This window comes from Brachybacterium muris (genome assembly GCF_016907455.1).
In the GTDB taxonomy this organism is placed as follows: domain Bacteria; phylum Actinomycetota; class Actinomycetes; order Actinomycetales; family Dermabacteraceae; genus Brachybacterium; species Brachybacterium muris.
Window position 1 is genome coordinate 401,502 of the sequence record NZ_JAFBCB010000001.1, and the last position, 55,728, is coordinate 457,229.

Consider the following 55,728-nt stretch of genomic DNA (forward strand, 5'->3'; position numbering starts at 1 on the left):
CATGCCAAATACCCCCAGGGGTATGCAAGGCACGAGTGGTGCGTCGTACGGCGGGCGGGCAGGGGGCCCTCGCGCGTGCAGGCACGATGGCCCGGAGCGGGCGCTTCCGTGCCTGGCCCACCGGCCGGTCATGCGCTGGGTCACACCGTTCGGGGTGAAACGCGGCCGATGCCGTAGTGTCATTCACGTCGTCCGCACGAACCCGCCGACCTGGCGGGGGAAGTACACGCCACGCCCTCACAGGTCGAAGCGACGGGTGCCCCACGGAGCGGACGATGGCACGGCGCTGGAAACCCCTTCCGAGGGGGACTGACGACGGTCGCGCCGCCCTTACGACGAAACTGGTTCTTCATCTCCACTTCCGCACTGCTTCTGCACGACGACGTCCCCGCCACCGCCTCACGGCCCACGCAGGTCGATGTCACCCCCTCCATCATCACCACCGCGACGGACACCGCCACCTCGGCGGCCTCCGCGCACCCCACCCTCCTCTGGCTCCGAGCAGCCGACGACGTCGTCGTCGCCACGCTCGCCGGGGAGTTCGCCGGGCACGTCGTCACCTCGACGACCTTCCCCCCGGCGCACACGGCCTACGGGCCCCAAGCCGGCCGGATCGGCGACTTCCCGTCGCTAGAATCGGCCCAGTCGGCCCTCATGGCCGTACTGAGACCCCGCACAGAGGTCGTCGACCGCATCGGTCGACGGTCCGTGCGAGGTGCACACGCTCCGCAGCGGCGTCGCCGCCTCGGACACAAGGACCACGCACGTGGTTCACGACAACGAAGGAATATCGCCATGGCTACTGGCATCGTCACCTGGTTCAACTCCGACAAGGGCTACGGCTTCATCGCCCCCGAGGACGGCTCCGCCGATGTGTTCGCGCACTTCAGCGCCATCGCCGGCACCGGTCGCCGCGACCTGGAGGAGAACCAGCGCGTGGAGTTCGAGACCGAGCGCGGCCCCAAGGGCATGCAGGCAGTGAACATCCGCCCCCTCTGATCCTCACGGCCGGTCATTCGGCCCCCGGGCAGGCGTGCTGAGCACGCCCAGCCTGATCGACGAACGTCCGTCCGGACCAGCAGCTGCTGGACCGGGCGGACGTTCCGCATTCCCCGACACATGCGATCCCCTCCACGGCCCGGGAACCGCGGCCCAGGTGCTCCTGGCACCATGGCCCGGTGGATCTGCCGCTCATCGCCCGCTCCGTCTGGGAGCGCATCACCCCCGGGGTGCCCGCCGAGGCCGGATGGTGGCTGCTGGCCGCACTGGCCGCAGCAGTACTGGTGGTGAGCGTGCCACCGCTGTGGCGCCTTGCCCGCCCCGCGGTCACGATCGTCCACGAGCTGGGCCACGCGATCGTCGGGGTGCTGATGGGACGCCGGTTCACCGGCTTCGTGGTCAGCGCCGACATGTCCGGCCACGCCGTGACCGTGGGACCCCGCCGCGGCATCGGCCGCATCCTCACCCTGCTGGCCGGTTACCCCGCCCCCGCGGTCCTGGGGGCGGTGCTGGTGCAGCTGGCCCTGGCCGGATGGGCAGGGGCCGCGCTGTTCGTCGCGGTGGTGGTGCTGGCGGTCTCACTGGTCTTCACCCGCTCGGCGCACACGGTCCTCGCCGTTCTCGGCACCACCGCGGTGATAGGCGTGACCTGGTGGTTCGGCAGCCCCATCGTGGTCACAGGGCTCACCCTCACCGCCGGGGCCTTCCTGCTGCTGGGCGCCTGGCGGCATCTCGGTGCGGTGGTGACCTCCCGCAGGCGTGGCGAGGACCCCGGTCAGCTGGCGCAGCTCACCGCGGTCCCCGCTGCGCTGTGGAACCTGGCGTTCGGACTGGTGATCGCGGCCTGCACGGCCTGGGCAGGGGCGGCCCTGCTGCCGCACCTGCGCTGAGCGCGCCTGTCACAGAGGCATGCGCACGTACACCGTCTCCAGGTACTCGGCGATGCCCTCGTGCGAGCCCTCACGCCCCAGGCCCGATTCCTTCACCCCGCCGAAGGGGGCCGAGGGGTCCGACGCGACTCCGAGGTTCACCGCGATCATCCCGGCCTCGATCCGCTGCACGGTATCGGTGACCTCGCTCAGGTCCTGCCCGGCCACGTAGGCCATCAGCCCGAACTCGGTGCGGTTCGCGGCGGCGATCATCTCCTCCACGTCGTCCATCACGATGATCGGCGCCACCGGCCCGAAGATCTCCTCGGAGTTCACGCGGGCATCCAGGGGCACATCGCCCAGCACCGTCGGCTGGTAGAAGTAGCCGGGTCGGTCCAGGCGCGCACCCCCGGTGAGCACCCGCGCGCCGCGCTGGACGGCATCGTCCACCAGCTCATCCACCTTCTGGAGCGCTGCCTCGTCGATCAGCGGCCCCAGTGTGGTGGCCTGCTCGATGCCGGGGCCCACGATCAGTTCCGTGGTGCGCTCCACCAGGGCGGCGGTGAACTCCTTCGCCACCGCGGAGTGCACGTAGAAGCGGTTCGCCGCGGTGCAGGCCTCTCCGTTGTTGCGGAACTTCGCCGGGACCGCTGCCTCCACGGCAGTGGCGATGTCGGCCGAGGGCAGCACCAGGAACGGTGCGTTGCCGCCCAGTTCCATCGAGCTGCGCAGCACGTGCTCGGCGGCCTGGCCCAGCAGGGTGCGCCCCACCCCGGTGGAGCCGGTGAACGACACCTTCCGAAGCCTCGGGTCTGCCATCAGGGTGGAGGACAGGGTGCGCGAATCGGAGGTGACCACGCAGCTCACCACGCCGGCCGGGACCCCGGCCTCGACCAGGATCTCCATCAGCAGCAGGGAGGTCAGCGGGGTCGCGGCGGCAGGCTTCAGCACCACGGTGCAGCCGGCCGCCAGGGCCGGGCCGATCTTGCGCGTCCCCATCGACAGCGGGAAGTTCCATGGCGTGATCGCCAGCACCGGGCCGACGGGGCGGGTGGAGGTGAGCACCCCGGCCTCCGCCGCCGATGCGCTGCGGAACCTGCCGGGCAGGCGCACCGCCTCCTCACTGAACCAGCGCAGGAACTCCGCCCCGTAGGTGACCTCCCCGTAGGCCTCCGCCAGCGGCTTGCCCATCTCCAGGGTCATCAGCAGCGCCAGGTCATCGGCCCGCTGGAGGCACAGCTCATAGGCGCGGTGCAGGATGTCGGCCCGGGTGCGGGGGAGGGAGGCGGCCCAGGCGTCCTGGGCGGCGACAGCGGCGTCCAGTGCTGCGATCCCCGCCCGAGCGGCATCGGCGTCGACCACGGAGGTGAGCACCTCACCGGTCGCGGGGTCGATCACCTCCAGGCCGGGGGTGCCGCCCGTGAAGGCGCCGCCGATGAACGAGCTGCGCGGCGCCCGCTCCAACAGGTCGGCGATGGTGCGGGAGGTGATCGTGGGCAGGTCCGCCATCGGGTGTCCTCCAAGGTGGCTCGGCTGGTGGTGTGCTCCATCCTCGCGCAGGAGGGGCCGGGCTGGCAGGCGAATCCCCGAGCGGGCCGCAGGGCAGGAGGCCCCGCCCGCCCAGGAGGCGGGCGCGTAGCATTGACCCGTGCCGCGCCGGCCACCGGTCACCCCTGCGGCGGGCGCCCCAGCAATCGAACGAAAGGCCGACGATGTCCCAGTACACAGGCGTAGCAGTCAGCCCCGGCCGCGTGGTCGGGACCATCCGCACGATGGCCCCGCCGGTCGCCGAACCCCCGGCCGACGAGAAGGTCCCCGACGGTATCGACCCCACGGTCGAAGCGGAGCGCATCCCCGGCGCTGCCGCCGCCGTGCAGCAGTCCCTCACCCGCCTGGCCGAGCGCGCCAAGGGCGAGGGCCGCACCATCCTCGAGGCCACCGCGCAGATGGCCGCCGATCCGTCCCTCACCCAGACCGCCCAGGGCCTGGTGCTCACCGGCGGCAAGTCCGCTGCCCGCGCCGTGTGGGAGGCCGGTGACCAGGTCGCCAACATGCTCGAGGGGTTGGGCGGGTACATGGCCGAGCGCGCCACCGACGTGCGAGACGTGCGCGGTCGCATCGTCGCCGAGCTGCGCGGCGAGCAGGCCCCCGGCATCCCGGAGGTGGAGGAGCCCTTCATCCTCACCGCCATCGACCTGGCCCCCGCCGACACCGCCACCCTGGATCCGGACCGCGTGCTGGCCCTGGTGACCTCCGATGGCGGCCCCCAGTCGCACACCGCGATCCTGGCCCGCCAGCTGGGCCTGCCCGCCATCGTGGCCGCCCGCGGCATCCACGCCTTCCCCGACGGCACCGAGGTGTTCGTGGACGCGGGTCTGGGCACCATCACCGACGAGGTCACCGACGAGCACCACCGCTTCGCCCAGGCCTGGGTGGAGCTGCAGAAGAACCCCCTGACCTACGAGGGCGGGGGAGCGGTGCTCTCCGACGGCACCGAGGTGCAGCTGCTGGCCAACATCGGCAACGCCCAGGACGCCGAGAAGGCCGCCGCCGCGCACGCCGACGGGGTGGGCCTGTTCCGCACCGAGTTCCTGTTTTTGGACCGTGAGGACGAGCCGTCGGTCGAGGAGCAGACCACGGCGTACGCCGAGGTGTTCTCCCACTTCCCCGGCCAGAAGGTGGTGGTGCGCACCATCGACGCCGGTGCCGACAAGCCGCTGCCGTTCCTTACCGACGCCGACGAGCCCAACCCGGCCCTCGGTGTGCGCGCCTACCGCACCTCCTGGGAGAAGCGCTCGGTTCTCACCAACCAGCTCGACGCGATCGCGGCGGCCGCCAAGGCCTCCGAGGCGACGGTGTGGGTGATGGCCCCGATGATCTCCACCGTGGAGGACACCGAGGACTTCGCCTCCATGTGCCGCGAGCGCGACCTGGCCCCGGCCGGGATCATGGTGGAGACCCCTTCCGCCGCGATCACCGCGGACCGCCAGCTGGCCGAGTGCGACTTCGCCTCGATCGGCACCAACGACCTCACCCAGTACACGATGGCCGCGGACCGGCAGCTGGGCTCCCTGGCCCACCTGAACAACCCGTGGCAGCCGGCGGTGCTGGCCCTGGTGCAGGCCACCTGCACCGGTGCTCGCCGCGCCGGCGGTGATCCCGAGGCGTTCGGTGCCAAGGCCAACAAGCCCGTGGGCGTGTGCGGCGAGGCCGCCGGCGACCCGGGCCTCGCGGTGGTGCTGGTGGGCCTCGGGGTCAACAGCCTCTCGATGACCCCGCGCTCCTTGCCGACCGTGGCCAAGGTGCTCTCCACCGTCACCCTCGAGCAGGCCAAGGAGCTGGCGGCGAAAGCCGTCGCCGCCCGTACCGCCGAGGAGGGCCGCGATGCGGTGCGCGCCGGCCTGCCGATCCTCGGGGAGCTGGGTCTGTGAGGCCCAGGCCGTGAGCTGAGGCCCGCACGACGGAGCGGCCCCCGCAGCGACCATCAGGTCGCCGCGGGGGCCGCTCCATGCGTGAGGGTGGGGGCTCGGCAGGCCGGTGAACGGCCGCTCGTGCCCCGGAGGCTCACTCCTCCTTGTCGAGGTCCTTCTCCAGCAGATCACCGAGAGCGTTGACGGACTCCTCGGCGCCCTCGCCCTCGGCGCGCAGCACGACCTCGTCGCCGTGGCCGGCGCCCAGGGTCATCAGCATCAGGATGCTGGAGGCCTGCACAGCGTTGCCGCCGACCTTCTCGATGGTGACGGTGGCGGGCTGCTCGCCGGCGGCCTTCGCGAAGATGCTCGCCGGGCGGGCGTGCAGGCCGGAGGAGCTGGCGATCTTGACGGTGCGTTCTGCCATGGTGCGTGCCTTTCGATGGTCCGTCCGGACGGACGGGGTGGTCGGTCGAGTGACCTGTGCTCCGTGCTCAGGGAGTCGTCGTGGGCCGGATGCCCAGGACGATAGCGGACGAGGATGGGCGGCGCAGGGGCGTCCGTGGACCCTGCACTGTCCCCCTCGTGCTAAGAGGTCGGCCTGCCGGGCCGCCACCTTCTCCCGCACTCAGACCGCGGTGTGCTGGCCACGATGGAAGGGACGAGCCGGCCCCGCGGCACGACGGCCTGACACCCCGCGCCTGGGTGAGCCGTGGGCTCGGCTCCTAGACTCCATCCATGGACCCCCGTCCGGATCCGTCTCGTCCACCCTCCGCAGGCGAGCCTGCGGAGGGCGGGGCGCTGCCTGTGGAGGACCCGTCGGATCCGAGGGTGATCGGGGCCGGCTACCAGCGCCACGAGCCACGTGCGGCACGGCTGGACCGCAACTGGAACGAACTGCTGCAGGAGATCCGGGTTCTGCAGACCGGTTCCCAGATCCTCGCCGCTTTCCTCATCGTGCTGCCGTTCCAGGCCCGCTTCGACGAGCTCGATGCGGTGCAGACCGGCTGGTACCTGGGCCTGGTGGCCTTGTCACTGGTGATCGTGGGGCTTCTGCTCACCCCGGTCGCCGTCCACCGCCACCTGTTCCGGCAGCGCGTCAAGGACGAGATGGTTGCGGTCGCCAATCGCATCCTGCGGGTGGTGCTGGCGCTGGTGGGCGTCCTGTTCAGCGGGGTGGCGATCTTCATCGTCGACGTCGTGCTGAACCGGCCGGCGGCGATCGTCGGCGGGGTCGCGATGGGTGCCCTGATGGTGGTGCTGCTGGTGGTGGTGCCCCGCCGGATCGGGCGGGGCACCCTTGAGGATGCGGACGCTCGGACCAGGGACTGAGATCAGGGACTGAGATCAGGGACTGAGATCAGCTCGCCGGTTCGGCCCGGCGGATCCGCCGGCCCGGGGTCAGCCCACGAACAGCGACAGCAGCAGCACCATGCCCAGGCCCACCAGGGAGTTACACAGCTGCAGCAGGCCCCAGGTCTTCAGGGTGTCCTTCACGGACAGACCGAAGTAGCCCTTGAACAGCCAGAACGAGGCATCGTTGACGTGGGTGAGGGTGTTGGAGCCGGCAGCCGTGGCCATCACCAGCAGGGCCGGGTCCACCCCGGCCATCATCTGCCCGGAGGCCGGGTCCATCACAGCGGCGGAGATGATGCCGGCCGCCGTCATCGCCGAGACCACGCCCTGACCGGTGGCCAGGCGGATCATCACGGTGATCAGCCAGGCCATGATGTACGGGTTGGCGTCCACACCGGTCATCAGGCCGCCGATGAAGTCGCCGATCCCGGTATCGATGATGATCTCCTTCAGCGCGCCGCCCGCACCGATGATCAGCACCACGCCGGCGATGGCCTTCACGGCCTCGTTGAATATTCGCCTCGCTGGGGTCCGCTGATCGAGGGTTCGGGTGCCACGTCGCTGCCGTAGCGGTGGCGTCGTTCGGGACCACCAGTGGTGTCGTTGGGGCCGCTCTGTCTACGCTCCTTCCGCCGTGTGTATAGGGCACGCGGCGGAAGGAGCAATCTGGAATGGTACGGAAGATCAGGGCGAAGCTGGTGCTCCAGCTGCGCGCAGAAGGTCTGTCGGGGCGAGCGATTTCGTCCTCGCAGGGCATGTCCCGCAAGTCCGTGAGGGCGGTGTTCGAGGCCGCTGACGCTGCAGGGATCGGGTGGGGCGATATCGCGGACGTCGCCGATGAGCAGGTGTATGCCCGGTTGTTCCCGGGCCGGGGCGAGCACGAGAGCGTGTTCGCACAGCCGGACTGGGAACAGGTCCATCGAGAGATGGCCAGGGTCGGCGTGACGCTGAAGCTGTTGCACGGCGAGTACTTCGACGCGACCACGGCGGCTGGGGATCCGGCGATGGGGTATGACCGGTTTTGCCGCACCTACCAGCACCACGTCATGGTCACCGGTGCCGCTTCGAGAGTCGGTCACAAGGCCGGCCAGAGCGTGGAGGTCGACTGGTCCGGCCCCACGATGGAGCTGGCCGATCCGGTCACCGGCGAGGTCTCGAAGGTGTTCTTGTTCGTTGCCTGCCTGCCTTTTTCTCGTTACGCGTTCTGCTTCCCGGCGCTGGATATGCGCCAGGAGTCCTGGCTGCGAGCGCACGTAGCGATGTTCGAGGCGCTGGGCGGGACGGTCCCGAGGATCGTTCCGGACAACCTCAAGACCGGTGTGGTGAAGCACCCCCGCGAGGGCGAGATCGTCCTGAACGATGCGTATCGCGAGATGGCAGCGCATTACTCGGCGGCGGTGCTCCCGGGGAGGGTGCGGAAACCGAAAGACAAGGCGAGCGTGGAGAACACCGTCGCGCACGTCGCGACCTGGGTCATCGCCGGGCTGCGGGATCAGCGATTCACGTCCCTGCCCGAACTTGCAGCCGCCATCGGGCAGCGGATGGAGGCCTATAACGCGGAGCCGTTCCAGAAGCGGCCCGGATCCCGCGCCAGCGTGTTCGACGCGGAGGAGCGGCCGCTGCTGACGCCGCTGCCGGCGGTGCCCTACGAGATCTCGACATGGCACTACGGACGACGAGTGGGCAGGAACGGGCACGTCACGTTCGCGCGGAACTTCTACTCCGCGCCGTTCGCGCACATCGGCGCGAAGGTCGATCTGCGCATCACGGCCCGGACGCTGGAGATCTATCAGGGCAGCCAGCGACTGACCAGTCACCTGCTGCTCCCGGAGACCGCGAGCAATGAGTACCGCACCAACGACGCGGACCTACCTGCGGGCGAGCGTTTCCAGGCCTGGGACGCGCAGAGGGTGCGGGCGTGGGCAGATCGGGTCGGGCCGGCCACGGTGATCGTGATCCAGCGGATCTTCGAGTCCGTGCCGATCGTGGAACAGGGCCTGGATCCCGCGTTGGCGGTGCTACGGCTCTCTCGCCGCTTCTCCGTAGATCGGGTCGAGGCGGCCTGCGCACTCGCGCTGACGGGACGGGTCCGTTCACCGCGCTATGCGCATCTGCACCCGATCTTGGCCACCGGGCAGGACAAGGTCGCCGCCCTGCGTCCACCCCGCGAGGAACCCGCGGAAGACGGCGGATACGTCCGTGGCGCCGACTACTACGCCGGAGGTGTCCGGTGAGCGTGATCGATAACGACACGAAGCGGAAGCTGCGCGAGATGGGCGCGACCGCGCTGCTGGACGCGATCGATGCCCAGGATGAGGCTCACGTGCTGGGGATGTCGTTCCAGGAACGGCTCCAGCTGATCGTGGACGAGGCGCATTCCATCTTCAATCATGGAAAGGTCGAGGGTCTGATCCGCCGGGCGGGGCTGCGTTATCCCGGAGCGGACCTGCGGCGGCTGGATCTGGTCGAGGAACGGGGACTGAACCGGAACGTGATCGCGCAACTGGCAACCTGCTCCTTCATCCAGCGGCAACAGAACGTGGTCTTCCAGGGCTTCACCGGCTCAGGGAAGTCCTACCTCGGCTGCGCGCTGGCGAAGCAGGCCTGCCAGCACCGGCTCCGAGCCCACTACATCCGAATGCCCGACCTCGAAGAGGCCTGGGCCCTGGCAAAGGACAAGCCGCAGGGCCAGACGAAGTTCCTGCGGAAGTACTCCACGTTCTCGCTGCTGGTGATCGACGAGTGGCTGCTGGACCATCCTGACGAGGGAATGCGTTCGATGCTGCTGGAACTGCTCGAGCGCCGCTATGACACCGGCTCGACCGTGTTCTGCACCCAGTACCCGAAGAAGGACTGGCACGCCCGGCTCGGTGGAGCAGTCCACGCCGATGCGATCATGGACCGCATCGTGCACAACACAATCTGGATCGACACCGGCGACAGGAACATGCGAGAACACACCGCACTGCCCCAGTGACCCGATGCCGGCGGGAGCCAGTGGTCCCCACCGCGGCGGCTACTGGCCCCCGTCGGCACGATCGGCGGTCCCCAAGAGCAAGATTCGGTGGCTCCCACGACTACGAATACTCACCTCGTCGAACTTGTCCATCACCCAGCTGAAGGGGCGGTCCTGGCGGGTTCCGAACAGGAAGAACGCGGCGATCATGGCGATCGTGATCGCCACCGGCGAGGAGCCGATGAAGTTCACGACGTCGTAGGACCAGGTGCCCTCGGTGAGCCACACGTTGGCGACGGTGGCGGTGATCATGATGATCGCCGGGATCAGCGGGGTCAGGATCGAGATCGCGAAGCTGGGGCGGTTCTCGGGTGCGACCACCTCGTCCTGCTTCATCATCGCGGGCTCGGCGTAGTCCAGGCTGCCCAGGAAGCGCGGCAGGACCCACCCGGTCACCGCGATCGTGGCGATAGCGATCGGGATGCCGTAGATGTAGGTCATGCCTGTGTCGGCGTTGTAGGCGTCCACCAGGGCCACCGGGCCGGGCTGCGGGACGAACAGGGAGTGAGCGGTGGTGGTGGCGGCGACCGCGGGGATCGCCAGCTTCATGAACGGCATCTTGGCCTCGTGGGCCACCGCGATGATCAGCGGCGCCAGCACGATGAAGGCCACCTCGTAGAACATCGCCAGGCCGAACACGGTGCCGCAGACCACGAGCGACACCTTCACCCAGCGCAGGCCCAGGCGGTCGATGAGGGTCTGGGCGATCTGGGCGGCGGCACCGGAGTCCACCATCAGCTTGCCGATCACCGCACCGAACACCACGATGATCGCCAGCGAGCCCAGGGTGCTCCCGAAGCCGGTCATCATCGTGTCCAGCAGGGAGCCCAGGGTCAGTTCGTCACCGGGGATCCATCCGGCCAGCACCGAGACCATCTCGGCCACACCGATCAGCAGCGCCGCCAGCAACAGCGCCAGCATCGCATTGAGCTTGTACTTGATGTTGAGCACGAGCATCAGGCCGATGCCCAGCACGATCCACAGGATGTGCAGCCACTCCATTGGTCCTCAACCTCCGCGCCGTCACAGGGCCGGATGCGGGAGCGGCGCTCAGGTCATCCGGAGGAGGGGGCGGGACAGTGCTGTGCCGCTGCTTGCCAGCTGCGAACAAGGTCACGGTGAACAGAAGAGGGAGGAAGCGGGCGCGCGGGTCGTTCGTCCCGAGGTGGCCGGCTGCTGCGGACGAGGGCAGGGGACACCGAAGGGCGGTGCCGCGATCTCGTCGCGAGCACCGCCCTTCGGTGGGGGAGAGCGTGGTCCGGGTGCGGGCGCTCAGTGGCGCTGCGCCCGGGACGGGTTCACTTCGAGGACTTCGAGCCCTTGCCGGAGCCCTGCATCAGCAGGGAGGCGCCGATGCCCAGCATCCACACGTCCTTGGCCAGCGCAGTGCCGTCCTGCGTGGGAGCCAGGCTGCCCTCCTCGCGCATACCCGGGGTCTTCAGGTACATGCCCACCAGGCCGCCGGAGAAGGCGGTGAGTGCGAGGCCGGCCACGCGGGCGGGGACGAAGGGGGCCAGCAGGAGCGCGCCGGTGGCGATCTCACCCACGGACAGGGCCTTGCCGAAGGTGGCAGGCTCGAGGTCCTTGAGGAACGGATAGGTGCCCGCGGCCATGCCCTGCAGGCCTGCGGCCGACTCCTCGTCCAGGTTCCACTTGTTGAGGCCGGAGTTCAGGATGAAAGCGCCGGTCGCGAGGCGGGTGGGGATGTTGTGCAGCTTCATGGGGGTGTCGCTCCTCGGGGGTGCCGACGATGATGCCGAGCAAAGTGATTGATATTTGAAGTACTGTGATGAGTCTGGCCGTTCCGCACCCTCGCTGTCAAGCGCCGGGGCAGGCGGCCACCTCCCATACTGGTGCAGTCACCGGTCCCGCGCCGCCCCTTCGACCGATCAGGAGTCCTCCCTGTGAGCACCGCCCCCGTGAAACTCGCCGTCGGCGATCCCGCCCCTGCCTTCGACCTGCCCACCGCCGGTGGCGGACGCGTGAGCCTCGATGACCTGCGCGGTGCACCCGCCGTGATCTGGTTCTACCCCGCGGCCAACACCACGCTGTGCACCACCCAGGCCTGCGACCTGCGCGACAACCACCAGATGTTCGTCGACGCCGGGTACCGGGTGGTGGGGATCTCCCCGGATCCGGTTCCCGAACTGGACCGCTTCGTCAGCGAGCAGGACCTTCCCTACACCCTCGCCTCCGACGAGTCCCACGAGGCCATGACCGCCTACGGCGCCTGGGGCGAGAAGAACATGTACGGCAAGCTCGTCCAAGGGACCATTCGGAGCACCTTCGCGATCGACGCCGAGGGGACCCTCACCCTCGTCAAGTACCGCGTGGGCACCCCGAAGCACATCGAGCTGCTGCGCACCAAGCTCTCGCTCTGACCCCTGCCGCGGCATTCCCCGGCGCTTCGCACGGGAAACCGAGCTCGCCCCGGGGAGCGCACGGCGGCGGCATGTGATGCGTGACAGGTCGCTCCGTGACCGCTTTGGCAGTGCACCGGCCCTCCCGTATGCTGTGTCGGCGTGCCGTACAACGACACCAGGAGACGTGGCAGAGCGGCCGAATGCGCTCCCCTGCTAAGGGAGTAGGTGGTGAGAAACCGCCTCGGAGGTTCAAATCCTCTCGTCTCCGCCCACCCCGAGGGCCCCGGCGATCACCGTCGGGGCCCTCGTCGTTCCTCAGGGCGACGTCGGCGGCACCATGCTGTGCCCCGGTCCTGTGCGTGCACCGCATGGGGCGCGGGCATGGGCACCCCGGGACCTCCCTGCCGCCGGGCGGTAGTCTGGTCCCGTTCATCCCGCGCCGTGGCGGTCGCCCTCGACGTCGGTGACCGCTCTGCGGCGCCGTCCCACCCAGGAGGCCCCGTGCCCGATGCCGCCGACATCCATGTCCCGACCCTGACCGCCGAGTTCCCGGTGGTCGGGGACGACCCCCACATCGATGCCCCGCTGCGCGCCACCGTGCGGCGCCTGTCCACCCTGCTGGGGCGCACCCTCGCCGACCAGAACGGTCCCGAGCTGCTGGAGCTCGTGGAGCAGGTGCGGCAGCAGACCAAGGACGTGAAGGCCTCCCACAGCACCGTCGAGGCGCACGAGGTGCAGCAGCGCCTGGCCGAGCTGCCCATCGAGCAGGCCACCGCGCTCACCCGGGCCTTCACCCAGTACTTCCTGCTGGCCAACGCTGCGGAGCAGGTGTACCGCGTGCGTGCCCTGGCGGAGCGTCCGTCGGCGGAGTCCTGGGTGCCTCGCACCGTACGGGCGATCCACGAGGAGCTGGGCTCCGAGGGGCTGCAGGAAGCGGTGGACTCCCTGGACGTGCGCCTGGTGTTCACCGCGCACCCCACCGAGGCCTCGCGCCGCGCCGTGCTGACGAAGCTGCGTCGCATCTCCGACCTGCTGGAGACCGAGACGGAGGAGGGCACGGTCGAGCGACGTCGTCAGGACCATGACCTGGCCGAGCTGATCGAGTCGCTGTGGCAGACCGACGAGCTGCGCCGCCAGCGCCCCACCCCGCAGGACGAGGCCCGCAACGCCCTGTACTACCTGCGCCAGATCTACTCCCAGACCATGCCGGCCATGCTCGATGACCTGCGCGACGAGCTGCGCACCCATGGCGCCGAACTGCGCGACCGCCAGGTGCCGCTGCGCTTCGGCTCCTGGATCGGTGGGGACCGCGACGGCAACCCGTACGTGACCGCCGAGGTGACCCGTGACGTCCTGCAGCTGCAGGCCGACACCGCGATCGACATCGCCATCGAGGCGATCAACGACCTGATCGTGGAGCTGTCCGTCTCCAGCGCCCTGACCGGCGAGGACGAGGAACTGCTGGCGAGCCTGCGGGCGGACCTCGAGCACGTGACCGACATCGACGAGGTGCAGCAGAACCTCTACGCGGAGGAGCCCTACCGGCTGAAGCTCGGCGCCATGCGCTCCAAGCTGCGCGCCACCCGCAAGCGGATCCACCAGGGCGAGCCGCACGTGCCCGGCCAGGACTACCGTGACGGCAGCGAGCTGCAGGACGACTTCACGGTGGTGCGCGAGGCCCTGCGCCGCCATGGCGCGGTGCGCATGGCCGACGGCAACCTGGCCATCGCCCAGCTGGTGCTGGCAGGGTCCGGCCTGAACCTGGCCACCCTGGACGTGCGCGAGCACGCGGAGAAGCACCACGAGGTGCTGGAGCGACTGTTCGACCAGGTGGGCGAGCTGGAGACGCCCTACGGGCAGCTCGACCCCGCCCAGCGCACGAAGGTCCTGTCGGCGGAGCTGGCCAGCCGCCGGCCGCTGGTGGGGTCGGCGATCACCGAGGACGAGACCATCCTGGACGACTCCACGCGCACCACCTACAACGTGTTCCGGGAGATCCGGGAGGCCCACCGCACCTACGGGCGTCACGTGATCGAGACCTACATCATCTCCATGACCCGAGGCGCGCACGACGTGCTGGCCGCGGTGCTGCTGGCCCGCGAGGCAGGCCTGGTGAACATCGCCGGCGGTGAGGAGAAGAACCGCTCCGACATCGGCTTCGTGCCGCTGCTGGAGACCATCGAGGAGCTGCGCCATGCCGGCGAGATCCTCGACGAGCTGCTGAGCGACCCCTCCTACCGCGAGATCGTGCGCCTGCGCGGCGACCGCCAGGAGGTCATGCTGGGCTACTCCGACGGCAACAAGGAAGCCGGCGTGATGACCAGCCAGTGGGAGATCCACCAGGCCCAGCGGCGGCTGCGCGACGCGGCTGCCCGCCACGGGGTGACGCTGCGTCTGTTCCACGGCCGCGGCGGGTCCGTGGGCCGTGGTGGCGGCCCGACGTACGACGCGATCCTCGCCCAGCCGTACGGGGTGCTGGAGGGAGAGATCAAGTTCACCGAGCAGGGCGAGGTCATCTCTGACAAGTACACCTTGCCCCCGCTCGCCCGGGAGAACCTGGACCTCTCGCTGGCAGCGGTGCTGGAGGGCTCGGCGCTGCACACCCGACCGCGCACCACCCCGGAGCAGCTGGACCGCTTCGGCGAGGTGATGGAGACGGTCTCGGATGCGGCGTTCGCGGCGTACCGCAAGCTCGCCGATGACCCTGACCTGCCCGAGTACTTCGTGACCTCCACACCGGTGGAACTGCTGGGTGACCTGAACATCGGCTCCCGGCCCTCCAAGCGCACCACCTCCGAGAAGGGTCTGGACGGGCTGAGGGCGATCCCGTGGGTGTTCGGCTGGACGCAGTCACGGCAGATCGTGCCGGGCTGGTTCGGCGCCGGCTCCGGCCTGAAGGCCGCTCGTGAGGCCGGACTCGAACCGGATCTGCACAACATGCTGCGCCACTGGCACTTCTTCCGCACCGTGATCAGTAATGTCGAGATGACCCTGGCCAAGACCGACATGCAGATCGCGGCGCACTACGTGCACTCGCTGGTACCGGAGCGGCTGTGGCCCCTGTTCGAGACCATCCGGGCGGAGTACACGCTGGCGGTGGAGGAGATCGAACGCCTCACCGGTGTGCTGGGTCTGCTGGACAACCAGCCGGTCCTGAAGCGCACCCTGGCGGTGCGCGACCGGTACCTCGACCCGATCTCGTACATGCAGGTGGCTCTGCTGCAGCGCGCCCGTGCGGCCTCCGAGCGCGGGGAGCCGATGGAGCCCGACCTGCAGCGTGCCCTGCTCACCACGATCAACGGCGTAGCGGCCGGCCTCAAGAACACCGGCTGATCCCTGCCCTGCCCTGCCCTGGCCTGGTCTGTCGTGGCCTGCGCAGCCGTGCTCTGCCCTGTCCTGCCGCGACCTGCCCCGTCCTGCCGTGCTCAGCCGCGGCACAGCACCCGCCCCTGGTCCTGGCGGCTCAGCAGAGCTGCAGGCGCAGAGAGCCAGTAGCCGCTAGAGGGTGGGGCTGCGAGAGTCGGTAGCCACGAGTGGCATGCCGGGAGGACGGAAAAGGTGTGCTGGGCGACTCAGAACGGAACGCATCTCAGGACCACGATCTGGTTCTGAGGTGCGTCCTGCTCCGATCACCAGGGACGCGGGTGTCATTTCCGCTCCACGTGTACCGTGGCGACTCTTCAGGGCGACCCGAAGCAGCGTGATGAATCCGCGGGGGTCGTCGAGATCTGCCCTTGTCAGGCGCAGCACCGTCCAGCCCAGTCCGAGCAGGTCGCTCTCACGCAGTCGCCCCTCATGGTGAGTACCGGTGTTGTCTGGCGAGTCGTTCCACAGGATCGCGATCCTTCTGTCCGGATAGGCATAGTCGACCATGACGGTGATCCCCGGGATCGTCGTCTCCACGGACAGGCAGGTGACCGGATCAGGCAGACCATTCGACCGGAACAGCAGGCGGATGCGTGTGTGGTCAGTGGTCGGCACCTCCGGCTCCGCACGCCACAGGGCTCTGCGCAGGCGTTCCTTCCCCGTCGTCGCGGCGGAGAGCATGACCGACCGCCAGATCTGCTCGCGCGTCTGCTGCCGATGTGCGGATGCAGGTCCCAGAAGATGGTCGAGTGCGAGGACCATCTCCTCGGTGGTGAGCATGGTCGCCAGGCCGCACAGGGTGGTCGTCATGTCCACCATGGGGAGCGGTTCGCCTTCGGCGCGGACGAGCACGCCCGATCGGTGCACTCTCACCTGCGGTCCCGCGCGCCGACGATCCCGGGAAGGAACCGTTACATGCAGATCATCGCCAGGCACGTACTGGTGGTGATGGGGGAGGGGAAGTCCGCACAGCTCGGCAGCAGTGGTGTGGCTGAGCAGTGCACCGGGCAATCGTTTGTCCACCAGCTCCCGTGCGACGACGCGGAGAGGTGCAGGGGCTTGCGCGCGCGTCACGTACCCGCTGAAGACGTCGGTGAACTCCGTGGAGGCGAGCCGACGCGAGTGCACACCGCGCGCCCGCAACTCGGCCCTGCTCGACACAGTGCCGGCGGCGAGTACGGATCGAGGGGCCATGCGGGTGACACTACGGTGCCCGGGCGCGGCGTGCATGGGGAGGAACCTGGATGTGGACGCGGATCCATTCGCGGGGCTGGACCTAAACGCGTATCCAACCGCGGGGCTGGATCTGGGCCCGGATGCGGTCGGGGGTCGGATCAGGCTGTGGACTCGGGTGGGGTTGAGGATTCTGCCGGGGTCCCGGATGTGAGGTCATTGCCCTGACCTGCGGCAACACAGAGCGGGACGCATCCTGGAACCACTTCTGGTTCTGAGATGCGTCCCGCTCTCAGTCTGTGCGCAGGTGCCGTGGCCAGCTTGTTCGTGCGTGCCCGATCAGCGGAACCGGGGCCCACACGACTGGAACCGGGCACCGGCGCTCGGCGGTCCCGCCCCCAGGATCAGCGAGCGGTGCCTGTGATCAGCGGGCGGTGCCTGTGATCAGCGGGCGGTGCCGTCGACCGCATACTCGTCGATCCGGCGCAGCTGAGTATTCGTAGTCGTGGGAGCCACCGAATCTTGCTCTTGGGGACCGCCGATCGTGCCGACGGGGGCCAGTAGCCGCCGCGGTGGGGACCACTGGCTCCCGCCGGCATCGGGTCACTGGGGCAGTGCGGTGTGTTCTCGCATGTTCCTGTCGCCGGTGTCGATCCAGATTGTGTTGTGCACGATGCGGTCCATGATCGCATCGGCGTGGACTGCTCCACCGAGCCGGGCGTGCCAGTCCTTCTTCGGGTACTGGGTGCAGAACACGGTCGAGCCGGTGTCATAGCGGCGCTCGAGCAGTTCCAGCAGCATCGAACGCATTCCCTCGTCAGGATGGTCCAGCAGCCACTCGTCGATCACCAGCAGCGAGAACGTGGAGTACTTCCGCAGGAACTTCGTCTGGCCCTGCGGCTTGTCCTTTGCCAGGGCCCAGGCCTCTTCGAGGTCGGGCATTCGGATGTAGTGGGCTCGGAGCCGGTGCTGGCAGGCCTGCTTCGCCAGCGCGCAGCCGAGGTAGGACTTCCCTGAGCCGGTGAAGCCCTGGAAGACCACGTTCTGTTGCCGCTGGATGAAGGAGCAGGTTGCCAGTTGCGCGATCACGTTCCGGTTCAGTCCCCGTTCCTCGACCAGATCCAGCCGCCGCAGGTCCGCTCCGGGATAACGCAGCCCCGCCCGGCGGATCAGACCCTCGACCTTTCCATGATTGAAGATGGAATGCGCCTCGTCCACGATCAGCTGGAGCCGTTCCTGGAACGACATCCCCAGCACGTGAGCCTCATCCTGGGCATCGATCGCGTCCAGCAGCGCGGTCGCGCCCATCTCGCGCAGCTTCCGCTTCGTGTCGTTATCGATCACGCTCACCGGACACCTCCGGCGTAGTAGTCGGCGCCACGGACGTATCCGCCGTCTTCCGCGGGTTCCTCGCGGGGTGGACGCAGGGCGGCGACCTTGTCCTGCCCGGTGGCCAAGATCGGGTGCAGATGCGCATAGCGCGGTGAACGGACCCGTCCCGTCAGCGCGAGTGCGCAGGCCGCCTCGACCCGATCTACGGAGAAGCGGCGAGAGAGCCGTAGCACCGCCAACGCGGGATCCAGGCCCTGTTCCACGATCGGCACGGACTCGAAGATCCGCTGGATCACGATCACCGTGGCCGGCCCGACCCGATCTGCCCACGCCCGCACCCTCTGCGCGTCCCAGGCCTGGAAACGCTCGCCCGCAGGTAGGTCCGCGTCGTTGGTGCGGTACTCATTGCTCGCGGTCTCCGGGAGCAGCAGGTGACTGGTCAGTCGCTGGCTGCCCTGATAGATCTCCAGCGTCCGGGCCGTGATGCGCAGATCGACCTTCGCGCCGATGTGCGCGAACGGCGCGGAGTAGAAGTTCCGCGCGAACGTGACGTGCCCGTTCCTGCCCACTCGTCGTCCGTAGTGCCATGTCGAGATCTCGTAGGGCACCGCCGGCAGCGGCGTCAGCAGCGGCCGCTCCTCCGCGTCGAACACGCTGGCGCGGGATCCGGGCCGCTTCTGGAACGGCTCCGCGTTATAGGCCTCCATCCGCTGCCCGATGGCGGCTGCAAGTTCGGGCAGGGACGTGAATCGCTGATCCCGCAGCCCGGCGATGACCCAGGTCGCGACGTGCGCGACGGTGTTCTCCACGCTCGCCTTGTCTTTCGGTTTCCGCACCCTCCCCGGGAGCACCGCCGCCGAGTAATGCGCTGCCATCTCGCGATACGCATCGTTCAGGACGATCTCGCCCTCGCGGGGGTGCTTCACCACACCGGTCTTGAGGTTGTCCGGAACGATCCTCGGGACCGTCCCGCCCAGCGCCTCGAACATCGCTACGTGCGCTCGCAGCCAGGACTCCTGGCGCATATCCAGCGCCGGGAAGCAGAACGCGTAACGAGAAAAAGGCAGGCAGGCAACGAACAAGAACACCTTCGAGACCTCGCCGGTGACCGGATCGGCCAGCTCCATCGTGGGGCCGGACCAGTCGACCTCCACGCTCTGGCCGGCCTTGTGACCGACTCTCGAAGCGGCACCGGTGACCATGACGTGGTGCTGGTAGGTGCGGCAAAACCGGTCATACCCCATCGCCGGATCCCCAGCCGCCGTGGTCGCGTCGAAGTACTCGCCGTGCAACAGCTTCAGCGTCACGCCGACCCTGGCCATCTCTCGATGGACCTGTTCCCAGTCCGGCTGTGCGAACACGCTCTCGTGCTCGCCCCGGCCCGGGAACAACCGGGCATACACCTGCTCATCGGCGACGTCCGCGATATCGCCCCACCCGATCCCTGCAGCGTCAGCGGCCTCGAACACCGCCCTCACGGACTTGCGGGACATGCCCTGCGAGGACGAAATCGCTCGCCCCGACAGACCTTCTGCGCGCAGCTGGAGCACCAGCTTCGCCCTGATCTTCCGTACCATTCCAGATTGCTCCTTCCGCCGCGTGCCCTATACACACGGCGGAAGGAGCGTAGACAGAGCGGCCCCAACGACACCACTGGTGGTCCCGAACGACGCCACCGCTACGGCAGCGACGTGGCACCCGAACCCTCGATCAGCGGACCCCAGCGAGGCGAATATTCACAGCTCCTCAGCGGTGAAGTCGAGCTTCTTCAGGGTGTCGATGTTCTGCTCGAGCTGGTGGACGGAGGAAGCACCCACCAGCGCCGTGGACACCTGCGGATGCCGCAGTGCCCACGCGAGCGCCATCTGCGCCAGGCTCTGGCCGCGGTCGTGGGCGATCTCCGACAGGCCCCGCACCCGCTGCTGGTACTTCGGGTCGTTGACCTGCTTCACGCTCAGCGACGGCGAGGAGCTGCCGGCGCGTGAGGTCTGCGGGACGCCCGACATGTAGCGGTTGGTGAGCAGACCCTGCTGAAGGGGCGAGAACGCCGCCAGGCCCACGCCCAGCTCGTCCACCGTTTCCAGCAGGCCGTTCTCGATGTGACGGTTGAACATCGAGTAGGACGGCTGGTGGATCAGCAGAGGGGTGCCGAGGTCCTCGAGGATCCGTGCGGCGAGCCTGGTCTTCTCCGGCGAGTAGTTCGAGATGCCCGCGTACAGGGCCTTCCCGGAGCGCACCGCGTGGGCAAGGGCCCCCATGGTCTCCTCGAGCGGGGTGTCCGGGTCCTCGCGGTGGTGGTAGAAGATGTCCACGTAGTCCAGGCCCAGGCGCCCAAGGGACTGGTCCAGCGAGCTCAGCAGGTACTTCCGCGAGCCGCCGTCGCCGTAGGGGCCGTCCCACATCTGGTAGCCGGCCTTGGTGGAGATCACCATCTCGTCCCGGAGGCTTCCGAAGTCCTTCTCCAGGATGCGACCGAAATGGGTCTCGGCACTTCCCGGGGGAGGTCCGTAGTTGTTGGCGAGGTCGAAGTGGGTCACACCCAGGTCGAAGGCGCGTCGCACGATGGTTCGCAGCGTCAGGGGGTCACGGCTCTCACCGAAGTTCTGCCACAGGCCCAGGGAGATCGGCGGCAGGTGCAGACCGGACCGGCCCACGCGACGGTACGGGGTGTTGTCGAAGCGGTAGGCGGCAGGGGAGTAAGCGTCGATGCTCATGGGCTCAGCCTATCCCGTGGCGCAGCCCCCGTGAGGGACGAACGACGCAGGTCAGGGGCGCGCAGATCCCACCAGTGGGCGCTGCATCGACTCCATCCGCAGCTGCGGATCGATCAGGAGTGAGGGATCCGCGGGGAACGGCAGCGTGGTCCCGGTGGCCCGGAAACCGCGTCGCTCGTACCAGGCGCGCAGTTCGGGGCGGTTCTGCAGCACGCACAGTTCGAGGATGCGCACCCCTTCGCTCGCGCGCCAGGCAGCATGCTCCTCCAGCAGGAACCGGCCCACGCCCCTGCCCTGTGCGGAGGGATCCACGGCGAACAGGCCCAGCTCCGCGCGGGTGGGATCCGCCGCGTCCCGGCGGGTGTAGCAGCAGCCCAGCAGCCGAGCCTGCCCGGTCGTCTCCTGGGCCGCCCCGCCCGGGGCGCCGGCCGGGGGCAGATCGCGGGCCGCAGGCTCCTCGGCCACCAGGAGCAGCACGGAGGAATCCTCGAGCATCCCTCGCACCTCGGCCTCGTCGGCACGGTGCCCGTGCACCAGATGCGCTTCCGTGGTCCAGCCGCCCTCGCCGCGATACGCCGCCTGCACGATCCGCAGCAGCGCAGGCACATCTGTGTCCCGGGCCGTTCTGACCTGCAGGGGGAGATCGTTCACCGGCACCGGCACCGGCACCGGCACGGGCACCGGCGCGGGGAGAGGAGGGGACGGGCGATCCATCACCGCGGGCGAGTGGCCTTCAGCAGACCGATCCGCTGCAGCTTCGACAGCAGCCCGTGCCCGTCAGGGGCCTGGACGTTCGGGGGCACGGTGTCCTCCTCGCCCGGATCCTCCAGGGGCTTGGTCGTACCGTGGGCCAGCAGCTGCTCGGACTCGGTGAGCTGGCGGATCGCGATCGCCTCCACGTTTTCCGGGCGCCGCTCGGCGAAGCCCGCGTAGATCGACGGATCGTGCTGGCCGTCGTCCCCGACGAGCAGCCACTTCACACCGGGCAGGAAGGTGGCGAGCTGCTCGAGCGTGCGCTCCTTGTGCTCCCTGCCGGAGCGGAAGATGCCGGTGTTGGTGGGCCCCCAGTCGGTCAGCAGCAGCGGACCGTCCGGGTAGCCGTTCTTGTACAGGAACCTCTTGAGCACCGGGTACACGTTCCAAGCGCCGGTGGACAGGTACAGCACCGGGCTGCCGGGGTATTCCCGCATGATGCGCTGGTACAGCATCGGCATGCCCGGCACCACCTTGCGCGAGGACTGGTGCACCACGAAGGCGTTCCAGAATGCCAGCATCGGCCGCGGCAGCCAGGTCACCATCACGGTGTCATCGATGTCGCTGACCACGCCGAAGTGCGACTCGGTGTCGAACACCGTCACATCGGCCGTGACCTCGTTGCCCGGAACGGTCCACACCACGGCGGAATGCTGGCCGGCGGGCAGGTCCACATCCACCCGGGCGTCGACGATCCCGGTGCGGTCGGCCCGCAGGGAGAACTCCTTGCCGCCCAGGGAGATGTGCACCGTGCGGTTCGGTGCCACCTGCCCGGTGAAGTTGCGCCAACCGCGCACGGCCATGGTGCGCATGTCGTGCACGGGCTGGTCGTAGTAGTCGGCCGGGGTGCCCTTGGTGGCGTACATCACCTTGGCCAGCACGCGCACGTGCGAGGTGGTCCCGTAGCCGTGGAACGGCTGCAGGCGTAGGTCCCAGCCGAGGCCCCGCAGGACACCGCCGACGACCCGGTTCTTGACGTCCTCGATGCGTGCCGCCCAGTGCGGGCGGTCCACGGTGCTCAAAGCGTGCGCGCCATCTTGATCCACGCACCGTCCGGGTCGTCCTCGACGATCCGCCAGCGGTCCCCGGTGTCGCTGAAGCCGAGGCTCTCGTACACGGCCTGAGCGCCCTTGTTCGTGGGTCCCACGTAGAGGGTCACGGTCTCGGCGCCGTCCTCGCGGGCCCAGTCCAGCACGGCCTCACCGAGCGCCTGGGCGATGCCGGTCTTGCGCGAGGCGGGGGTGACCCACATGGCCTGCAGCTCGCGCTCGCTGTCGGGGGAGTCGGCCTCCTGGCGGGCGGCGACGACGCCCACGGGCTGACCGCCGTCGACGGCGAGGAACCAGGCCGCCTCGTGGACGCGCTGCTGCCACAGCGAGTCGTCGTAGGTCGATTCCTTGTCCCAGCTCTGCCCGAAGGCCGAGGGGTCGGTGCTGAGCGAGCGTAGGCGGATCTCGCGCACGAGCGACCAGTCGTCGTCGTGGGCGCGGATGATGTCGGCCATGGCTGACCTCCTGGGCCGTCGGTGTCCGGTACATGGGCGGCTTGCCCGCAGGGCCGGGGTGACCCCGCTTGCCTCCCGTCCGCATTGTACGGGCCGATCGAGTCACGGGGCACAGCGATGCGGGGACCTGACTGGTTCGTCCCGAGGCGGGGGGGAGGAAGCGACACCCCCGGCAGGCCTCGGAACTGACACAATGGATGAATGTCGACATTGCGCGTGCTCACAGTCTGCACCGGGAACATCTGTCGTTCCCCGGCGGCGGCCGTGATGCTGCGCGAAGCGGTGAGGGCAGAAGGCCTGGCAGACCTGGTCGAGGTGGGCTCGGCCGGCACCAGCTGGGATGCCGAGGGCCTGCCGATGGACGAGCGCACCATGTTCGCCCTGGAGCGGGCCGGCTACAAGCAGCCCTTCGAGCACACCGCCCGCACCGTGCACCTCTCCGAGCTCACCACCTGGGACATCGTGCTGGCGATGACCGCCCAGCACGTCAAGGACCTGCGAAGGATGCTCGAGCAGATCCCCGAGGGGCAGGCATCCCCGGAGGTGCTGCTGTGGAGGCTGTTCGACCCCGACACCCCCACCGACGCCGGCCAGGGCGATCTGGATGTCCCCGATCCCTGGTACGACGAGCAGGAGGCGTTCGACGAGACCGTGGCCGGCATGAAGCGCGCGGTGCCGTCGATCATGCTGCATGTGCGGCGCCGGCTCCGTGAGGGGCGCCCGTAGGAATCCGTTCGCCGATCCAGCCTGTCGGCTGGGGGATCAGTCCTCCGGTGTCGCGCTGTCGTCCCTGTCGATGGCGTCGTGGGCGTGACGGCTGCGCCACGTGGCCCCCACGAACCCGGCAGCGGTGAGGAAGCCGATGCCCAGCGCCACCATCAGCATCTGTCGGATGCGGCCGAAGGGGCCGCTCGAGTCCGAGGAGAAGGCGTGGATCAGCTGCGTGAGCGGTCCGCCCTCCGATGCAGCAGCGGGCCTGGCCGGGGTCTGGGCAGGAGCGGCATCGTCAGGGCCGTCACTGTCGTTGCCGGTCGTGGTGCCCACGGCTTCGTCGGATCCAGGGGTCTGAGGGGCCTCGGGGCTGGGCCCCGTGCTGGCCTGGGAGTCGGGCGCTGTGGTGCCGGGCTCGGAGGGCCTGGTTCCGGAGGCGTCCGGCGAGGAGGGGGAGGGCGATGCGGGTGATGCCTGCTCGTCCTCGACGGCGTCGGCTTCCGCCGCAGAATCCCCGGCTGCGCCGTCGGCCTCCTCGTCGTTCTCCGGCTCGGTCGCTGCGTCGTCGTCGGGGACGACTGTGGGGGTGGCATCCGCAGGAGACGGATCGACCGATGGTGCTGGCTCCGAGGGGGGCGCGCTCGGGGATGGGGGGGGAGGCGCCGAAGTCGATGGGGACGGGGTAGGGCTCGCCGAAGTCGATGGGGACGGGGTAGGGCTCGTCGAAGTCGATGGGGACGGGGTAGGGCTCGCCGAAGTCGATGGGGACGGGGTAGGGCTCGTCGAAGTCGATGGGGACGGGGTAGGGCTCGCCGAAGTCGATGGGGACGGGGTAGGGCTCGCCGAAGTCGATGGGGACGACGGAGAAGGACTCGCCGGGGTCGACGTAGAAGCAGTCGTGGTGGACCGTTCCGTTGTGGCTGTCGTGTCCTCCGTGCCCCTCACCGTGCCGGAGGGTGGGCCGCCCCCTGACTGCTCAACCGGTGGCTGGTCCGGATCTTTCCTGTCAGGATCCTCGACGGGGTGATCGTCGCCGTTGCCCAGGCCCGCTGTGCTGCCGTAGCCGACGGAGGGACTCTCCAAGGCGGTCTCCGTGCCGCTCTGTACGTCCTGTGGGGAGGGCGTGGCGGCAGCCGGAAGGGTGAGGGGGAGCGCGATCGCCACCGCGGCAGTGCATACGTAAAGTCGTGAATGCAGGTGCATGGACGCAGTACCCCCTTCCCTGCACGCTCCCGGGGAGAAGGAGCGCATGTGTCTCGGGTCCTGTGGTCCGGCCGGAAACTTTACCCTACGAGGTCTTTACCTTCGTCAACCAGGGTGACAACCCCACGCACGGCCGTGCAAGAGGTGTGTGCATGGCGCCACGTGAGGCGCGGATGACGTTCTCTTGACCTGCTCTCGACCCGTGCGGGGTGGGGCAGGGCTGCTCCACCCCGCCACTCAGGAGCTCAGGGCGTCGTCCACCAGGGCTTTCGCGGCGACCTGAACCTGGGCCAGGTGCTCATCACCGCGGAACGACTCCGCGTAGATCTTGTACACGTCCTCCGTGCCGGAGGGGCGTGCGGCGAACCATGCGGACTCGGTGGAGACCCGCAGGCCGCCGATCGCACCGCCCGCAGGTGCCTCGGTGATCGCAGCGGTGATCGGCTCCCCGGCCAGTTCGGTGGCCGTGACCTGATCGGCGCTGAGCGCCTTCAGCTTGGCCTTCTGCTCACGGTCGGCGGGGGCGTCGATGCGGGCATAGGAGCTCTGCCCGAACTCCTCCACCAGTTCCTCGTGCAACTGGCTGGGGGTGCGGCCGGTGACCGCGAGGATCTCCGAGGCCAGCAGGGCCAGGATGATGCCGTCCTTGTCGGTGGTCCACACCGACCCGTCCTTGCGCAGGAACGATGCGCCGGCGCTCTCCTCCCCACCGAAGCCCACGGAGGAGTCGATCAGGCCCGGCACGAACCACTTGAAGCCCACCGGCACCTCGAACAGCTCGCGCCCCAGGGAGGAGACGACCTGATCGATGAGGCGGGAGGACACCACCGTCTTGCCGACCTTCGCGCCGGCGGGCCAGTCGGGCCGGTGCGCGAACAGGTAGCGGATGGCGACGGCCAGGTAGTGGTTGGGGTTCATCAGGCCCGCGTCGGGGGTGACGATGCCGTGGCGGTCGGAGTCCGCGTCGTTGCCGGTGGCGATGTCGAAGTTGGAGCGCTGCTCCAGCAGCGAGGCCATCGACCAGGGGCTCGAGCAGTCCATCCGGATCTTGCCGTCGCGGTCCAGGGTCATGAACGAGAACTGGGGGTCCACCAACGGGTTGACCACGGTCAGGTCCAGATCGTGCAGCTCGCCGATGGTGGCCCAGTAGTCCACCGCGGCCCCGCCCAGGGGGTCGGCCCCGATGCGCACCCCGGCGCGGCGGATCGCCTCGATGTCCACCACGGTGGAGAGGTCCTCGACATAGGTGTGCAGGTAGTCGTGGCGGCCGGCGTCCTGCAGGGCCTTCTGGCGGCCGTGACGGCGCACCTCCCGAAGCCCCGAGGCCAGGATCTCGTTGGCGCGATCCGCGATCCACCCGGTGGCATCGGAGTCGGCCGGGCCGCCGTGGGGCGGGTTGTACTTGAAGCCGCCGTCGCGAGGGGGGTTGTGGCTGGGGGTGACCACGATGCCGTCGGCTCGTGAGGGATCCTCGGCGCCCTTGTCGCGGTTGTGCACCAGGATCGCGTGGGAGATCGCCGGGGTGGGGGTGTAGCCGTCCATCGAGTCGACCAGGGCTCGCACCTCGTTGCCGGCCAGCACCTCGAGCGCGGTGTCGAAGGCGGGGCGGGACAGGGCATGGGTGTCGCGGCCGATGAACAGCGGACCGTGGATGCCCTGGGCGGCCCGGTACTCGACGATCGCCTGGGTGGTGGCGGCGATGTGGTCCTCGTTGAACTTGCCGTCCAGGGAGGATCCCCGGTGTCCGGAGGTGCCGAAGCTGACCGCCTGGTCCGGATCGGAGGGGTCGGGGTGGATGTCGTAGTACGCGTCGAGCAGCTCGTCGACGTCGACGAGGTCCTCGGTCTGTGCCTTCTGGCCTGCGCGGGGATGCATGTGCGGCGCTCCGTCCTCGGGTGGGGGTCCTGCCAGCCCACTGTAGGGGAGCAGGGGCCCCGCAGGGCACGCGAGGGCCGAGCGGTGAGACGGCGACGACGAGTGGCGCGGACGGGTCACGTGCGCGCCGGGCCCGGGTCAGTTCCGGGATCGCACCAGCTTCACGATCCCCACGATCACCAGCACCAGGCCCACCAGGCCGGCCAGGACACCGATCGCAGGACCGATCAGCATCGGGCCGGCGATGCCGAACAGGCTGTACGGCCCCAGGTACGCAGGGGCATCGGTGCCTTCGCAGCTCACCGTGACGGTGCTGTCGGCCAGGGCGGCCACGCCGATGGTCTGCTCATAGGACTGTCCGTCCCCGAGGGTGACCGTGCCCGAGGTGGGGGTCACCACCACGTCGTTGCTCTGCCCCGTCGACTCGGCGGTGCAGGTGGTGCCGGCGGCGTCCTCCGAGGGCACGTACACGATGATCATCTCGTTGGCGGCGATGCTCACCTCACCGGAGCCACCGTTCAGCACCTCCGGCCCGGTCATGGTGTCCGAGGCTAGGGAGCCGAAGGCCCACACCAGGCCACCGATGGTCACCAGCGGTGCCACCACCACCAGCAGGACCAGACCGATCACCAGCGGGATGATCCCGCGGCGGCGCTTCTTCGGCGGCTGGGCGTACCCCACGGGGCCCTGCTGGCCACCGGGGCCGTAGGCGGGAGCGTCGTGACCTGGAGCGCCCTGCCCGGGGGTGCCGTCACCGGGTGTGCCGTACCCGGAGCCACCCTGGGAGGGGTGCGCGGAGCTGCCCGGCTGAGCGCCGTACTGCTGCGAGTCGTGCTGCTGGGCGCCGTACTGCTGCGAGCCGTCCTGCGGGCTGCCACCGGCATCGGCGTACGGATCCTGCGGGGCAGGGCCCTCGCTGCCCGGGAGCGGACCGGGCAGCCCGTAGGTGGGGCGGCGGCTGCCGCTGGACGTGCCGTCGCGCTCGGACATGGGTGCTCCTTCGGTCGTGGGCCTGACCAGGATAGCCAGGTCGTGCTGTGTCCGCCGTGGGTGGCGGAGTGGGGAAGCGGGCACAGGCCGGTACCGGGCGGGGCTGATCCGAACCGTCAGGCCAGGCTGGTGGCGATGATGACCATCCCCACCGCCATCAGCCCGGTACCCAGGGGCGTCACCAGCCACGTGATCAGGACCCGCTGCACCACGTCCCATTTGATGTGGCGGGGTCCTCGGGCGAGGCCGGCCCCCACCACCCCGGAGGCCAGGGTGTGGGAGGTGGAGATCGGCGCGTGGATGCCCAGGGCCAGCGCCCCCATCACCACCACGGCCGAGCTCTCCGCCGCCAGGCCCTGTGCGGCCGACAGGTCGGTCATCCGTCGCCCGATGGTGCGGATGATCCGGTGCCCGCCCATCAGGGTGCCGGCGGCGATCGCCACGGCGATCGGCACCGCCAGCGCCAGGGTGAGCGTGGCATCGAACCCGGCCGAGGCCGCCGCCACCATCACCAGCGCCACAGGCAGCCGCACGTCGGCCATCCCGTGCCCGGTGGCCACGGCGCCCGCGGAGATGGTCTGCGCGAAGCGGATGTGTCCCATGCGCAGCCGCTCCGAGCGCCCCAGGGCCAGCAGGCCCTGCATCGTCAGGTAGCTCAGGGCCGCAGCCATCACCGGACCCAGCAGGGTGGGGATCAGCACCAGCGCCGCCACCCGCTCCAGCGATGCTCCCATCCCCAGTGCCAGGTACGAACCGGCAACGCCACCGTAGAAGGCGTGCCACGTGGAGGAGGGCATCCCGTACCACCAGGTGCCCACCTCCCACACCAGGGTGGACACCACGATCGCGATCAGCGCCAGCGCCAGGACGTTCGGGCGGTCGGCGGTTGCCGCCTGCATCTCCTCCAGGCCCAGCAGGCGCAGCGCCCACTGCGAGGTCAGGGTGAGCATCAGCACCGCCAGCAGGGCGCCAAGCAGGTTCAGCACCGAGGCCAGCGCCAGAGCGGTGGATTCCCGCAGCGAACGGGTAGCGATCGCGGTGGAGACGGCGTTGGAGGCATCGTGGAAGCCGTTGACGTAGGCCATCACCAGGACCACGGCGACCACCAGGACCAGCAGTCCGATCGACACTCAGGCGTCCTTGACCCGCAGCAGGTCCGCGAACCGGGCGGTGCGCTCCTGCAGCTCGATGGTGCGTGCGATCGCAGTGGTGACGTCACGGAAGGCCAGCAGCTCCGAGGAGGCGCCACCGCGGCGGTACAGCTCGGCCAGGGCCTGGCGCACCAGTCGGTCGCCCTGGCGGCGGACCTTGCGCACCTGCGTGTAGTAGTCGTCCAGGTCCCGCACCTGGTTCAGCGACCAGGTGGCCACCAGGGTCAGCTCGGCGGCGCGCTCGATGCCCTTGGCGGCCTCCAGCAGCGGCGTGGGCAGCGTGCCCACCCGGGTGAGCACCAGCAGCTCGGAGGTGTGCTCGAGGGAATCGACGGTGTCGGCGATGGTGAGCGCGAAGTCGTACAGGATCTCCGCCTCGTACGGCGTGATCAGGGATTCGGCCAGGCGGTTCGCCACCCGGCCGCACAGCTCGGTGGCGCGGGTGGCGTTCTCGTGCAGGACCGGCAGGATCCGCGTCCGTTCGCGGTAGCCGTGGCCCAGCAGGCGGGAGTGCGCATCCGCGGCCTGCACCAGGAGCTGCGCCAGTTCGCCGAACTGCCCGTACAGCGGACGCTCGACCCGGCGCGGGAAGAACAGGTCCACGCTCGCGTGCCTCCTCGTGGGGGAACGGGCGGCACTCTCCAGCCGCACCTGGGAGCCGATGACAGTTGTGATGCGCCGGACCGGGATGCGCCTGTCGGCGCGAAGGCCGCTCGAAGCGGCAGATGCTGGAGCCCGGGGCAACCGCGGCCCGGCGCGCTAGTCATCGTAGAGCACGGCGCCGCGGGGGTGCCAGCGCCGACGGCAGGGCTGATCTCACACCCCTGCGGACGACCGCCACGGCTCCCGTCCGCTCACTCCAGGGTGCCGGCCTCCGCCTGGTGCCCGGCTGCGGTCAGGGCCTCCCCGGTGCTGAGCAGCCGCTCTGCCTGCACCATCATCCGTGCCTGTTCGTCCTCGTCCACATCCTCCCGGTCGGCGAGGTGCGCGGTGCCGTGGGCTGCGACCGTGGCCACCGCCCCGGCGCGTACCAGTGCCAGGGACAGGTCCCCGGTGAAGGCCCCGCGCAGGATGTGGTCCATGGTGCGGCGCACCTGCTCGACGTCCGGCGGCTCGGCGAAGCCCGAGAGGTACCGCAGCCCGGGCACGGTGCGGGAGCCCTCACGGTAGCGGCGCACCACGTCGTCGCCATTGCGCTGGACCCAGGTGTGCAGCACGTAAAGCCGCCACAGGGCGCCCGGCAGGGTGGTCTCGGGGGAGGCCGACCACAGGGCTGCCAGGTCGCCCAGTCCTTCGGTCTCGACCAGGCCCACCACTCTCTCGACCACCTCGGGGTCCGCGCTGCGGTACACGCCGTTCAGCAGTGCCTGAGCGGAGTCGTGCGCCAGATCGGTGGAGGTGGCGGGATCGGGCTCGCCCGGGATCGCCTCGGCCACCGAGGCGAAGAGGGGAGCGGGCCTGCGGAAGCGGGGGCCGGTGGAGTCCATGCGTACGACTGTACGCAGGGTCTAGCCTGTGCCCATGTCGATCCCACGCCAACTCGGACCGCAGACCGAGCGCCGTGCCCTGCCGGACTACAGCCGCAGTGACGCGACCGTGGAGCGGATGGTCCGAAACCTGCAGGGATCGCGGGGGAGCAGCTCGCAGCCGATGGTGCGGGCACTGATGCCCGCCCACGCCACGCGCGACACCCTGATCCGCTCGATCGCTGCGGCGGTACTGCTGGGCGCCGCTGTGGCGATGATCGTGACCGGGGTGCTGCTGTGGGCCGGCCTGGAGGATGGCCGGTCGCCGGGCCTGGCGATGCTGATGGTGCTGCTGTCCCTGGGCGGTCTGGCGCTGATCCTCGGCTTGCTGGGGGTGCGGTTCGTGATCGCTGCTCTGGCGTCGGCCCGTGCCCGGGTGGAGGTGGGGGAGGCCGCACTGCGGGTGGTGGGCGTCCTGGGTGCCCGCACCGTCGACTGGGACGACGTGATCGCGATCGAGTCGCGCGTGGTGCATCCCGTGCACTGGCTCACCGCGGGCCTGCGCCTGCGTGATGGCAGCCGCGTGATCATGCCGGCGTTCGACCGGCCCCTGTGGGAGTACTCGACGCCGTCGGGCCAGGACATCCGCACCCTGCGCACCGAGCTTCACCAGCGGGAATCCGCACGGCGCACCCGGCGTTGAGCCCGAGGCGGCGCATGACCTGCGACGCATGACCAGACGTGCAGACCACCTGCACCCGATGCTGCCGGAGAGCCGGCAGGTGAAGGGGGATCCACCATGGAAGCCGTGATGATGACGCTCGGCTCCGGCTGGGTCAGCGGCGTCAGGCCGTACTTCATGATCTTCCTGCTGGGCCTCAGCGGCAGGCTGTTCGGCATCGAGCAGGTGCCCGAGGTGCTGCAGCGCACGGACCTGCTGGTGATCGCCGGGATCCTGCTGGTGGTGGACTTCGCGGCCGACAAGATCGCGTTCCTGGACTCCTTCTGGGACCAGCTGCACACGGTGATCCGGCCGATCGCCGGTGGCGCCATCGGATACCTGCTGGGCGGGGAGACCGACACCACCGCCGCCATCGTGATGGCGGTGCTGGGTGCCGCCACGGCCCTGGGGGCCCACGCCACCAAGGCCACTGCGAGAGCGGCGGTCAACGTGTCACCGGAACCGGTCTCCAACGCCCTGGTCTCCACCGGTGAGGACCTCGCCGCCGTGGCGGTGGGCGTGCTCACCCTGGTGTTGCCGGTCGTGGCAGGTATTCTCGCCCTGGCACTGGTGGGGGCGGGCCTCTACCTGGCCTATCGCATCCACCGTGCCTACCGGGATCTCAAGGGCAAGCTCGCCGAGGTGAGGGCCCGCCGTGCTGCTGGGGCCGAACCCGGGGTCTGACCCGGCGCGTCCCCGCGGTCGAAACGAAGGGCCGGCCCCCGCACAATGCGGGGCCGGCCCTTCGTGGTCGGAGCCGGTACTGGTGCGGCTCAGGCGGCCGGGGCCGAGGGGGCCTCGCTGACGCCGTCCTCCCACAGGCGACGGATGGCCTCGCGCACACCCTCGCGCGGCAGCTCCGAGACGCTGAGCACGCCGTTCTCGTCCAGCGGCAGATGGCCCACCTGCCAGCGGCCGTCCTCCTCGACATGGAACATCAGCGGCACCTTGGCAGACGGGTCCGCACCGTCGGTGCGACGCAAGGACACGGTGCGCTCCCGGCCCTCCGCCAGGAACGCGGAGACCACCTCGCCCACGGAGGCGGGGACCTGTGCGACATCCGGCAGCGCCGAGACGATGAAGGAGTCCAGCTCGTCCTGGGTGAGCATCAGGACGGCCTCGTTGGCCTTGATCACGAAGGCCATCCGCATGGCGTCACCCTCGGCCAGGGCGATGCCCATCCAGCGATCGGCGGCGGTGAGCGCGGTGGCGATCACCTGGCCCTCCTCGCCCAGCAGCCACTGGCCGTCGTCCGAGCGCTCCACCTTGCCGCGTGCCCGCAGCCCGGAGGTGACCGCGGCGGTCACGAACTCCTGGGCTTCCTCGGGGGCGCTGCGCAGGCCCACCTGCTCGCGGGTGATGGCACCCTGCGCCGTGGGGCGCAGGTTGAGCATGAAATCGATCTCGTACGCGGTGTAGATGGTGGGCTCGTCCTGGGCGTCGACACCGGTGGTGGTCTCGGTCATTGCTTCCCCTCATGGATGTGGCCCGGGTGCCGGATGCGCGCGGGCGTTCGTCGTCACCGGAAGCATGTCAGATCGAGGGCGGATGGTGCATCCCGCAGCCGCGGGCGGTGGACAGCCCGATCGGCCACCGGCACGACCCACGACGCGTGATCGTTCCCCACCGCGCACTACGCTGGTGCCATGGTGGAGCAGGTGATCGACGCAGGTGTGCTCCGCGCACCCCTGCCGTCCCGCGGTCCCTCCGGTGACAGCGCCCGGGCAGTGTTCGAGCAGATCCTGCGCCACGGCCCCCGCCCCCGTTCCGAGCTCGCCACCCTGCTGCAGCTCTCCGGCGCCACCCTCACCCGGGTCACGCGTGACCTGCTGGACGCCGGCCTGCTGCGGGAGATGCCCCCGGTGACCAGGGAACGAGGCCGCCCTCAGGAACCCCTGGACGTGGACGAGGACCACGCCCATTTCCTCGGCGTGAAGGTGACCGCCCAGGAGGTCTTCGCCGTGGTCACCACCATGCGCGGCAATCCCCATGAGGAGATCGCCGTCCCCGTGCGCTCCGCCGCCCCCGAGGACGTGATCGAGGCGGTGATCGCGCTGGCGGCACCGGTCCTGGCCGCGCACCCCAGGATCGCCGGGATCGGGGTGAGCCTGGGCGGCCGGGTCACCGGCGACGGTGTGGTGCTGTCCTCCTCCATGCTCGGCTGGGACACCCCCGTGCCGCTGGCCGAGCGCCTCACCGCGGCACTGGACCGGCCGGTCACGGTGGAGAACGACCTGATCGCGCTGCTCCAGGGAGTGCTGTGGTTCGGGATCGGCCGCCGCTACGACTCCTTCGTGCTGCTCACCATCGGTGCCGGTATCGCCACCGGCATCGTGCACGATGGTCGGGTCATGAAGGGGCGCACCCATCTGGCCGGCCTCACCCAGACCCTCCCCACCGCCACCCGCGACGGTCGCCATGTGCGGCTCGCCGAGGTGGCCGGAGGCCCCGCCCTCGTGGAACGGGCTCGCGCCACCGGGGCGATCGGCCCCGAGGGGGACCTCGCCGCACTGCTGGCCGCGCACGCCGCGGGGGTGCCTGCCGCCCTGGAACTGGGGGAGGAGGTCGCCCACGCCCTCGCCGTCTCCGCGGGTGCGCTGGTAGGAACGCTCGACCCGCAGGCGCTGCTGCTGGGAGGCGAGGCCATCGGCATGATCAGTGCCCCTGGCGACCGCGGCGAGCGGTTCCGGGCGCTGCTCGAGGGGCAGATCGCCCCGGTGCAGCGCGACATCGACGTGCGCCTGCTGTCCGAGGACTTCGACGAGTGGACGCGCGGCGCTGCCGTCACCGCGATCCAGCGCTTCGCCGCAGGCGTCTGAGCACCTGAACACCTGAGCACCTGGGCCGGGCACCGGGGCCCGTACCGCTGGGCGGGACGGGCCCCGGTGCTGCTCCGGCGGCGGTCAGTCGAACAGGGCGTTGACCCGGTCGTTGAACGAGAAGAAGTCCGCCCCGTCGATCTGCCGCATCCAGGCCTGGTCGAAGGCGGTCTGCATGATCTGCGCGATCGACGCGGAGTTCTCCACCAGCGGGTACAGGCCCGTCTCCCCGTTGGCGACCCGGTCGGTGTACGGCGTCACGTCCAGACCCATCTCGTCGTACCGGGCGATCGCAGCCTCGGTGCCGACGTCCGTCGCCGGGAAGAACGGGGCCCGTTCGCCGATCAGCTGCTGGGCCTCGTCCGAGGCCAAGAACGCGACCAGCCGTGCCGCCTCCTCCTTCTTCTCCGACTGCATCGAGATCGAATCGCCCAGCCCATTGAACATCGAGACGGGGTGACCCACGGGCCCTGCCGGCAGCGGCGCGATGCCCAGCTCCACGCCCTCGAGGTTGTTGAAAGTGGTGATCATCCACGACCCCACGATGGCCAGTGCCGAGGTTCCTCCCTGGATCTGCGCCTGGGCCGGGCTGGAGTCGCCGAACATCCCGAACGGGGGGAAGAAGCCCTTGTCGACCAGACCGAAGTACCAGTCGATCGCGGCCGCGAACCGTTCGTCGTCGTACTGGAAGCGGGTGCCCCAGGTGTCCTTGTCGGTGAAGGTCCACCCGGTGGACAGCGCGAACGGCGACCAACTGGTCTGCCCGGTGTAGTCCACGACGGGGTCGGCCGCCAGTCCGTAGCGCGCCACCGACGTCGGGTCGAAGCCGTCCTCGTCCCCGCGCACGCCGTTGGTGTCCACGGTGAGCCGGGCCAGCATCTGCTCGAAGGTGCCGCCGTCCTCGGGGTTCACTCCAGGCCCTCGAGGTCCTCGGGGGACAGCCCCTCCGCATCCAGCAGGCCCTTGTCGTACAGGATCGCGATGGTGTCGTAGTCCTTCGGCACCCCGTAGCGCTTGCCGTCCTGGCCCGTCCACAGTTCCTGCAGGCCCTCCTGGAACTGGCCGGGGTCGAGCTCGGCGATCGGACCCAGCCCGTCCAGCGGCGTGATGACGCCGAGTCGTACGAACTCGGGGAAGCGGGCGAGGTGGTCGGTGAAGGCGTCGGGCCCGGCCTCGGCCACGAAGCTGGCGGTGAGCTTGGTCCAGTAGTCGCCCCAGCCCATCTGGGTGATGCGCACGGTGATGTCCGGGTTCTTCTCCATGAACAGGTCGATGGCCGCGGAGTAGGCAGGCAGCTGCAGGGCGTCCCACAGCCAGTAGTCCAGTTCCACGCCGTCGCCGGTGGCGGAGGCCCCGCCGCAGGCGGCCAGGGTCCCGACGCCCGCCACCGAGGTGGCCAGGGCCGCGGAGCCGGTCAGGAGTCGGCGCCGGGAGAGGCCGGGACCTGCACCGGCGCCGGCGCGAGAGGCGGGGGCGGTGTGATCGGTGTGGATCGTGCGATCGGTGTGCTCGTTCATCTGGGGTGCCTCACTTGATCCCGCTGAAGCCGATGGAGTTCACGATCCGCTTGGCGAAGATCGCGAAGAGGATCAGGGCCGGTGCCGCAGCGACCAGGGTGGCCGCCATCAGCCCCGACCAGTCCGGGCCGGTGCCCGGTGCCTGAGCGCGGAAGACGCCGAGGGCGACGGTGAGCACCCGGGACTGATCGGTGTACGACACCATCAGCGACCAGAAGTACTCGTTCCACGCCGTCATGTACGTCAGCAGCGCCAGCGTCGCCAGCGGCGCCGATGCCATCGGCAGGATCAGGGTGAAGAACACCCGCACCTTGCTGGCGCCGTCGATCAGGGCTGCTTCCTCCACCTCGCGCGGGACGTTGTTGAAGAACTGCCGCAGGAAGAAGATCGCGAAGCTGGAGATGAACAGGGTGGGCAGCATGATGCCCAGCAGGGTGTCCACCAGGTTCAGGTTCTTGATCAGGATGAAGTTGGGCAGCAGGGTGAAGATCTGCGGGATCATCATCGAGGCCAGGAAGATCATGAACACGGTGTCGCGGCCCCGCCAGCGCAGGCGGGAGAACGCGTAGGCCGCCATCGCGCAGGAGAAGGTCTGCACCACGGTGATGGTGGTGGCCACGATCACCGAGTTCAGCAGGTACCGCCAGAAGTTGATGGAGGCGCCGGAGCCGCCCTGGGCCACGGCCTCCTCCACGCTCTGCTGGCCGAAGACCCGCTCGAAGCCACCCAGGTTCAACCCCACCGGCAGCAGGCTGGAGGGGTCCGTGGCAAGGGCGTTGTTGCTGGACAGTGCAGTGCGCAGCATCCAGTAGAAGGGGAACAGGGTGATGAACAGGAACACGATCATCACCGCCCACGCCAGCAGGCGGCCCCAGGAGAAGGGACGGCGACGTCGGCGCCGCTGAGGGGCGCCGGGGCTGTTGCCGCCGTCGCCTGCGCGGCCGGCAGGGACCGCGGTGTCGTCGCTGCGGGAGTCGATGCCGGTGGGTTCGGTGACCTCGTCGGTGACCGGGACGGGCTGTGTCGTCATGGCGTTCTCCTCGTCTCAGTCCAGGTCCGACTGACCGGCCCGTGTGAGCCAGTACTGGGCGAAGGTGATGACCATCAGGATCAGCAGCAGCGCCACGGACAGGGCGGACGCGTAGCCGAACTCGTACTCGGCGAAGGCGTTCTGGTAGATGTACATCTGCAGCACCCGGGAGGCGTCGGCCGGGCCGCCCTGGGTGGTCACCGAGACGGTGTCGAACACCTGGAACGAGCCGATCACCGTCATGATCAGCACCAGCGCCAGGATCGGGCGCAGCAGCGGCAGGGTGATGCGGCGGAACTGAATATTCGCCTCGCTGGGGTCCGCTGATCGAGGGTTCGGGTGCCACGTCGCTGCCGTAGCGGTGGCGTCGTTCGGGACCACCAGTGGTGTCGTTGGGGCCGCTCTGTCTACGCTCCTTCCGCCGTGTGTATAGGGCACGCGGCGGAAGGAGCAATCTGGAATGGTACGGAAGATCAGGGCGAAGCTGGTGCTCCAGCTGCGCGCAGAAGGTCTGTCGGGGCGAGCGATTTCGTCCTCGCAGGGCATGTCCCGCAAGTCCGTGAGGGCGGTGTTCGAGGCCGCTGACGCTGCAGGGATCGGGTGGGGCGATATCGCGGACGTCGCCGATGAGCAGGTGTATGCCCGGTTGTTCCCGGGCCGGGGCGAGCACGAGAGCGTGTTCGCACAGCCGGACTGGGAACAGGTCCATCGAGAGATGGCCAGGGTCGGCGTGACGCTGAAGCTGTTGCACGGCGAGTACTTCGACGCGACCACGGCGGCTGGGGATCCGGCGATGGGGTATGACCGGTTTTGCCGCACCTACCAGCACCACGTCATGGTCACCGGTGCCGCTTCGAGAGTCGGTCACAAGGCCGGCCAGAGCGTGGAGGTCGACTGGTCCGGCCCCACGATGGAGCTGGCCGATCCGGTCACCGGCGAGGTCTCGAAGGTGTTCTTGTTCGTTGCCTGCCTGCCTTTTTCTCGTTACGCGTTCTGCTTCCCGGCGCTGGATATGCGCCAGGAGTCCTGGCTGCGAGCGCACGTAGCGATGTTCGAGGCGCTGGGCGGGACGGTCCCGAGGATCGTTCCGGACAACCTCAAGACCGGTGTGGTGAAGCACCCCCGCGAGGGCGAGATCGTCCTGAACGATGCGTATCGCGAGATGGCAGCGCATTACTCGGCGGCGGTGCTCCCGGGGAGGGTGCGGAAACCGAAAGACAAGGCGAGCGTGGAGAACACCGTCGCGCACGTCGCGACCTGGGTCATCGCCGGGCTGCGGGATCAGCGATTCACGTCCCTGCCCGAACTTGCAGCCGCCATCGGGCAGCGGATGGAGGCCTATAACGCGGAGCCGTTCCAGAAGCGGCCCGGATCCCGCGCCAGCGTGTTCGACGCGGAGGAGCGGCCGCTGCTGACGCCGCTGCCGGCGGTGCCCTACGAGATCTCGACATGGCACTACGGACGACGAGTGGGCAGGAACGGGCACGTCACGTTCGCGCGGAACTTCTACTCCGCGCCGTTCGCGCACATCGGCGCGAAGGTCGATCTGCGCATCACGGCCCGGACGCTGGAGATCTATCAGGGCAGCCAGCGACTGACCAGTCACCTGCTGCTCCCGGAGACCGCGAGCAATGAGTACCGCACCAACGACGCGGACCTACCTGCGGGCGAGCGTTTCCAGGCCTGGGACGCGCAGAGGGTGCGGGCGTGGGCAGATCGGGTCGGGCCGGCCACGGTGATCGTGATCCAGCGGATCTTCGAGTCCGTGCCGATCGTGGAACAGGGCCTGGATCCCGCGTTGGCGGTGCTACGGCTCTCTCGCCGCTTCTCCGTAGATCGGGTCGAGGCGGCCTGCGCACTCGCGCTGACGGGACGGGTCCGTTCACCGCGCTATGCGCATCTGCACCCGATCTTGGCCACCGGGCAGGACAAGGTCGCCGCCCTGCGTCCACCCCGCGAGGAACCCGCGGAAGACGGCGGATACGTCCGTGGCGCCGACTACTACGCCGGAGGTGTCCGGTGAGCGTGATCGATAACGACACGAAGCGGAAGCTGCGCGAGATGGGCGCGACCGCGCTGCTGGACGCGATCGATGCCCAGGATGAGGCTCACGTGCTGGGGATGTCGTTCCAGGAACGGCTCCAGCTGATCGTGGACGAGGCGCATTCCATCTTCAATCATGGAAAGGTCGAGGGTCTGATCCGCCGGGCGGGGCTGCGTTATCCCGGAGCGGACCTGCGGCGGCTGGATCTGGTCGAGGAACGGGGACTGAACCGGAACGTGATCGCGCAACTGGCAACCTGCTCCTTCATCCAGCGGCAACAGAACGTGGTCTTCCAGGGCTTCACCGGCTCAGGGAAGTCCTACCTCGGCTGCGCGCTGGCGAAGCAGGCCTGCCAGCACCGGCTCCGAGCCCACTACATCCGAATGCCCGACCTCGAAGAGGCCTGGGCCCTGGCAAAGGACAAGCCGCAGGGCCAGACGAAGTTCCTGCGGAAGTACTCCACGTTCTCGCTGCTGGTGATCGACGAGTGGCTGCTGGACCATCCTGACGAGGGAATGCGTTCGATGCTGCTGGAACTGCTCGAGCGCCGCTATGACACCGGCTCGACCGTGTTCTGCACCCAGTACCCGAAGAAGGACTGGCACGCCCGGCTCGGTGGAGCAGTCCACGCCGATGCGATCATGGACCGCATCGTGCACAACACAATCTGGATCGACACCGGCGACAGGAACATGCGAGAACACACCGCACTGCCCCAGTGACCCGATGCCGGCGGGAGCCAGTGGTCCCCACCGCGGCGGCTACTGGCCCCCGTCGGCACGATCGGCGGTCCCCAAGAGCAAGATTCGGTGGCTCCCACGACTACGAATACTCAGAACATCTGGATCTCGCCCGCACCCTCGGTGCGGGCCGCCTCGTAGAGCTGTTCGGGGATCGCCTGCAGCCCGGCGAAGATCAGCAGCGCGGTGTAGCCCATGTGGCGCCACACGTTCACCAGCGCCACGGTGGGGATCACCCACGTCTCGCTCGCCCAGAACTGGATCGTCCCCACCCCGATGGCGTCCAGGAAGATGTTCACGATGCCCAGCTGCGTGTCCAGCATCCACAGGAACACGATGGCCGCGACCACGTTGGAGACCAGATACGGGGCCAGCACCAGGGAGCGCAGCCACGTGGACTGCGTCAGGCGCTGCATCAGCACCGCGATCACCAGTGCCACCACCGTCTGCACGCCGATGTTGATCAGCACGTACAGGATCGTGACCTTCAGCGAGTTCCAGAACACGGGATCGGCCAGCATCGCCTGGTAGTTGTCCAGGCCCACCCAGACCGGTGGGGTGAGGGTGGTGTACTCGGTGAAGGAGTAGTAGATCCCGGTCAGCAGCGGCCAGACCAGGAAGACCAGCAGGCCGATGGTGGCAGGCAGGATGAAAAGCAGGGCCAGTTTGGTGTCATCCGGTCGTCTGCGCCTGGCAGGCGTCCCGGACGACCTCGTTGTCGTCGCGGACATGATGCTCCTCTCGGGCGGTCCGTCAGTCCCCGGCGGGGCCTGCGGTCTCGGGTCGTGCAGGGGTCGCGGATCGTTCGGACGTGCCTGATCGGTCGGAGCTCTCGGGACGGCCCACGGCCTCCACCTCGATCAGCACGGCCGTCTCCGGGTCCATCAGCGGCGCCGCCAGGCCCGTGTTCGCCAGCGCCGCGCCGGGCAACTCGATGCCGTCGGTCAGCGGCAGCTCGTGGCGACCCCGGTAGTTGCGGTCGGTGGCGGGTTCCACCCCGTCCAGCGCCCACGCCGGCCAGCGCAGGTTCGACGGGGTCTCGCCCAGCACCAGGGGCCGCACCCGATAGCGGGAGCGGGGATCCAGCCCGGGCAGTCGTACCTGGCCCACCGTCGCCAGCTCCGTGCTCTCGGTGCAGGCCAGCACGTACAGGGCGCGATCCTTGGTGGGGGAGACCACGCCGGTCAGCCACAGGGCGTCCATCCCGCGATCCGCGCGCACCAGGTCCCCGGTGAACAGGAACTCCCGCCGCTGCTTGTACAGCTCGATCCAGGTGCGCAGCTCGCTGAGCTCGTCCTCGGTGGCCTCGGCCAGGTCCCATTCGATGCCGAGGTGCCCCATCAGGGCGGCCGCTGCCCGGAAGGAGAGCGAGTGGAGGCGTCCGGTGGTGTGCGAGCGGCCGGAGGCGATGTGGCTGCCCATCAGCTCGAAGGGGATCAGCTGACTGGTCCAGCGGTTCATGGACAGCCGCTCGAGGGGGTCGATGCAGTCCGAGACCCACACCCGATCGGTGCGCTCCAGCACGCCGAGGTCCACGCGGGCACCCCCGGAGGAGCACGACTCGATCTCGAGCCCCGGGTGATCGGCCTTGAGCCGGTCCATCAGCCGGTAGGCGGCGAGGGTCTGGGCGTGGGTGGCCGCGGCGCCGGAGGAGCGGTCCGCCGCCTCCACCAGGTCACGGTTGTGGTCCCACTTGATGTACGAGATGTCGTACTCGTTCAGCAGCGCGTCCATCTGCCGGTGCACGTGCTCGAAAGCACCGGGGTGGGACAGGTTGAGCACCTGCTGGTAGCGGGACTCGAAGGGGAGGCGTTCCGCGGACGGCGCCATCACCCATTCGGGGTGTGTCAAGTCCCGGGTTTCGTTGAGGGTGTGCGGGTGATGGTTGCTCAGGCCGCGGTGGCGGTCTGAGGGGCGTGCTGACGGACCCGGTGGTCCGTCTCGATCTCGGTGGGGGTGCGGTGGTCGAGCTTGCCGTGGAGGCGGTCGGTATTGAACCAGTGGACCCAGTCGGCGGTGGCCGGCTCGACGTCCTCGATGCCGTTCCAGGGCCCATCGAGAAAGATCAGTTCGTGCTTGTAGAGTGAGTTCAGTGCCTCGGCCATCGCGTTATCGTACGAATCTCCCTTCGAGCCGACAGAAGCGACAACTTCGGCTTCCTCCAGCGCCTGCGAGTATTTGATGGCGCGGTATTGAACTCCGCGGTCGCTATGATGTATCAATCCACTCACGTCTTGGCCAGCTTTCCGACGGTTCCAGAATCCCATGTTAAGCGCGTCGAGGGCCAGATCGGTATAGAGCCGCGTCGAGGTTTGCCAGCCGACGATCATTCGTGAGAACACGTCGAGCACGAAGGCGACGTATACCCATCCCGACCTGGTGGGCACATAGGTGATGTCCGCTACCCATAGCTGATTCGGGGCGGTCGCGGTGAATTCCCGCTGGACGAGGTCCAAGGGGCGGCCGGTCTCCGGGGCCGGCTTCGTGGTGCGCGGGTACTTGCCCCGTACGGTGCCGCGGATGCCGAGGGAACGGCACAGTCGCTCGACTCTGCCCTTGCCGACCGCGATGCCCTCGCGGACGAGCTGCGCATGAATCTTCCGGATCCCGTAGACCCGCATTCGTGGATGAAAATGAATGCGCATAATCTCCTTCGATAATTCGGCATCACGAACACTGCGAGCCGAGGGAGGTCGGCTGCGGGCCGCATAGTAGGTCTGCGGGGCGATCTTCACATCGAGCTCTTTGGTGAGAACCCGGCAGATCGGTTCGATCCCCCACGTGTCTTTTTGTTCGTCGATGTAGGCGACGATCACTTCTGTGGGCGGTCGAACTCCGCCGCGAAAAAAGCCGTCGCGGACTTCAGGATCTCGTTCGAGCGGCGCAGCTCACGGTTCTCCGCCTCCAACTGACGAATCCGCGTTTCGGCGTCCACCGCCTCGGTCGGGATGTCTGCGGCTTCTGCCTTGCTGACCCAGTTCCGCAGCGCTTCCTTGTGCACGTTCGTCTGCTTCGCGATCCGCGCGATCGCGCCGATGCGTGTCGCCGGGCCGCGGCGGGCCTCGACGGCCAGGCGGGTCGCTCGCTCCCGCAGCTCGACGGGGTACTTGTAGTTGGCCATGGTGATCAGGGGGTCCTTCCAGGATGTCTGGCTCACCCTCTATCAAACCCCGGACGATTCAGTGCGCGCGGGCCAGCTCCGAGTCGAGGTTGACCATCTCCGGCTCGAACCAGAGCCCGAACTGCATGCCCAAACCTGTCACGTGGTCGATTAGTGGGCCCAGCCCCTCGGGCCACGCATCCGGGGAGACCACCCAGTCGCCCAGGCCCGAGGTGTCGTCGCGGCGGGAGCCGAACCAGCCGTCGTCCAGGACGTAGCGCTCCACGCCGAGGGCGGCGGCACGATCGGCAAGGTCGGTGAGGCGGCCCAGGTCGTGGTCGAAGTACACGGCCTCCCACACGTTCAGGGTGACGGGCCTGTCGGTGGAGACGTGGTGCTTGCGGGAGCGCAGGTGGCGGTGGAAGCGGCGCGCCACCTCGTCCAGGCCGTTGCCGTACGAACCGTACAGTCAGGGGCTGCGGTAGCTGTCGCCGGAGGCGAGGTGACCCTCGCCCGGCAGCAGCAGTTCGCCGCCGGCCAGGATCTGGGTGCCGCCGGAGGTGCGCTCGGCCAGGTGCACGTGGTTGCCGGAGAAGCCGACGTGCACCGCCCACACCTGACCGGAGGAGAAGTTGAAGCCCGCGGTCCCGGCATGCAGGAGGTGGGCGGCGTCCGCGCCGGTGCGCCCGCGCCGGTTCTGCCGCAGATGCGTACCGGTGGTGAAGCCACGGCGCTGGGGGACCCGCTCATGGGCCCACCGCCCGGCGAAGTCCAGCAGCTCGGTGGCGTCCAGGGGGACCGGCAGGGCGAGGGTGAGGTCGCTGAGGGTGTACGTCTCGGCCCCGGCATTGGTGACCTCGGCCCGGGCGCGCAGCAGCCCCTGGGCAGTGAGCTCCACCTCGAGCCGTGCCTCCAGCCCGTTGGCCCGGTCCTCCAGCTCGAACGTGACGAGCCCCGAAGCTGCCTCGACGAAGCCCGCGCGGTCCCTGTCCTCATCGGCCTCGGCGAGGATCTCGCCGTCGAGCCGAACGGCATGGCAGGAGAGACGAGGCGCGAATCCGGAGCCGTCCGGTCGGGAGCCGGTCAGGCCCGGCGTGCCCAGCCAGCCGTCCGCGTTCTGCGGCAGCAGGCCCAGGCGCAGCGGCACGTCGGGAGCGTTGTTGGCGACCGGAGGGGTGGTGACCGCCGCGAGCTGTGCGGCATCGGCCGAGGTGAGGGAGCCCAGCGCCGGCCCCCAATGGAGGACAGCAGGGATGCGCCCACCGGTGACGTCGAGCAGCAGGGAGACGCCTGCACTGCTGAGGTGGACCCTGACCGTGGGACCTGCACAGTCGTGCGCCTCGGGGTTGTTCACGGACGGGTCGCGCTGATCGGGCATCATCGCCTCCACGGCTCGGTACGGGGCCGTCGCTGCCCCCGACTTATTTATTGCATGAAACTTAAGCCGTGGGTGGCGCGAGGTCAAGCCTGGACCGGAGCCGGCCCCGTCATGGGATGCATCCCGCGGTGCGCGTCGGCGCCGCTACTCTGTCCCCACCCCATGACCCAGGAGCCCCCCGATGATCCTCACCCAGTCCTCCAAGCTACGCGACGTGTGCTACGAGATCCGCGGGCCGGTGCCCGCCGAGGCCGCGCGCATGGAGGCTCAGGGCCACCAGATCCTCAAGCTCAACATCGGCAACCCCGCCCCCTTCGGCTTCGAGGCGCCCGACGAGATCCTGGTGGACATGATCCGGAACCTGCCCTCGGCGCAGGGCTACTCCGACTCCCGCGGCATCCCGGCGGCGCGACGCGCGGTCGCGCAGTACTACCAGATGCGCGGCATGCCGGGCATCGAGCTGGACGACGTGTTCCTGGGCAACGGGGTCTCCGAGCTGATCCAGATGGTCTGCCAGGCGCTGGTGGACGACGGCGACGAGGTGTTGATCCCGCAGCCCGACTACCCGCTGTGGACCGCCGCCGTTTCCCTGGCCGGCGGGCGCGCTGTCCACTACCGCTGCGACGAGGAAAGCAACTGGTGGCCTGACGTCTCCGACATCGCCGACAGGGTCACCGAGCGCACCAAGGCCATCGTGGTCATCAACCCCAACAATCCCACCGGCGCCGTGTACCCCGAGCCGGTGCTGCGCGAGATCGTGGAGGTGGCCCGCAAGCACGGGCTGCTGATTCTGGCCGACGAGATCTACGACAAGATCCTTTACGACGACGCGGTGCACACCCCGATCGCCTCGCTGGCCCCGGATCTGCTGTCGATCACCTTCAACGGACTGTCCAAGGCGTACCGGGTGGCGGGCTTCCGTGCCGGATGGATGACCCTGTACGGGCCGCAGGACGACGCCACCAGCTTCATCGAGGGCCTCGAGGTGCTCTCGAACATGCGGCTGTGCCCGAACGTCCCGGCCCAGCACGTGGTGGCCACGGCCCTGGGCGGCTACCAGACCATCAACGACCTGGTGCTGCCCGGGGGCCGGCTGCGTGAGCAGCGCGACGTGGCCTACGAGGGCCTCAGCGAGATCCCCGGGGTGAGCGTGGTTAAGGCCGAGGGTGCGCTGTACATGTTCCCGAAGCTGGACCTGGAGATGTACCGGATCGACAGCGACGAGGAGTTCGCCTACGACCTGCTGCGCTCGAAGAAGCTTCTGGTCAACCACGGCACTGGCTTCAACTACCCCGAGCCCGACCACCTGCGTCTGGTGACCCTCCCGCGGGCCGACGTGCTCGCCGACGCCGTGGACCGCATCGCCGACCACCTCGCCTCGATCCGCCGCTGAGGGCGCCCGGGCGCTCTGTGGACGGGGAGGGTCAGAGCAGCAGCGCGGTCGCGGCAACCTCCTGCGGACTCTGGTCGCCGAACACCTTCTGCGCCTGCGCCCCGCCCCAGGCGATGGACTCCGGGCGGAAGATGACCACGTGGAGAGCGGCCGCGGCGAGGGCCAGGATCGAGCCGAGGGTGAGCATCGCGACCTCCGAGCTCGATTGGAATGATCGTTCCACTATAGTGGGCCGTGCCCGGCGCCGACAGCCCGGGCGAGGAACGACGACGAGCAGGCAGCGAGCAGGAGGGGTCATGGGACGACAGTCCGCCTTCGTGCGGGAGGACACCGTGCGCTCCGCCCGCGACGTGTTCTGGAGCGAAGGGTACGAGGGCGCTTCCATGGCGAGCCTCCAGCGGGCCACCGGACTGAACGCCAGCAGCATCTACCATGCCTTCGGCTCCAAGCGCGGTCTGTTCGACGCCGCGATCGAGGACTACCTCGAGCGCGTCGTTCGCTCCGGGCTCGCCCCGCTGTGCGCGCCCGAGGTCGCCCCCGATGCTCTCGAGCGCTACTTCCTCGCGGCCCGCGCGCTGTTCGCGGACCCGTCCGGCCGCACCCTCTCCGACGGATGCCTGCTGGTGAACACCGCCTGCTCCGGGCTCGCCCGGGACGGCGGGATCGCCGAGGCCGTGCGCGCCTATCGCGCCGAGCTGCTCGCCGCCTTCACCCGCGGCGTGCAGGCCCGACGCCCCGACCAGTCGCCGCAGGAGCGTGCGCAGCTCGTCGAGACCTGCGTCGCGCTGCTGATCAGCGCGCTGGTCATGACCCGGGTGGACCGGGATGCGGCCACCGCCGCGATCGACTCCGCCCTCACCGCACTCCAGAACCAGGAGCAAGGACACCCATGAAGCCCCTCTACACCACCGAAGCCCTGGCCACCGGCGGCGGCCGCGACGGCCACGTCGATGTCGCCGAGTCGGATCTCGCCTTCGACCTCGCCGTCCCGACCGCCATGGGCGGCACCGGCGCCGGCGCGAACCCCGAGCAGCTCTTCGCCGCCGGGTACTCCGCCTGCTTCCACTCCGCCCTGCAGGCCGTCGCCCGGCAGCAGAAGGTCGCGATCGACGGCTCGAGCGTCGGCGCCCGCGTCACCATCGGCTCGGAGGAGTCCGGCGGCTTCTCGCTCGCCGTCGAGCTCGAGGTGGTCATCCCGGAGCTCGACCACGACACCGCCCAGGCGCTGGCCGACGCCGCGCACCAGGTGTGCCCGTACTCGAACGCCACCCGGGGCAACATCCCGGTGGTCGTCACCGTCACCGACGACTGACCGCCCCGCGTCCTGCCGGCAGGCGTCGGGCAGGTGCGAGGAGCCCCGGCGGGATCGATCCCGCCGGGGCTCCTCGTGCTGTGGCATGCTGCTCACGGGCGCAGCAGCACCTTGCCCTGTCGGCCGTCGGTCAGCGTGGCCGCCACGGCGGCGGCGACCTCCTCCAGCGGGAAGGTGGCCGCGACCGGCAGGGTGACCTCGCCGGAGAGCAGGCCGGAGAAGATCTCGCCGATGAGCCGGCGACGCACCTCCGGCGCCATCTCCGCCGAGACCCGGGAGCCCCAGAAGCCCTCGACCTTCAGATCGCGGAAGATGATCGGGCCCGAGGGGAGCGCCATGGTCGAGTCGCCCATCGCCCCGAAGACCACCAGGCGACCGCCGTCCCCGAGCAGCGAGAGCACCTGGCCCGCCGCCTCGCCGCCCACGGAGTCCAGCCCCGCTGCGACGCGCGCCTCTCCGATCAGCGCACGCGCCTGCTCCTGCCAGTCCTCCCGATCGGTGGCGACGACGTCACCGATGCCCTGCGCGGCGAGCTCCTCGACGCCGCTGCCGCGCCGCACCAGGCTGATGACGCGGATCCCGCGCAGCCGAGCGAACTGCGCGACGAGGCGGCCGACGGCCCCGGTCGCGGCGTTCTGCACGAGCACCTCGCCGGGAGCGAGGTCGAGGTGCTCGAGCAGGGAGACGGCGCTGAAGGGCATGGCCAGGAGCTGGGCGGCGGACTCGTCCGGCAGCTCGGCCGGCACCGGGACCAGCGAGGAGGCGGGGGCGGTGAACAGCTCCGCCCAGGCTCCGGTGATCCCGGTCGCCGCGACACGGTCGCCGACGGCGTAGCCCTCGACGCCCTCGCCGAGCGCCTCCACCACTGCGACGGCCTCGCTGCCGGCGCCGGAGGGCAGCGCGGGGCGGACGCCGTAGGAGCCGCGGATTGTCCACAGGTCGTGGTGGTGGATCGGGCTCAGCGACATCCTCAGCAGCGCCTCGCCGGCGGCCGGAACAGGGGCATCGGCCTCGGCGGTGCGCAGGACGTCGGCGGGATCGCCGAAGCGGTCGTAGGTGATGGTGAGCATGGGATCGCCTCTCGATTGTGGAATAATCATTCCACTATAGCGGTGGGGTGCCTCCCTGCACCGTGCGCGGGTCGTGCTGTTCCGGGTCTCACAGCTGCGGCCGCCACGGCGCCGGGCGATGCAGAAGGGCCGGGGGCCGGGACCGGTGCTCCGGTCCTGCCCCCGGCCCTGCGGCAGGGTGCCTGCTGCTCGTGCGCGGCTCAGGCGTGCGTGGGCTGCGGTGCGCCCTCGCGGGCGATGCGGACCATCTCCTCGCGGTCCGCGACCTTGATGCGGGCGCGCGGCTGGCCATCGGCGTCCACCGCAGCCGCACCGAGGGCCTTCTCGTGCGCGTCCAGCGCCATCCAGCCCTCCCAGGTGGTGTACTCCACGCCGCGGGAGTCCAGCAGGCGCACGATCGCGTCGTTGTCGCGCTCCGGCGCGGTGGGCAGCTGCCCGGACTCGAGGTCCTCCAGCAGGGAGCCCACGGTCTCGATCGCATCGGACTTCGTCGCGCCGATCAGGCCGACGGGCCCGCGCTTGATCCAGCCGTTGGCGTACAGGCCCGGAAGCACGGTGCCATCCGCCTCGGTGACACGGCCGGCGGCGTTGCTGATCACGCCGCGGGAGGAGTCGTAGGGAACTCCCGGCAGCTCACTGCCGAAGTAGCCCACCGCCCTGTACATGGACTGCAGCTCGTAGTCGACGAACTCGCCGGTGCCCTCCAGGCGCCCCTCCTCGTCCAGGCGGGTGCGCTCGAAGCGCATGCCGGTGACGTGCCCGTCCTCACCGAGGACCTCGACGGGGCGGTGCCAGAAGTGCATGTGCAGGCGCCGGGTGACGGGCCCGCCGTGGTGGTCGGTGGGCTCCTCGCCCGCGGCCTCGCGGCGCTGCTGCTCCTCGAGCCAGTTCACGAAGGTCTGCACCACCTGGTCGGTGCGCTTGTCGGCGCGGATGGCCTCCCACTGCGCCTCGGTGATCTGCTCGATGTCGCGCGGGTCCATCACCACCTGCACGCCCTTGGGGTGCGCCAGCTCGCGGGTCTCCAGCGGGGAGAACTTGGTCTGGGCGGGGCCGCGGCGGCCGAACACGTGCACGTCGGTGGTGTTCGCAGCGGCGAGGCCCTCGTAGACGTTGGCGGGGATCTCGGTGCGCAGCAGCTCGTCGGCGCTCTTGGACAGCACGCGGGCCACGTCCAGGGCCACGTTGCCGTTGCCGATCACCGCGACCTGCTGGGCCTCCAGCGGCCACGTTCGCGGGTAGTCGGGGTTGCCGTCGTACCAGGCCACGAAGTCGGCGGCGCCGTAGGAGCCGTCCAGGTCGATGCCGGGGATGTCCAGATCGGCGTCCTTCAGGGCGCCGGTGGCGAACACGACCGCGTCGTAGTGCTTGCGCAGGTCCTCCAGCGTCACGTCCTTGCCGAACTCCACGTCACCCAGGAAGCGGATGTCTCCGCGGCCCAGGATGCGGTGCAGCGCGGTGATGATCCCCTTGATGCGCGGGTGGTCCGGGGCCACGCCGTAGCGGATCAGCCCGAACGGGGCGGGGAGCCTGTCGAAGATGTCGGCCTGGACCTCCAGGCGCCCGGACTTCACGGCCTCGGAGCGCAGCAGGGTCTCTGCGGCGTATACGCCGGCGGGGCCGGATCCGATGACGGCCAGGCGGAGGGACTGCGGGGAGGAGGACATCTCACCTCGGTCTCGTGGCGCACGGATGCGCCGGACGGGAGCGCGCCGCTGCGCGCAGATTTCCGCACCACTTTATACGCGGAATTCGTGGGGAGAGGGTGGTGTGAGCGGGCTGACGCACCCCCGACAGCACCGCGCACCCCCCGATGCTCCGAGGGGTGCGCGATGGTGGTCGAGCGGCGGGGGCGGGCGGGAGCCCGGCCCACCAGGGTCAGCTGCCCTTAGGGACAGCTGCCCTCGGGTTAGCTGTCCTTGCGGGCCTCTTCCTTCGCAGCGGAGGTCTCCGGCTTGTTGTAGGCCAGCCAGAAGTAGACACCCACGAACACGGCACCGCCGACGATGTTGCCGAGGATCACCGGGATCAGGTTGTCCCACACCGCGGACAGCGGCGTCAGCGCCGCGAAGTCATCGACGGTCACCCCGGCCTTCTGGACGGCGGCGCCGTTCCAGAACTCGTCTCCGGCACCGTACTTGACCATCAGGCCCATCGGCAGCATGAACATGTTGGCCACCGAGTGCTCGAGGCCGGTGGCCACGAACAGCGAGATCGGGCCGATCACGGCGAGGATCTTGTCGGTGACCGTCTTGCCGGCGGTCGCGATCCACACCGCGAGACACACGGCGAAGTTGGCCAGCAGGCCCAGGAAGAAGGCGCGCGGCCAGTCGTAGGAGACCTTGGCCAGCGAGGTGTTCAGCGTGACCAGGCCCCATGCGCCGCCGTTGGAGGCGTGCACGCCGGCCAGCAGGATCAGCAGCGCCATCAGCGCGGAGCCGATGAAGTTGCCGGCGATCGAGATGCCCCAGTGGGCAAGCATCCGGGTGGCGTTGATCCGCTTGGACAGCCACGGCATGACGGTCATGGTGGTGCCGGTGAACAGGTCCGAGCCGCTCATCACCACCAGGCCCAGGCCCACGGAGAACACGACGCCGCCCAGCACCTTGGAGATGCCCACGGGCCAGTCGGCCATCCCCTGCTGGGAGGTGACCATGTAGATGAAGCCCCAGGCGATGAACGCGCCACCGGTGAGGGACAGCAGGAACATGCGGCCGTAGGGCGTGGTCGCCTTGGCGTACATGCCGTCCTCGAGGGCCATGGCCAGGGCCTTCGGTGCCGGGATCTGCGTGGACGGTGCGGGTGCTGCGGCGGGTGCGGGAGTGCCGGAGGATCCGGGCCCCGAGGAGGGTGAGGTCATGGCGATTCCTTCTCTCGTACACAGGACGACCACAGGGTACGCCCGAACAACGATGAGAGAGGGGTTGTAAGGCCCGAGAGGTGACGTGTTCTCGTGCTGGCCGTGCTGGTCAGGGGTGCCGACGCTCAGTTCTCCGGCGTGATGGGCACCACGCCGACCGCGACCGACAGGGTGCTGGTGGCCCCGGGCGGCCCCACCACGATCCCCTTCAACGGCGGCACGTCGGTGTAGTCCCGCCCCCAGGCCGTGGTCACGAATCGCTGGTCCACGAAGGTGCGGTTGGTGGGGTCGATGTCCACCCAGCCGGTGCCGGGGACCAGCACGCTGAGCCACGCGTGGGAGGCGGCAGAGCCGATCATCCCTCCGTCGGGCTGGGTGCTGAGCTCCCCGTCGGCGCTGCGGGCGGTGCGCAGGTACCCGGAGACGTACCGGGCGGCCAGCCCCGCGGCACGTGCCACGGCCACGCCCACGTGGGAGAAGTCCTGGCACACGCCGTGGCGGGCGCTGAGCACCTCCTCCAGGGTGGAGGTGACGGTGGTGGCGCCCGAGGCGTAGGTGAAATCGGTGTGGATCAGGGCGGTCAGGTGTGCCAGGCACTCGCCGATCGGCCGCTGCGGGGTGAACACCTCCGCGGAGATCTCTCGCACGGCGTGGGAGGTGCGGATGCGCGGTGATGGCTGGGTGAAGTCGATGCTGGCGGCCGGCATCAGCGGCCCCCAGTTCTCCGGCAGGCAGCTCTCGAAGGGCCGGGACATGGTCTCGGTGGGATACCGGCGCTCTGCGACCGACACCCGCGCTCGGGAGTGCACCTCGAGGTGGTCGTGGGGCTGGTCCACCATCAGATAGGTGGAGGAGTTGCCGTAGAAGTCGGTGTGGGCGGTGAGCCGGGCCGGGGCGGGATCCACCGTCACCTCGTGGGACAGCACCCGCTGGTACAGGGTGGCGCGGGGCTCCACATGGGCGCGGCCGTAGTTGCGGGTGACCGGTTTGGCGTACCGGTAGGAGGTGAGGTGGTGCAGTGCGTAGTCGACGGCTTCCACTGCGGCCTGGTCGTCCAGGCGCAGGGGGACCGGGGGCAGCATCTCAGACATCGTCGAACCCCCAGGGGGAGGTGGATTCGGTGGGACGGAAGTACACGTCCTCCAGGGCGCCGGCCAGCTCCCGCAGGGAGGTGATGGCCCCGGAGGTCTCGTCCAGCAGCGCTGTCGCGGAAGGACCGGCCGTGGAGGCAGGCTGCAGCAGCTCCCGGGGCGACCAGCCGGTCACCCGCGTACGCAGGGAGCTCAGCGGGGCCCTCAGCTCGGGCGAGGGGGTGGACTCCGGCAGGCGGTCCAGGCTCGCCCCCAGCTTCTCCAGCTGGAAGGCGAGGGACCGGGGCAGGGTGGCGTCGGCCAGCAGCAGCTCCAGCAGCAGCTCGGGCTGCACGGCCGCGTGGTAGTAGCGACGGTAGGACGCGCCGGACTCGGTGATCACCGCGACCGCCTGGGTCACGCGGGCCTCGGCCTCGTCGTGCCGGCGGTGGCCCAGGGTGGCGCGCAGCAGTGCCAGCAGCCCCAGGGTGCGCTCGATCCTGCGACCGGTCTCGGCCAGGTCCCATCCCAGGTTCCGGGGCATCGAGTCGGTGATCGCCCCGGACAGGGTGAGACAGCCGTCGATGATGTCGGTCAGGGCAGGCTCCAGCGGCTGGGAGTCCACCTGGCCCAAGGTACGGATCCGGGCGCGCATGCGTGCGATCACCGGCCAGATGTCGTCGGAGACCAGGTCGCGCAGGGTGCGGGTGGTGTGCGCCAGGGAGTCGAAGGACTGCGCCAGTGAACCGGGGCGGTCCACCGCGGTGAGCAGCGCGGTGATCTCGGTGTGCACCTCCTCGGGATCCTTCAGGTCCACCTGGTGGAAGCCGGGGAAGGTGGTGGTCACGTCGGTGACGGCCCTCAGCAGCACACCCAGGGCGGTGCGGGCCGTGGTGCCGCGCTCGGATCCGAGGTCGTTGGTGGTGTCCAGCACGGTGCGCAGCAGGCGGGACGTGAGGTCCACCCGCTCCAGGTAGCGGCCGAACCAGAACAGATCCGCGCCGATCGAGCGGGTCATCGCCGGGTACGCCGGCAGCGTGGACCGGGTGACGGCGGCAGGGGAGGCCTCCTCCGATGCGGCAGTGGCGGTCTCCGGCACCAGCACCCACACGTCCTTCACGGCGGTGGGGGCATCATCGGTGGTGGTGGCGATACCTCCGGGCAACACCTCGTAGTCGTCGGCCCCCGCGAGCACCAGCAGGCGCAGGGTGACGGGCCGCTGGACCGGCCGCTTCCCGCCCGCGGGGTCCAGGGACAGAGCGGTGGACCACTCGGGTGCCGAATCCGTGGCAGGGGAGCGCAACTGGAGGTCCTCGTGGAGGATCTGACGGCACAGGTCCGGCAGCGCCTTACGCAGGGCGGGGTTCTCCAGCAGTCCGGCGCCGAGGGGGTTCACCACCTCCACGTCGCCGTTGCGAGCGGCCTCCACCAGCCCGGTCACGCCGCGCAGAGGCGTGGGCCCCAGGTCCAGCGGGTCCAGCTGCTGCGACGGTGCCAGGCGGATCAGCGTGTCCACGGCCTCCGCTGGATCGGCCTGCACCCCCGGCACGCGCAGCGTGAGCAGACCGGAACCGGTGCGCAGGTCGGTGGCGGAGACCACGGGGGCCCCCAGCAGGTTCGCGAACCAGTGATGGTCGAAGGTGAGCAGCGGGTCCTCGCCCTTGCCCAGCAGCACCACTGCCCGGCCCGAGCCGCCGTCGGCCCTGCCACGGAGGTCCAGTGCGGTGCGGATGCGGTCGAAGAAGGGGTGCAGGCGGCGCAGCTCCGTGGAGCGGTACAGCCCCGGCGCGCACCGGGACAGCACCCGGCGCATCTCCAGGGCGAACCCGGCGCCGTGGGGCACGTCGACCTGGTCCTCGATCACCCGCCACTGGCCGTCGGCGGTGCGGGCCACCGTGCAGGCCAGCGCGAACAGGCGCTGCGAACCACGGGCCGGGATCCCCACGGCGGTGCGCAGGTAGGCGGGGTCCTCCAGCAGCTCGGCAGTGGGGGCCACATCGCTGCCGAACACCGTGCGCGGCCCGTACAGGTCCGAGTACAGCGCATCCAGCAGGCGAGCACGCTGCACCAGCCCCGCGGAGAGGTCGTCCCACTCGGATGCGGTGATCACCGCAGGGAGGGGATCGATCATCCCGGGTGCCGCCCCGGACACGTCGGCCGCGAACATGGCGGCGGCGTCCGAGGAAGCCCGGCGCAGGGCGGAAGGGCCCATCACATCGAGTTCGGCCGCCAGCGAGCGGGGGGTGGAGGAGCTCACCGGTTCATCGTAGGCGGGCGCCTCAACCGGCGCTGACCACCGGGACACCCTCGGAGGGCTGGACCACCACGAAGCCGGGGCCGTGGAAGGCCAGCTGGAAGGACTCGCCGGAGCCGCGGCCGATCAGGGAGCCCATCTTGAAGTCGTTCTTGATCTGGGGCTGCAGGTTCGCCGACCAGCACACCGCCGCCTGCGGGTCCACGAAGGTGGGCTGGCGGGAACAGTCCAGCAGCATCGGGGGACCGTCGGAGGTGACCGCGACCATGCCCTGCCCCTGCAGGAACAGGTTGAACAGGCCCCCGGCCATGAAGCCTGCACCGCCGAGGGAGCGGATGTCCCACTGGATGGAGCTGTCGAACGCCAGCATGTTCTTGGTGTTCAGCGTGAGGGCGTCGTTCTCCAGCTGGATCAGGAAGATCTCGTGGGCCTGGCGGGCGTAGAAGATCTCCCCGTGGCCGCGGGTGCGCATCATGTTGGCGCCCTCGCCCGTGGCCATCTTCTTCAGCAGCTTCATGCCGCCGCCGGAGCCCTGGTACGAGAAGTCCATCTGCCCCTGGTAGGCGACCATGGCGCCCGCGGCGGAGATGATCTCCGGTGCCTGCGGGTGCAGGGCGCAGCGCAGCATCTTGTGGGACTGAAGCGTCCACCGGTCGTTGGTCTGCTTCTCCTGATTGGAGGCGTCGAAAAGGTTCGAGCGCATGGTTCCCCCTTGAGTCCGACCGGGCCCCGCCCGGAGTTCGTGGCGACGCTGCTGCGCCGCGCGCGCATCGTCTCACGGGCGGGACCGACGGTGAAGGGGTGGGTCAGCCGACCTGGCCCCGGGTGGGGAGGCCGGCTGCCGCCCCGGGGCCGGGGTGGGGAGGCCGGCTGCCGCCCCGGGGCCGGGGTGGGGAGGCCGGCTGCCGCCCCGGGGAGCGCAGAGGTGGGTCAGGCGGGGGCGTCGGTGAGCTGGTAGTCGCCGGCCTCGTCCACCGCGGCCAGCAGGTCGTCCTTGGAGACCTCGCCGTCCGCCGTGACGGTGAGGGTGGAGGTGCCGCCGGTGACCAGCTCGACCTGCACGTCGGAGACGCCGTCGATCGCGGAGACCTCCTCGGTCACCGCGCTCACGCAATGGCCGCAGGTGAGGCCGGTCAGTCCGTAGGTGGAAGTGCTCATGGTGTTCTCCTCTGTCTCGATGCGTTTGTCTCGATGCGTTCAGTGGCGCCTCAGCCGCCCGGTGGCGCCTCACTGTGACCCCATCACGGGGCTCGCGCGGCGCTCCCAGGGCAGCGTTCCTGCCACCTTATACCCCGAGGGGGTATGCGTGTGGGGATGGGGGAGGGCGCAACCACGTGAGGGTGGGGGTGGGCGCGCAACCAGAGGGGCAGGGGAGAGGGCGAAGGGATGGAGTGGACCACGGAGGGCGTTACCACGGCGTCAACTGGTCCTATGTGATCAGCTACGACATATATGCCGGTGCTGATCACATAGGTCCGGTACGGCTCAGTCCCGTCCCCTCAGCACCGGAACCCGCCGCGCCGCCACCCGCCGCGCCGCCACCCGCTGCGCCGCCACCCGCTGCGCCGCCACCCGCAGCGCCGGGACCCCGTACCCGACCCAGGCGTCCACCTGTGCAGGAGCCGTGCAGGCCAGGTGAGGGAACGCGGGGACATCCCCGCTAGAAGCAGCCGGTGCGGCAGCAGCCTCGTAGCATGGCCACCATGGTCGACCCCCGCCCTCTCCGCCCGGCGCGCCGTGATCCGCGGCTCGTCGCGCTCGCCGAGGACTCCGGCTACGAGATCCAGGGCCGCATCGGCGCCGGCGGGATGGGGATCGTGTACCGCGGCAGGGACGCCGACGGCAACGACGTCGCGATCAAGCTGCTGCGACACGAGATCTCCGACGACCCCCGCGCACGGGAGCGCCTGGCCAGGGAGGTCGCGGCCCAGCAGCGGGTGCGCAACGACAACATCGTGCGGATCCTCGATGCCGAGCTCGACTCCGGTGATGCTTTCGTGGTCACCGAGTTCATCCCCGGCCCCACCCTGGAGGACGCCGTGCACTCCCATGGCGGCCTCCATCCGGAGGCGGTGCGGGAGCTCGGCCTGGTGATGGGGGAGACCCTGCGCGACATCCACGCCGCCGGGGTGGTGCACCGCGACCTCAAGCCCAGCAACGTGCTGCTGC

The 55,728-nt window shown here is 69.6% G+C and carries 53 protein-coding genes, 1 tRNA gene, 2 pseudogenes and 1 other annotated feature (1 of these 57 cut by a window edge); of the genes and pseudogenes, 19 read left to right on the plus strand and 37 right to left on the minus strand.

The window, feature by feature from the left end; genetic code table 11:
• The first annotated feature begins 795 nt into the window (after positions 1–795).
• Complete coding sequence (locus JOD52_RS01800) at positions 796–999, plus strand: cold-shock protein (protein WP_017824964.1); 204 nt, start codon at positions 796–798, stop codon at positions 997–999.
• Positions 1,000–1,178: 179 nt separating this feature from the next.
• The gene (locus JOD52_RS01805) at positions 1,179–1,889 is read left to right on the plus strand and encodes a M50 family metallopeptidase (protein WP_204408621.1); all 711 of its coding nucleotides are present in this window, start codon (positions 1,179–1,181) and stop codon (positions 1,887–1,889) included.
• A gap of 9 nt (positions 1,890–1,898) precedes the next feature.
• On the opposite strand, the gene JOD52_RS01810 is transcribed toward JOD52_RS01805, so the two are convergent.
• The gene (locus tag JOD52_RS01810) at positions 1,899–3,377 is read right to left on the minus strand and encodes an NAD-dependent succinate-semialdehyde dehydrogenase (protein ID WP_017824966.1); all 1,479 of its coding nucleotides are present in this window, start codon (positions 3,375–3,377) and stop codon (positions 1,899–1,901) included.
• A 203-nt stretch (positions 3,378–3,580) separates the two neighbouring features.
• On the opposite strand from JOD52_RS01810, the gene ptsP reads away from it, so the two are divergent.
• Positions 3,581–5,299, plus strand: coding sequence for a phosphoenolpyruvate--protein phosphotransferase (gene ptsP / locus JOD52_RS01815; protein ID WP_204408622.1), 1,719 nt, complete (start codon positions 3,581–3,583; stop codon positions 5,297–5,299).
• 133 nt (positions 5,300–5,432) lie between these two features.
• On the opposite strand, the gene JOD52_RS01820 is transcribed toward ptsP, so the two are convergent.
• Positions 5,433–5,705 (minus strand): HPr family phosphocarrier protein, encoded by a 273-nt coding sequence (locus JOD52_RS01820; protein ID WP_017824968.1) that lies wholly within the window; start codon positions 5,703–5,705, stop codon positions 5,433–5,435.
• Between the two features lie 311 nt (positions 5,706–6,016).
• Here JOD52_RS01820 and JOD52_RS01825 point away from each other — a divergent pair, with 311 nt between their 5' ends.
• Entirely contained in the window at positions 6,017–6,610 is a 594-nt protein-coding gene (locus JOD52_RS01825; protein ID WP_237738765.1) for a DUF6328 family protein, read from the plus strand.
• A 69-nt stretch (positions 6,611–6,679) separates the two neighbouring features.
• On the opposite strand, the gene JOD52_RS01830 is transcribed toward JOD52_RS01825, so the two are convergent.
• Positions 6,680–7,150, minus strand: coding sequence for a GntT/GntP/DsdX family permease (locus JOD52_RS01830; protein ID WP_338124126.1), 471 nt, complete (start codon positions 7,148–7,150; stop codon positions 6,680–6,682).
• Between the two features lie 155 nt (positions 7,151–7,305).
• Between JOD52_RS01830 and istA (JOD52_RS01835) the strand changes: the two genes are divergently transcribed.
• A complete protein-coding gene (gene istA / locus JOD52_RS01835) occupies positions 7,306–8,868 on the plus strand; it encodes an IS21 family transposase (RefSeq protein WP_204408388.1) in 1,563 nt (520 codons plus the stop codon).
• A complete protein-coding gene (locus JOD52_RS01840; protein ID WP_338124028.1) occupies positions 8,865–9,611 on the plus strand; it encodes an ATP-binding protein in 747 nt (248 codons plus the stop codon). The genes istA (JOD52_RS01835) and JOD52_RS01840 overlap by 4 nt, the downstream gene beginning before the upstream one ends.
• Before the next feature lie 39 nt (positions 9,612–9,650).
• Here JOD52_RS01840 and JOD52_RS01845 read toward each other — a convergent pair whose 3' ends face one another.
• Positions 9,651–10,652: a gluconate:H+ symporter gene (locus JOD52_RS01845; protein ID WP_204408623.1), complete on the minus strand. Its 1,002-nt coding sequence runs from the start codon at positions 10,650–10,652 to the stop codon at positions 9,651–9,653.
• A gap of 296 nt (positions 10,653–10,948) precedes the next feature.
• Positions 10,949–11,371, minus strand: coding sequence for a hypothetical protein (locus tag JOD52_RS01850; RefSeq protein ID WP_017824971.1), 423 nt, complete (start codon positions 11,369–11,371; stop codon positions 10,949–10,951).
• A gap of 183 nt (positions 11,372–11,554) precedes the next feature.
• On the opposite strand from JOD52_RS01850, the gene JOD52_RS01855 reads away from it, so the two are divergent.
• From JOD52_RS01855 to ppc, 3 genes are all read left to right on the plus strand, one after another.
• Positions 11,555–12,031, plus strand: a complete 477-nt coding sequence (locus JOD52_RS01855) for a peroxiredoxin (RefSeq protein WP_017824972.1) — start codon at positions 11,555–11,557, stop codon at positions 12,029–12,031.
• A 160-nt stretch (positions 12,032–12,191) separates the two neighbouring features.
• Positions 12,192–12,281: transfer RNA gene (locus tag JOD52_RS01860), tRNA-Ser, on the plus strand.
• 233 nt (positions 12,282–12,514) lie between these two features.
• Positions 12,515–15,346 carry a phosphoenolpyruvate carboxylase gene (ppc, locus tag JOD52_RS01865; protein ID WP_204408624.1) on the plus strand — a complete coding sequence of 944 codons (2,832 nt, stop codon included), beginning with the start codon at positions 12,515–12,517 and terminating at the stop codon, positions 15,344–15,346.
• Between the two features lie 165 nt (positions 15,347–15,511).
• Here ppc and JOD52_RS01870 read toward each other — a convergent pair whose 3' ends face one another.
• From JOD52_RS01870 to JOD52_RS01905, 8 genes are all read right to left on the minus strand, one after another.
• Complete coding sequence (locus tag JOD52_RS01870; RefSeq protein WP_204408625.1) at positions 15,512–16,573, minus strand: hypothetical protein; 1,062 nt, start codon at positions 16,571–16,573, stop codon at positions 15,512–15,514.
• Between the two features lie 383 nt (positions 16,574–16,956).
• Positions 16,957–17,151: a hypothetical protein gene (locus JOD52_RS01875; RefSeq protein WP_204408626.1), complete on the minus strand. Its 195-nt coding sequence runs from the start codon at positions 17,149–17,151 to the stop codon at positions 16,957–16,959.
• Between the two features lie 4 nt (positions 17,152–17,155).
• The gene (locus JOD52_RS01880; RefSeq protein ID WP_338124028.1) at positions 17,156–17,902 is read right to left on the minus strand and encodes an ATP-binding protein; all 747 of its coding nucleotides are present in this window, start codon (positions 17,900–17,902) and stop codon (positions 17,156–17,158) included.
• Positions 17,899–19,461 (minus strand): IS21 family transposase, encoded by a 1,563-nt coding sequence (gene istA, locus JOD52_RS01885; RefSeq protein ID WP_204408388.1) that lies wholly within the window; start codon positions 19,459–19,461, stop codon positions 17,899–17,901. Before istA (JOD52_RS01885) ends, JOD52_RS01880 begins: the two co-directional genes overlap by 4 nt.
• Positions 19,462–19,620: 159 nt before the next feature.
• The gene (locus tag JOD52_RS01890; RefSeq protein ID WP_204408627.1) at positions 19,621–20,598 is read right to left on the minus strand and encodes an aldo/keto reductase; all 978 of its coding nucleotides are present in this window, start codon (positions 20,596–20,598) and stop codon (positions 19,621–19,623) included.
• Positions 20,599–20,649: 51 nt separating this feature from the next.
• Complete coding sequence (locus JOD52_RS01895; protein ID WP_259850603.1) at positions 20,650–21,249, minus strand: GNAT family N-acetyltransferase; 600 nt, start codon at positions 21,247–21,249, stop codon at positions 20,650–20,652.
• Positions 21,250–21,311: 62 nt separating this feature from the next.
• Positions 21,312–22,364 (minus strand): App1 family protein, encoded by a 1,053-nt coding sequence (locus tag JOD52_RS01900; RefSeq protein ID WP_150108537.1) that lies wholly within the window; start codon positions 22,362–22,364, stop codon positions 21,312–21,314.
• 5 nt (positions 22,365–22,369) lie between these two features.
• On the minus strand, positions 22,370–22,855 hold the full coding sequence (locus tag JOD52_RS01905; protein ID WP_017824979.1) for a GNAT family N-acetyltransferase: 486 nt from the start codon (positions 22,853–22,855) through the stop codon (positions 22,370–22,372).
• A 201-nt stretch (positions 22,856–23,056) separates the two neighbouring features.
• Between JOD52_RS01905 and JOD52_RS01910 the strand changes: the two genes are divergently transcribed.
• Entirely contained in the window at positions 23,057–23,581 is a 525-nt protein-coding gene (locus tag JOD52_RS01910) for a low molecular weight protein-tyrosine-phosphatase (RefSeq protein WP_031307523.1), read from the plus strand.
• 36 nt (positions 23,582–23,617) lie between these two features.
• Here the strand turns inward: JOD52_RS01910 and JOD52_RS01915 are convergent, their stop codons facing one another.
• The 6 genes from JOD52_RS01915 to JOD52_RS01940 all read right to left on the minus strand — a co-directional run bounded on the left by JOD52_RS01915 (position 23,618) and on the right by JOD52_RS01940 (position 30,272).
• A complete protein-coding gene (locus JOD52_RS01915; protein ID WP_204408629.1) occupies positions 23,618–23,899 on the minus strand; it encodes a hypothetical protein in 282 nt (93 codons plus the stop codon).
• Between the two features lie 1,107 nt (positions 23,900–25,006).
• Entirely contained in the window at positions 25,007–26,644 is a 1,638-nt protein-coding gene (gene pgm / locus JOD52_RS01920; RefSeq protein WP_204408630.1) for a phosphoglucomutase (alpha-D-glucose-1,6-bisphosphate-dependent), read from the minus strand.
• A gap of 138 nt (positions 26,645–26,782) precedes the next feature.
• Entirely contained in the window at positions 26,783–27,634 is an 852-nt protein-coding gene (locus JOD52_RS01925) for a hypothetical protein (RefSeq protein ID WP_204408631.1), read from the minus strand.
• Between the two features lie 116 nt (positions 27,635–27,750).
• Positions 27,751–28,764 carry an inorganic phosphate transporter gene (locus JOD52_RS01930; protein ID WP_204408632.1) on the minus strand — a complete coding sequence of 338 codons (1,014 nt, stop codon included), beginning with the start codon at positions 28,762–28,764 and terminating at the stop codon, positions 27,751–27,753.
• Positions 28,765–29,388, minus strand: a complete 624-nt coding sequence (locus JOD52_RS01935) for a DUF47 domain-containing protein (RefSeq protein WP_017824985.1) — start codon at positions 29,386–29,388, stop codon at positions 28,765–28,767. It lies immediately after the preceding gene.
• 251 nt (positions 29,389–29,639) lie between these two features.
• A complete protein-coding gene (locus JOD52_RS01940; RefSeq protein ID WP_017824986.1) occupies positions 29,640–30,272 on the minus strand; it encodes a hypothetical protein in 633 nt (210 codons plus the stop codon).
• Positions 30,273–30,306: 34 nt separating this feature from the next.
• Between JOD52_RS01940 and JOD52_RS01945 the strand changes: the two genes are divergently transcribed.
• Positions 30,307–30,954 carry a PH domain-containing protein gene (locus JOD52_RS01945; protein ID WP_031307524.1) on the plus strand — a complete coding sequence of 216 codons (648 nt, stop codon included), beginning with the start codon at positions 30,307–30,309 and terminating at the stop codon, positions 30,952–30,954.
• 96 nt (positions 30,955–31,050) lie between these two features.
• Positions 31,051–31,656: a DUF4126 domain-containing protein gene (locus JOD52_RS01950; protein WP_239551718.1), complete on the plus strand. Its 606-nt coding sequence runs from the start codon at positions 31,051–31,053 to the stop codon at positions 31,654–31,656.
• An 89-nt stretch (positions 31,657–31,745) separates the two neighbouring features.
• Here the strand turns inward: JOD52_RS01950 and JOD52_RS01955 are convergent, their stop codons facing one another.
• Positions 31,746–32,438 carry a hypothetical protein gene (locus JOD52_RS01955; RefSeq protein ID WP_204408633.1) on the minus strand — a complete coding sequence of 231 codons (693 nt, stop codon included), beginning with the start codon at positions 32,436–32,438 and terminating at the stop codon, positions 31,746–31,748.
• 180 nt (positions 32,439–32,618) lie between these two features.
• Here JOD52_RS01955 and JOD52_RS01960 point away from each other — a divergent pair, with 180 nt between their 5' ends.
• Positions 32,619–33,791: an ROK family transcriptional regulator gene (locus JOD52_RS01960; protein WP_204408634.1), complete on the plus strand. Its 1,173-nt coding sequence runs from the start codon at positions 32,619–32,621 to the stop codon at positions 33,789–33,791.
• Positions 33,792–33,875: 84 nt separating this feature from the next.
• Here JOD52_RS01960 and JOD52_RS16900 read toward each other — a convergent pair whose 3' ends face one another.
• From JOD52_RS16900 to JOD52_RS01975, 4 genes and pseudogenes are all read right to left on the minus strand, one after another.
• Entirely contained in the window at positions 33,876–34,703 is an 828-nt protein-coding gene (locus JOD52_RS16900; RefSeq protein WP_338124037.1) for an extracellular solute-binding protein, read from the minus strand.
• Positions 34,700–35,308, minus strand: coding sequence for an ABC transporter substrate-binding protein (locus tag JOD52_RS16905; RefSeq protein ID WP_239551720.1), 609 nt, complete (start codon positions 35,306–35,308; stop codon positions 34,700–34,702). Before JOD52_RS16905 ends, JOD52_RS16900 begins: the two co-directional genes overlap by 4 nt.
• A 10-nt stretch (positions 35,309–35,318) precedes the next feature.
• Positions 35,319–36,338: a carbohydrate ABC transporter permease gene (locus JOD52_RS01970; protein ID WP_239551722.1), complete on the minus strand. Its 1,020-nt coding sequence runs from the start codon at positions 36,336–36,338 to the stop codon at positions 35,319–35,321.
• Positions 36,339–36,353: 15 nt separating this feature from the next.
• A pseudogene (locus JOD52_RS01975) lies at positions 36,354–36,635 on the minus strand (carbohydrate ABC transporter permease); the annotation flags it as partial.
• 163 nt (positions 36,636–36,798) lie between these two features.
• Between JOD52_RS01975 and istA (JOD52_RS01980) the strand changes: the two are divergent.
• The gene (istA, locus tag JOD52_RS01980; RefSeq protein WP_204408388.1) at positions 36,799–38,361 is read left to right on the plus strand and encodes an IS21 family transposase; all 1,563 of its coding nucleotides are present in this window, start codon (positions 36,799–36,801) and stop codon (positions 38,359–38,361) included.
• The gene (locus JOD52_RS01985) at positions 38,358–39,104 is read left to right on the plus strand and encodes an ATP-binding protein (RefSeq protein ID WP_338124028.1); all 747 of its coding nucleotides are present in this window, start codon (positions 38,358–38,360) and stop codon (positions 39,102–39,104) included. The genes istA (JOD52_RS01980) and JOD52_RS01985 overlap by 4 nt, the downstream gene beginning before the upstream one ends.
• Before the next feature lie 110 nt (positions 39,105–39,214).
• Here the strand turns inward: JOD52_RS01985 and JOD52_RS01990 are convergent, their stop codons facing one another.
• The 5 genes and pseudogenes from JOD52_RS01990 to JOD52_RS02010 all read right to left on the minus strand — a co-directional run.
• On the minus strand, positions 39,215–39,853 hold the full coding sequence (locus tag JOD52_RS01990) for a carbohydrate ABC transporter permease (protein ID WP_239551724.1): 639 nt from the start codon (positions 39,851–39,853) through the stop codon (positions 39,215–39,217).
• Positions 39,854–39,875: 22 nt separating this feature from the next.
• Positions 39,876–40,973 carry an alpha-galactosidase gene (locus tag JOD52_RS01995; protein ID WP_275579069.1) on the minus strand — a complete coding sequence of 366 codons (1,098 nt, stop codon included), beginning with the start codon at positions 40,971–40,973 and terminating at the stop codon, positions 39,876–39,878.
• 38 nt (positions 40,974–41,011) lie between these two features.
• Positions 41,012–41,938, minus strand: a complete 927-nt coding sequence (locus JOD52_RS02000; RefSeq protein ID WP_017822135.1) for an IS3 family transposase — start codon at positions 41,936–41,938, stop codon at positions 41,012–41,014.
• Positions 41,843–41,974, minus strand: a sequence feature (AL1L pseudoknot). It overlaps the preceding gene by 96 nt.
• Complete coding sequence (locus JOD52_RS17910) at positions 41,935–42,243, minus strand: transposase (protein WP_204408635.1); 309 nt, start codon at positions 42,241–42,243, stop codon at positions 41,935–41,937. It overlaps the preceding feature by 40 nt. Before JOD52_RS17910 ends, JOD52_RS02000 begins: the two co-directional genes overlap by 4 nt.
• A gap of 61 nt (positions 42,244–42,304) precedes the next feature.
• Positions 42,305–43,600, minus strand: a pseudogene (locus JOD52_RS02010) (glycoside hydrolase family 36 N-terminal domain-containing protein); the annotation flags it as partial.
• 181 nt (positions 43,601–43,781) lie between these two features.
• Here JOD52_RS02010 and JOD52_RS02015 point away from each other — a divergent pair.
• Complete coding sequence (locus JOD52_RS02015) at positions 43,782–44,993, plus strand: pyridoxal phosphate-dependent aminotransferase (RefSeq protein ID WP_204408636.1); 1,212 nt, start codon at positions 43,782–43,784, stop codon at positions 44,991–44,993.
• Positions 44,994–45,024: 31 nt separating this feature from the next.
• On the opposite strand, the gene JOD52_RS02020 is transcribed toward JOD52_RS02015, so the two are convergent.
• A complete protein-coding gene (locus tag JOD52_RS02020; RefSeq protein WP_017824992.1) occupies positions 45,025–45,180 on the minus strand; it encodes a hypothetical protein in 156 nt (51 codons plus the stop codon).
• 109 nt (positions 45,181–45,289) lie between these two features.
• Here JOD52_RS02020 and JOD52_RS02025 point away from each other — a divergent pair, with 109 nt between their 5' ends.
• Both JOD52_RS02025 and JOD52_RS02030 read left to right on the plus strand, forming a co-directional pair.
• Positions 45,290–45,886 (plus strand): TetR/AcrR family transcriptional regulator, encoded by a 597-nt coding sequence (locus tag JOD52_RS02025; RefSeq protein WP_204408637.1) that lies wholly within the window; start codon positions 45,290–45,292, stop codon positions 45,884–45,886.
• Positions 45,883–46,305: an organic hydroperoxide resistance protein gene (locus JOD52_RS02030; RefSeq protein WP_010550080.1), complete on the plus strand. Its 423-nt coding sequence runs from the start codon at positions 45,883–45,885 to the stop codon at positions 46,303–46,305. Before JOD52_RS02025 ends, JOD52_RS02030 begins: the two co-directional genes overlap by 4 nt.
• A gap of 92 nt (positions 46,306–46,397) precedes the next feature.
• On the opposite strand, the gene JOD52_RS02035 is transcribed toward JOD52_RS02030, so the two are convergent.
• The 7 genes from JOD52_RS02035 to JOD52_RS02065 all read right to left on the minus strand — a co-directional run bounded on the left by JOD52_RS02035 (position 46,398) and on the right by JOD52_RS02065 (position 54,717).
• Positions 46,398–47,375 (minus strand): zinc-binding dehydrogenase, encoded by a 978-nt coding sequence (locus tag JOD52_RS02035; protein WP_204408638.1) that lies wholly within the window; start codon positions 47,373–47,375, stop codon positions 46,398–46,400.
• Between the two features lie 200 nt (positions 47,376–47,575).
• Positions 47,576–49,042 (minus strand): FAD-dependent oxidoreductase, encoded by a 1,467-nt coding sequence (locus JOD52_RS02040; protein WP_204408639.1) that lies wholly within the window; start codon positions 49,040–49,042, stop codon positions 47,576–47,578.
• A gap of 242 nt (positions 49,043–49,284) precedes the next feature.
• On the minus strand, positions 49,285–50,235 hold the full coding sequence (locus JOD52_RS02045; RefSeq protein WP_204408640.1) for a formate/nitrite transporter family protein: 951 nt from the start codon (positions 50,233–50,235) through the stop codon (positions 49,285–49,287).
• A gap of 125 nt (positions 50,236–50,360) precedes the next feature.
• Positions 50,361–51,326 carry a transglutaminase family protein gene (locus tag JOD52_RS02050; protein WP_239551727.1) on the minus strand — a complete coding sequence of 322 codons (966 nt, stop codon included), beginning with the start codon at positions 51,324–51,326 and terminating at the stop codon, positions 50,361–50,363.
• The gene (locus tag JOD52_RS02055) at positions 51,319–53,562 is read right to left on the minus strand and encodes a circularly permuted type 2 ATP-grasp protein (protein ID WP_204408641.1); all 2,244 of its coding nucleotides are present in this window, start codon (positions 53,560–53,562) and stop codon (positions 51,319–51,321) included. The genes JOD52_RS02050 and JOD52_RS02055 overlap by 8 nt, the downstream gene beginning before the upstream one ends.
• Before the next feature lie 22 nt (positions 53,563–53,584).
• The gene (locus JOD52_RS02060) at positions 53,585–54,262 is read right to left on the minus strand and encodes an AIM24 family protein (protein WP_017824999.1); all 678 of its coding nucleotides are present in this window, start codon (positions 54,260–54,262) and stop codon (positions 53,585–53,587) included.
• 227 nt (positions 54,263–54,489) lie between these two features.
• Positions 54,490–54,717, minus strand: a complete 228-nt coding sequence (locus JOD52_RS02065; protein WP_017825000.1) for a heavy-metal-associated domain-containing protein — start codon at positions 54,715–54,717, stop codon at positions 54,490–54,492.
• Between the two features lie 536 nt (positions 54,718–55,253).
• Between JOD52_RS02065 and JOD52_RS02070 the strand changes: the two genes are divergently transcribed.
• A protein-coding gene (locus JOD52_RS02070; protein ID WP_204408642.1) for a serine/threonine-protein kinase crosses the window boundary here: on the plus strand, positions 55,254–55,728 show its start. 1,652 nt of this gene lie beyond the right edge of the window; the window shows 475 of its 2,127 coding nt (coding positions 1–475); it begins with the start codon at positions 55,254–55,256; its stop codon lies beyond the right edge, outside the window.

Coding starts and splice junctions, on each gene's coding strand:
- pgm (WP_204408630.1), bottom strand. CDS start 26,644: ATGCATCCCCGCGCAGGCCAGAAGGCACAGACCGAGGACCTCGTCGAC.
- istA (WP_204408388.1), top strand. CDS start 36,799: ATGGTACGGAAGATCAGGGCGAAGCTGGTGCTCCAGCTGCGCGCAGAA.
- ptsP (WP_204408622.1), top strand. CDS start 3,581: ATGTCCCAGTACACAGGCGTAGCAGTCAGCCCCGGCCGCGTGGTCGGG.
- JOD52_RS02030 (WP_010550080.1), top strand. CDS start 45,883: ATGAAGCCCCTCTACACCACCGAAGCCCTGGCCACCGGCGGCGGCCGC.
- JOD52_RS01950 (WP_239551718.1), top strand. CDS start 31,051: ATGGAAGCCGTGATGATGACGCTCGGCTCCGGCTGGGTCAGCGGCGTC.
- JOD52_RS02060 (WP_017824999.1), bottom strand. CDS start 54,262: ATGCGCTCGAACCTTTTCGACGCCTCCAATCAGGAGAAGCAGACCAAC.
- JOD52_RS17910 (WP_204408635.1), bottom strand. CDS start 42,243: ATGGCCAACTACAAGTACCCCGTCGAGCTGCGGGAGCGAGCGACCCGC.
- JOD52_RS02040 (WP_204408639.1), bottom strand. CDS start 49,042: ATGTCCTCCTCCCCGCAGTCCCTCCGCCTGGCCGTCATCGGATCCGGC.
- JOD52_RS01870 (WP_204408625.1), bottom strand. CDS start 16,573: ATGGCCCCTCGATCCGTACTCGCCGCCGGCACTGTGTCGAGCAGGGCC.
- JOD52_RS02065 (WP_017825000.1), bottom strand. CDS start 54,717: ATGAGCACTTCCACCTACGGACTGACCGGCCTCACCTGCGGCCATTGC.
- JOD52_RS02015 (WP_204408636.1), top strand. CDS start 43,782: ATGATCCTCACCCAGTCCTCCAAGCTACGCGACGTGTGCTACGAGATC.
- JOD52_RS01875 (WP_204408626.1), bottom strand. CDS start 17,151: ATGCCGGCGGGAGCCAGTGGTCCCCACCGCGGCGGCTACTGGCCCCCG.
- JOD52_RS01960 (WP_204408634.1), top strand. CDS start 32,619: ATGGTGGAGCAGGTGATCGACGCAGGTGTGCTCCGCGCACCCCTGCCG.
- JOD52_RS01905 (WP_017824979.1), bottom strand. CDS start 22,855: ATGGCCGACATCATCCGCGCCCACGACGACGACTGGTCGCTCGTGCGC.
- istA (WP_204408388.1), top strand. CDS start 7,306: ATGGTACGGAAGATCAGGGCGAAGCTGGTGCTCCAGCTGCGCGCAGAA.
- JOD52_RS01955 (WP_204408633.1), bottom strand. CDS start 32,438: ATGACCGAGACCACCACCGGTGTCGACGCCCAGGACGAGCCCACCATC.
- istA (WP_204408388.1), bottom strand. CDS start 19,461: ATGGTACGGAAGATCAGGGCGAAGCTGGTGCTCCAGCTGCGCGCAGAA.
- JOD52_RS02020 (WP_017824992.1), bottom strand. CDS start 45,180: ATGCTCACCCTCGGCTCGATCCTGGCCCTCGCCGCGGCCGCTCTCCAC.
- JOD52_RS02025 (WP_204408637.1), top strand. CDS start 45,290: ATGGGACGACAGTCCGCCTTCGTGCGGGAGGACACCGTGCGCTCCGCC.
- JOD52_RS01910 (WP_031307523.1), top strand. CDS start 23,057: ATGTCGACATTGCGCGTGCTCACAGTCTGCACCGGGAACATCTGTCGT.
- JOD52_RS01940 (WP_017824986.1), bottom strand. CDS start 30,272: ATGGACTCCACCGGCCCCCGCTTCCGCAGGCCCGCTCCCCTCTTCGCC.
- JOD52_RS01850 (WP_017824971.1), bottom strand. CDS start 11,371: ATGAAGCTGCACAACATCCCCACCCGCCTCGCGACCGGCGCTTTCATC.
- JOD52_RS02050 (WP_239551727.1), bottom strand. CDS start 51,326: ATGTCTGAGATGCTGCCCCCGGTCCCCCTGCGCCTGGACGACCAGGCC.
- JOD52_RS01820 (WP_017824968.1), bottom strand. CDS start 5,705: ATGGCAGAACGCACCGTCAAGATCGCCAGCTCCTCCGGCCTGCACGCC.
- JOD52_RS01970 (WP_239551722.1), bottom strand. CDS start 36,338: ATGACGACACAGCCCGTCCCGGTCACCGACGAGGTCACCGAACCCACC.
- JOD52_RS01810 (WP_017824966.1), bottom strand. CDS start 3,377: ATGGCGGACCTGCCCACGATCACCTCCCGCACCATCGCCGACCTGTTG.
- JOD52_RS01845 (WP_204408623.1), bottom strand. CDS start 10,652: ATGGAGTGGCTGCACATCCTGTGGATCGTGCTGGGCATCGGCCTGATG.
- JOD52_RS01945 (WP_031307524.1), top strand. CDS start 30,307: ATGTCGATCCCACGCCAACTCGGACCGCAGACCGAGCGCCGTGCCCTG.
- JOD52_RS02035 (WP_204408638.1), bottom strand. CDS start 47,375: ATGCTCACCATCACCTACGACCGCTTCGGCGATCCCGCCGACGTCCTG.
- JOD52_RS01990 (WP_239551724.1), bottom strand. CDS start 39,853: ATGTCCGCGACGACAACGAGGTCGTCCGGGACGCCTGCCAGGCGCAGA.
- JOD52_RS16905 (WP_239551720.1), bottom strand. CDS start 35,308: ATGAACGAGCACACCGATCGCACGATCCACACCGATCACACCGCCCCC.
- JOD52_RS01825 (WP_237738765.1), top strand. CDS start 6,017: ATGGACCCCCGTCCGGATCCGTCTCGTCCACCCTCCGCAGGCGAGCCT.
- JOD52_RS01890 (WP_204408627.1), bottom strand. CDS start 20,598: ATGAGCATCGACGCTTACTCCCCTGCCGCCTACCGCTTCGACAACACC.
- JOD52_RS02045 (WP_204408640.1), bottom strand. CDS start 50,235: ATGACCTCACCCTCCTCGGGGCCCGGATCCTCCGGCACTCCCGCACCC.
- JOD52_RS01925 (WP_204408631.1), bottom strand. CDS start 27,634: ATGTCCGAGCGCGACGGCACGTCCAGCGGCAGCCGCCGCCCCACCTAC.
- JOD52_RS01800 (WP_017824964.1), top strand. CDS start 796: ATGGCTACTGGCATCGTCACCTGGTTCAACTCCGACAAGGGCTACGGC.